This is a genomic window from Halorussus litoreus (genome assembly GCF_003382685.1).
Lineage (GTDB): Archaea > Halobacteriota > Halobacteria > Halobacteriales > Haladaptataceae > Halorussus > Halorussus litoreus.
In genome coordinates this window covers 1-57,671 of sequence record NZ_QLVG01000046.1, presented here as the reverse complement: position 1 = coordinate 57,671, position 57,671 = coordinate 1, and the positions used below count along the sequence as shown (strand labels likewise).

Below are 57,671 nucleotides of genomic sequence, written 5' to 3'. Positions count from 1 at the left end.
AACTTCAGCGGTGGCGACCTCCTCACAGGAGAACGATACGATGGGGGAAATCGCAGTCGTCCACATGAATCTCATGTCGAAGGGGGGTGGCGAGGCGGTCGCGATGAACGTCATCGAGGCCTTGCAGACCGACCACGACGTGACGTTGCTCACGCTGACCCACCCCGACCTCGACGAACTCGACGACTACTTCGACACCGACGTGGACGCCGACGCGCTGACGGTCGAGCGCGCGGGCCACCTCGCGCCGTGGCTCAACCGGCGGTTCGGACTGAAGTACTACGTGCTCCAGAACGCCCTGCTCGGGCGGTACGCCCGGCGGCGGCGCGACGACTTCGACCTGCTGGTCAGCACGATCAACGAACTCGGCCTCGGCCCCGACGCGGTCCAGTACGTCCACTTCCCGTTCGACTGGACCGTGGGCCTCGACGAGCGCGAACACATCTTCCACCCGACGGTCGAGGAGGACTCGCTCTACGAGCGGCTGGCCACGCAGGCCGCAGCGGTCGACCGCGAGGAGATCCACCAGAACGCGCTGCTGGCTAACTCGGCGTGGACCGCCGACGTGGTCGAGGACGCCTACGGCGTCCGCCCGCAGGTCCTCCACCCGCCGGTCGACACCCGAGAGTTCGAGGACCGCGCGTGGGCCGACCGCGAGGACGGCATCGTGACCGTGGGCCGCATCGAGCGGAGCAAGCGCATCGTAGAACTGATCGAGATCACCGCGGGCGTCCGCGAGCGGGGCCAGGACACCCACCTCCACGTCGTCGGCCCGACCGTCGACGAGGCGTACCGCGCGGAGGTCGAGGGGATGGCCGCGGACCGCGAGTACGTCCATCTCGAAGGCGAACTCCCCCGCGAGGAACTGGTCGAGCGCATCTGCAACCACCGGTACGGCATCCACGGCAAGGAGTACGAGCACTTCGGGATGGCGGTCGCCGAGCTCGCGGCGGGCGGGGCGATCCCGTTCGTCCCCGACGAGGGCGGTCAGCACGCCATCGTGAACGACCGCGAGCGACTGCTCTACGGGAGCGTCGGGGACGCCGCAGACAAGATCGTCGCGGTGATGGCCGACCCCGCGCTCCAGCGCGACCTCCGGCGGCCGTTCGGCCCCCAAGCGATCCGCAGGCGGTTCGGTCGGCGGCGCTTCCAGCGACAGATTCGGGGGATCGTCGCCGAAGCGCTCGACCGGCCGACCGCGGAGGTCCCGTTCGCCGTCGCGGAGACGCCGGCCGAGCGACCGGCGGGCAGCGACTGATTTTCGACGGTTCGGAGCACAACTTGGAGTCGATCAGATCAGGGTCGCATACTGCTCCGCGAGGGCATCGGCGGCCCGTTCCCACGAGAAGTTCTCGCGGGCGTGCTCGCGGCACGCACGCCCCGCGGCCGCGCGCTCGGCGGGTGCGAGGTCGGCCCACGCGGCCAGCCGGTCGGCGAGCGCGCTCGCGCCGAACGACGGGACGACCATCTCGGCCGGAACCCGGTCGTCCCCACGGAGTCCGGCCAGAATCTCAGTCGTACCGCCGACCGGGGTGGCGACGACCGGCGTGCCGGAGGCGAGCGCTTCCAGCGTGGCGAGGCCGAACCCCTCCAACCGGCGGGTCGGCAGGACGAAGCAGTCCGCGGTAGCGTAGGCGCTCGGCAGATCTTCGTCGGGAACGTAGCCGAGGAAGGTCACCCGGTCCGCGATTCCGAGGTCGGCCGCCATTCGCTCCAGGTCCCCGCGGAGCGGGCCGTCCCCCGCGACGTAGAGTTGGGCATCCGGGTGGTCAGTTGCGACTCGGGCAAACGCCCGGAGGAGCAGGTCGTGGCCCATCCGCGGCGAGAGTCGGCGGACCGTCAGGAAGGCGAGCGAGTCGCCGACGGAAGTTCCGTCGGCGACTCGCTCGCCGTCGCGGGGACTGTCGGGCGGGCTGGTCCCGCAGTCAATGTTGGCCTCGCCGTGCGCGCTGGCTCCGCCATCGGCGCGTCTGCCGTCGAGTTCGACGGCGGACGTACACTCACGTCCCTTCCCCGCTGCCTGCTCACGTCCCCTTCTCACCGCCATCGGCTCGTAGACCCCCGCGTCCGGCCGGTAGCGCTCGGCATCCACGCCGCCGGGGACTACTTCTGTGTCGACTACCGGGCCGTGAACGTCCCGCAACGTCTCGGCCATGAACTCGCTGAGCGTCGTCGCGTGGTCGCACCGGTCGAGAGTCCACCGCTCGACGCGCTCGCGGAGCATGGCGTTGAGTTCCCGGCGCGCGACCGACACGCCCGACTCGTGACTCGCCCGGATGCGGTACTCGGTGGGCCACGGGCTGTGGACCGTCGCGCTACGAGGAACGTCGTCGTTCACGAGCAGGTCGACCAGCGGGTCGGTGACGGTGCCCTGAAAGCTCACGAGGTCCGGCGCTGGTAGGGCATCGAGGTGGTCACGGACCGCCCGAATCGCGGCGGGCGACTGGGCGGCGATGGTCGGCGCGGGCTGGTCTGCAATCGAGAAGTCGTAGCGCGCGACCTGGACGCCCGCGACCGTCTCGCGCAATGGCACGTCCCCGCGGCGGCGCGTGAGCACTGACACGTCGTGGCCCCGGTCGGCGAGCCGTCGGGCCGTCTCGTGGACGTACCGGCCCGTCCCGCCGGAGCCGGGGTCGGGATAGAAGTCGTGGGCCGAGACGAGCAGCTGCACGGCCGAACGACGACGGAGGCGAACAAAGGCTCGGCGGCCGTCCGCACTGCTGATCACGGGTGACGGACCTTTAAGATGGATTGGTGAGAGCGATGTGGTATGTCCCTCCAGCCATCCAGATTGGTCGTCGAATCCGTCCCGGTCGCCGCGATACTGCTGTTCTGGAACCTGCTCGCCTGGATCGTCGAGTTCCAGAATATCGGTGGCCCGGTTCGCACCGCCGGGACAGTGATGGCTACCCTCTACGTGACGGTCCGCGGCGTCTCGCTCGCGTCGAAGACGACACCACCCGCGATGATGGACGTGGAGTCGGTCGTTCGGGAGAATGCCCGCCTCGCCGTTCCCGCGGGAGCGTGGTTCGTCGCCGCGATGGTACTCACGGGGGTGGACGGCACCCTCTCACCGTATCCGCCGACGCCCCTGACGAGCGTCGTCGCCACCGCGATTGCTGGCGCGGGCCTCGGCGTCGTCGGCCTCTACGCCGTCGCTGCCGGGACGGCGGCGCTCCGACGCGACGGTGGGGCTGTCGGCGTCTCGGCGGACGACTGACCGGCCGGCTGGCCGGCAATTCCATCACTGCAGAGATTACGACGATTCCACGCCGGGCCGCGAATCGCGGCGGTACTCGTCCAGCCACGGCGGCGACGACCGGCCGCCCGACCACTCGAACAGGTCGCGTTTCTCGTTGGCGTAGTAGAGCCGGTAGGCCTCAACGTAGTCGTCGGCGTGCCAGCCGTCGGTCACCTGCAGCGGATCGGTCGGTTCGCCCGGCCAGTCGAGCGCCGCGACGGCCTGGCTGTCCAGCGACTCGACGGTGGCCCAGCTCCCGTGGACCTTCTCCGGCGGGTGGTCCCATCGGTGCTTCCACTCCTCGTGGGCGGCTTGGGTGTACGACCGGAGGGACAGCCAGTTGTCGTGGTGGGCCGCGGCCCACCGCGTGAGCGGGTGGTCCGGATGAGTGAAGTAGAGGTCCTCGCGCGTCTCGGGGTCGCCCTCGGCGTAGCCGTTCAGCTGGACCGCGGTGGTCAGCACCATCGCGTTCTCGAAGATCGAGGAGAGGACGTGGCTGTCCACGAGCCAGCGCGCGGTCTGGTCCACGTCGCGGTCCAGCCAGAAGGCGTTGACCATATGAAAAGTAGGGGACGTGGCGGTTTAGGGGGTGCGGCGAATCGACACACCACCAATTTTCGGAAAGCACGGAAGCCGATTTCGACAATATGCGTATAGCCAGCGAAAGTGGCGATACAGGTGACGTTCCGAAATTACGCTCCGCCACACATCTCTGTTGGCGCGGCGTAAATCTCCATCAGATTGGAGGAATACACTGCGGAGGCTCCGAGCATACTTCCAGAATACTAAGTCATTATCATAGATTATCCGTTGTATGAGATATCATTATCTAAAAATAGAGATAAGTAGATGGGAGAATAGAACTGTACATGGATGAGAGAAGGACAATCGGCCGACCGTCGGCCACGGCTGGGTCTCGAAATCCGGCAAAAAGAAATCGTTCTCCACGTCGGGGAGCGGAGCTACTGGGGTCCCCGTAACTCGCTTACAGTTCTTCTCGCGCAGGTACTGGTGTTCGCCCTCGCGGTCAACCAGATAAATCGGACTCTGAAAGGAATTTGTATGTCCGTCTTCGGTGTGATCGACGAGTGCTTTGCGGTGGTCGATTACGGACTGACCCGGGCAACCGAGTTCATCACGAGCGAAGACACCGAGAACCTACTAACCAACCTGCAGAAGATTCTCGTGATAATACTCATCACGTTGATAATCCTCGACAGTCTAAACGTCATTTCACTCACCATTCCGAAGTGGGTATTCGCATTCTAGCGACTTTTGGCGAATTTTCTCGTCCACTCCGACGTCGAGACGGCGAACAGCGTTTTACCGCTCGCTGTCGTCCCTCCTTCGGAACATGGCGGAGTACGACTTCGACGGACAGGTGGCGTTCGTCACCGGGGCCGCGCGCGGGCAGGGACGCTCGCACGCGTTGCGGTACGCCGAGAACGGCGCGGACGTGGTGTGTGCAGACATCTGCGAGACCACCGACGAGTCCACCTACGAGCTGGGCGACGAAACCGAGTTGGACGAGACGACCCGATTGGTCGAGGAGCGAGGCTCGCGGGCGCTCGGCGTCCAGATGGACGTCTCCGAGGAGGCCGAAGTCGAGGCGGGCGTCGAGCACGCGCTGGCGGAGTTCGGGCGCATCGACGTACTCGCCAACAACGCCGGGGTCGCGCCCGTGTCGGGCCTCATGGATCTCGACGAGGAGACGTGGGACCACGCGCTCGACGTGAATCTCAAGGGGATGTGGCTCTGCGCGAAGCACGTCGGCGGGCACATGGTCGACCGCGGCGAGGGCGGGCGCATCGTCAACACCTCCTCGACCGCCGGGCTGGTCGCCTCGCCGGGGCTGGGCCACTACACCGCCGCGAAGCACGGCGTGCTGGGGCTCACGAAGACGCTCGCGATGGAGCTGGCCCAGCACGACGTGACGGTCAACGCGGTCTGTCCGACCGCCGTGGACACGCCCATGACCGGCGGCATCGTCGAGTCCATCGGCGAGGAGATGGCCGAAGTCGCCGAGCAGTCCGGACCGGACAACGTGCTCGGCGAGATCGTCCAACCGGAGGACGTGAGCGCCGCGTTCATGTGGCTGTCGAGCGACGACGCCCGATTCGTCACCGGCATCGCCTTGCCCGTCGCCGCGGGCGCGACCGCGATATGAGGAGTTTTCATCCGTGAACTGGAACGAGTTCATCGACTACGACCGAAATCGAGTCGCATGGTGGCTCTACGTCCTCGCGCTCGGCGCGGGAGTCGCCTTCGTCGGCTACTCGTTCGTGGGGATGTTCGTGCTCGGCGTGTTCTTCTACTACGCCGCGCGACCCGTCTGCAACCGCGTCAGCGAGTACGTCGACACCGACGGGATAGCGGCCGGACTGACGCTGGCGGGCTTCGTGATCCCGATACTCCTGATAGTCGTCTACGTCGTGCTGGCGGGGCTACGCGACGTGTCGTCGCTGTCGGGGATCCCCGGAACCGGACTGCTCTCGTCCTTGCTGAACATCGAGAGTCTCAGCGCGCCCCAGCAGAACTTCGTGGAGACGCTCCTGAACGACCCGTCGGAGCTTCAGTCGGCCGACACGGGGCGGATTCGGCAGGTGGCGACCGCCGCCATATCCGCGCTCGGGACGGTGCTGAACGTCCTCATCGTGCTCTCGCTGGCGTTCGGGCTGAGCTACTTCCTGCTCCGCGACGACGACCGCATCGCGGCGTGGTTCCGCGACGAGATGGCTCCCGAGGGGTCGGCCGGCCACGCCTACGCCTACGCCGTGGACGACGAGCTAGAGACGGTATTCTTCGGGAACGTGCTGTTCGTGCTCGTCATGTCCGTGCTCGCGGCCGTGGTCTACTACGGCTTCAACTTCCTCGCGCCGCCAGCCCTGTCCATCCCGTTCGCCGTCCTGCTCGCCCTGCTGACCGGAATCACCAGCCTCATCCCACTCGTGGTGGGGAAAGTCGTCTACGTCCCGCTGGTCGCGTATCTCGCGTGGATCGCTTCCCAGCAGGGCGGTCCGGCGATGATCTACCCCATCGGCCTGCTGGTTGTGTCGTTTCTCGCCCTCGACATCCTGCCACAGACGTTCCTCCAGCCGTACATCTCGGGCAACGACATCCACGTCGGCATCATGATGTTCGCGTACATCCTCGGCCCGATGCTGTTCGGCTGGTACGGCTTCTTCCTGCTCCCGCTGTTCTTCGTGCTGGTGATTCAGGCGGTCCGCATCGTCGTGACCGACCTGCTCCACGGCGAACGGCTCAGCCCGGACGTGGACGCCGCGCCGTCGCTGGGCGAGCGCGACCTCGGCGACCTCGGCGACGAGGACGGGTCCGACGACTCGTCTTCGACCTCGTCGTAACGGGACGCTACGCCCGGACGAACACCGGCGTCCCCGGATTTCCAGCGTCACGGTACCCCCGCGACCGGAGCGCGTCCACGAGGTCGACCAGCGCGTAGCTGTCGTGGTCGGTGACGGGCCGGCCGTCGTCGGTGACGGGCCGGCCGTCGTCGGTGTACTCGGCAGTGCGCGCCCGGAGGTCGTCGAGCGCGAGGGAGTTGAAAATCGCGGCCGATGCGCCAGTTGAAAATCGCAGCCGACGCGCCAGAGCAGAAGCGAGCGTCGACTACCGAACCGGGACGGATTCCGGCCTACGCCAGACCCAGATCCTCTGCGACAGCCTTCGCCGCCGCCCGACCGCTCTCCATCGCGGCGTTCAGCGAGGAGGCCTCGGTGTACTCGCCCGCGAGGTAGACCGGGCCGTCGGGCGCGCGAACGTCCGGCAGGCGGTCGTGGATGCCCGGTGGCTGGGCGAACTGCGCGAACTCGATTCGGCTGGTGTGGCGGTGGTCGAGGTCGATGTGACGCTCGGGGTACCACGAGTCGAGGGTCCGGGCCGTCCGCGCCACGAGGTCCTCGTCCGGCGCGTCGGGCACGCCGAGATACGTCGCGCTCAGGAGGTTCCGGTCGTCGGGCGCGTACTCGGGCGCGACCGCCGACAGCTGTGCGACGTGGTTCGGGGCGGGTTCGGTGACCTGGCCGGACTCGGTGGCCTCGGTGGCCCCGCCGGACTCGCCCGCGTTCAGCAGGAGTCGCTTCCCGGCGTCGAGTGGTGGCCCGTCGAACGCGAGGTACTGGGTCACGCAGCCGTTCGCCTCGGTCGGGATGGACTTCACGGTGGTCAGCTCGCGGGCCTGCTTCGGGTCGGTGGCGACCACGACGGCGTCGGCGGTGGTCGTCTCCCGCCCGATTTCGACGGTGACCTCGGCTCCGCCGTCTACGCCTACGATTTCGTTGCCTCCGCCGTCGCCGCCCCTGCTACTCCCACCGTCGCTCGCGGGGTTTCGCGAAGTCTCCACCGTCGCGCTGAGGTCAGTCACGGTTTCGGCGGTCCGGAGGTCGGCCCCAGATTCGCGGGCGCGGTCGGCCAACTGTTCGGCGATTGCACCCATTCCGCGGGCGGGGACCGCGATCTCGCCGACGGTCAGCATCTTGAAGGCGAACTCGAACGCCTTCCGCGAGGTGTTCAGACTCCGGTCGAGCGTGATGCCGCCGTAGAACGGCTCCGCGAAGTTGGTCAGGAACTGCTCGGAAAAGCCCCGGTCACGGAGGGACTCGCGGGTCGTGGCGTCCTCGCCGCGGACGATGTCCTGAATCGATTTGTCGGCGAGTTCGCGGCGGAGTCGCCACACTTCGAGCTTGTCTCGGAGGGTCACGTCGCGGTTCAGCACGGTTTCGAGCGCGGCGTCGAGGTCCCGGAACGGGTCGGACAGCGTCGACCGGCGGCCCGGTCTGGCGACCATCGCGCCGGGCTTGAACTGCCGGAGGTCCAACGCCGCGAAGTCGAGTTCGCGCCGGGCCGCAGGGTAGGCGGTGAACAGCACCTGAAATCCGCGGTCGAGGACGTAGCCGTCCCGGCGGAGCGACCGGACCCGGCCACCGAGGTCTCGGTGGCGCTCGTACAGGCGGACGTCCGCACCCGCGTCCGCGAGGCGGCGCGCAGCGACGAGTCCGGCGAGTCCTCCGCCGGCGACGATGACTTCGGTCATGTCCGGCGCTTCGGCGGCGCGCCACTAAGGTTCTCTGCTCCGCGGGTTCGGCCTATCCGAACCCGCCCCGTCCAACGCGAAGACACCGATATTTACGGCCACCGACCACCGAGGGACGAGTATGATCGGGAAACTCGACCGCGACGCGCTCGCGCAGGTGCTCTCGCGGACGGGCGCGCACGACGACGACGTAGTGATGGGACCGCGATACGGCGAGGACGCCGCGGCGATGCGGGTCGGCGACCAGCTGCTCGTCGCGAGTTCCGACCCGCTCTCGCTGGCGCGCGAGCGCCTCGGCACGCTCGCGGTCAACGTCGCGTGCAACGACGTGGCGGCCTCGGGTGCCGACCCCAGATGGCTCACGAACGTCGTCTTCCTGCCCGACGACGACCCGGAGACGCTGGACGTGCTCACCCGCCAGATGGACGAGGAAGCGCAAGCGCTGGGGGTCGCCATCGTCGGGGGACACTCGGAGTACACCCCGGCGCTGGAGCGCCCGATGGTGTCGCTGACCGCGATGGGGCTGGCAGACGAGTTCGTGCCGACCGGCGGGGCCGAACCCGGCGACCGCGTGCTGCTCACGAAGGGCGCGGGGATCGAAGGCACCGCGATACTGGCGACCGACTTCCGCGAGGAACTGGGGCTCTCGGCCGACCTGCTCGACCGCGCGGAGTCGTTCTTCGGCGACATCAGCGTCGCGCCCGAGGCGGCCGTGCTCCGCGAGTACGCGACCGCGATGCACGACCCGACCGAGGGCGGTCTGCTGAACGGCCTCGTGGAGGTGGCGACCGCCTCGGGTGTCTGCCTCGAAATCGACCGGGATTCGGTACCGATCCGCGAGGAGACCGCCGAACTCTGCGATGTGATGGGCGTGGACCCGCTTGCCATCTTCGGCTCCGGCGCGCTGGTAGCCACCGTCCCGGAGGACGCCGCGGACGACGCGCTCGCCGCGCTCGCTGCCGAAGACATCCCCGCGAGCGAGGTCGGCGCGGTCGCGGAAGCGGGCGAGTGCGACGCCGAAACCCGCGGTTTCGGCGTCGCACTCGCCGACGAGTTCGTCTCCGACCCGATCCGCGACGACCTGTACGACCTTTGGACGTAGTGAGTCGAGGGCTGGGCCTAGCCCGCCGGGGCTCGGGGCTCGGGGCTCGGAACTCGGGACTCGACGGTCGCCAGCCCCATCGTTTGTGAAGTTTACTCGATATAGAATAAATACTTTTAGTCCTGCTCGCCGTAGCCGCGGGCATGGACGCAATCGTCGTGCGGCGCGGTGAGTCCTCGCCGGAGATCGCCGAGTTGCCGCGGCCCGACCCCGGGCCCGGCGAGGTGCTGGTCCGAACGCTCCGCGTGGGCGTGGACGGGACCGACCGCGAAGTCCTCGCAGGGAGCCACGGCGGGTTCCCGCCGGGCGAGGACCGCCTCGTGCTCGGCCACGAGGCGGTCGGCGTAGTCGCCGAGGCCAACGGCACCACTTTCGAGGAGGGGGACGTGGTCGCGCCAACGGTGCGCGGACCCCCGGCCGCGGGGACCGACGCTTCGGCCGCGGATACGAACGAATACTTCGCGCGTGGGGAACCCGACATGGCTCCGCCCGACGCGTGCGTCGAGCGCGGCATCGACGGCGCGCATGGGTTCATGGCCGAGTACTTCACCAGCCCGGCCGAGTACCTCGTCCCCGTTCCCGACGACCTCACGGAGTGGGGGTTCCTCCTCGAACCCGCCAGCATCGCCGAGAAGGCCCTCGAACACGCCTCGGCCTCGCGGTCGGCGTTCGACTGGGAGCCAGAGTCCGCCCTCGTCCTCGGCAACGGGAGCCTCGGCCTGCTCACGCTCGCGATGCTCGACGCGCGGGAGTACGACCGTCTCTACTGTCTCGGGCGGCGCGACCGGCCCGACCCCACCATCGACTTCGTGGAGGCGCTCGGCGCGACGTACCTCGACTCGCGACGAACGCCGGTGCCGGAGATTCCGGACGCTCACGAGCCGATGGACCTCGTGTACGAGGCGACCGGCCACGCGAAACACGCCGTCGAGTGCGTCGACGCGCTCGCGCCGAACGGGGTCGCGGCCCTGCTCGGCGTGCCCGACTCGTGGACGTTCGAGGTCGACGGCGGCCACTTCCACGAGGAACTCGTGATGACGAACAAGGCGCTCGTGGGCAGCGTCAACTCCAACGTGAGCCACTTCGAGGCCGCAATCGAGACGCTGGGCGAGCTTCCGAAGCGGCTCCTCGCCGACCTCGTGACCGGCGTGTACGGCCTCGACGAGTTCGAGGCGGCGTTCGGGGACGATACGCAAGCCGGGTCGGCCAGCGACGAATCGCAGTCTCGCCACGACGAAACGGCAATAAAGACGGCGGTACAACTCTCGGGAACATGAAGAACGTAGACGACCTCATCGAAAGCGCGGCCCAGCTCGCCGAGCAGGGGCTGTCGAAAGGGGAGATTGCCGACGAACTCAACGTCTCGCGGGAGACAGCGAGCTGGCTGGTCGATCGTAGCGGTGCCGGCGCGGAGCCTGCGGCCGGGGCACCTCGCCCCGAGCCCTCGGGCGGCCCGCACGACATCCACGTCGACTGGTCGGCACTCGGCCGGGACAGCACCCGCCTCACCCACGCGGCCGCGGCGATGGCCGACCTGTTGGGCAAGCAGGGCGAAGAGGTCGACCTCACCATCGGCATCGAGAAGGCGGGCGCGCCGCTTGCCACCTCGGTCGCGCGCGAACTCGACACCGACCTCGGGACGTACGCGCCGAGCAAACACCAGTGGGAGGAGGGCGACATCGACGAGTTGGGCGGCACCTTCTCGCGGAACTTCGCCCAGATCCGCGACCGGGAGTGCTACGTGGTCGACGATACGATCACCAGCGGGACCACGATGACCGAGACTGTCACTGCCATCCGCGAGGAGGGGGGCAACCCGGTCGCGTGCTGCGTCCTCGTGGACAAGCAGGGCGTCGACGAGGTCGAGGGCGTCCCGGTCCACTCGCTCATCAACGTGGTCCGCGTGGGCAACGACGAGTGATGGCAGATGGGCGACGGCAAGTGGCAGGTGGGCGACCACGAGTAACGGCGCGTTGCGGGCAGAAGGTAACGCAACTTCTTTGCGGGCCGACACCGTACTGCAGGGTATGACGTTCCAGCCCGAAAGCGACCTGTCGGCGGAGCAAGTCCGCGAGCGCGTCGATTCCGCCATCGCGGACAACGACGTGGTCCTGTTCATGAAGGGCAACGAGCTGATGCCCCAGTGTGGCTACTCGCAGAAGGCGCTCGAACTCATCCAGCACCACCGCGACGACTACGAGACCGTAGACGTACTCGACGCGCTCGACGAGCACCGCGAGGCGCTCGAAGACCACAGCGGGTGGGAGACCATCCCGCAGACGTTCGTCGACGGCGAGTTCGTCGGCGGGAGCGACGTGCTGGCCGAACTCGACGAACGCGGCGAACTGGCCGACACCCTGTCGGCCTGACAGTCGTTTCGACCACCGAAACTCGGACCAAAAGAACAGCCCATATATGTTTGGACCGCCTACAGTACCGTGGACCGTATCGCTAGCCGGGAACCTGCGTGGAAATCACAAATGACGGGGCAAGTATATCGACTTCACTCGACGCTCGAACTGCCGCTCGAAACCGTTTACGACTACTTCGAGGAGGACCCGGACCTCCCGCCCGAGATCGCCAGCGTGGACATCACCCGGCGCAAGAACACGCTCATCATCAGCGCGGTGTCGGACGACGAGACCATCAGCAAGTACACGCCGACCGCTCAGCTGAAGGCCAGCATCTCCGAGACCCGGGTGTACACCGAGGAGGAACAGAAGCGCCGGGAAGGGCCGCGGTGGGGTGACGACGTAGAGGAGATCGACGAAGACGAGGAGCCGCTGGGCGAGCTCATCGAGGTCGCGGCGTTCAAGGGCGACCGCGAGACCGTGCTCCAGAACACCGCGGTCCAGTACCCGATGTTCCTCGTGCTCTGCGAGCTCGCGCGACAGGCGGAGAAGGGGACGCTCACCGCCATCAGCGAGGTCGACGGCGAGCTACAGGCCACCCGCATCGTGGAGGGCGAGGACCGCCCGGCCTCCATCGAGGTCGTGGAGGGGCCCAACTCCGGCGGGTCGTCGTCGAGCGGCGTCGACTGGCGGGACAACGAGTTCATCTAAGACCACCTTTTTTCTTCGTCGGGTGTGCAGGGGTGCGCCGGACGGCGCACCCCTGCACACCGCTCCTCGAAAAAATCTGGACCAAAAAAGGCCGCGCGCTCACGTTCGTTCGCGCGCGGTACGACCGCTCGTGCGCGAGCCTTCGGCTCGCTGCGATGGGGTGGGTGTGGCCTTCGCTGCCGCTCTCGGCTGGTCGAATAGCGCATTGGTGTGGTAACAGATAGCGTGCGAAACGGCGGTAAACGCCGCCTACGGACCGGTTCTTGCATCCTGTCACGATGGAGAGCCGAAAAGCACTTTAGCCCTGTAATTAGATATAATTACGAACGATGCCCGAAGACTTCCCGAACTACGTCGACGTCGACTATAGCGACGGCGAAGGCGAGAGCCCCGAGGACTACCCGTCCATCGAGCACAAGATCGAGAAGGCAATCGAGGTCACCCGAAAGGGTCTCGAAGAGTACGAGAACCCCGCCGTGATGTGGACCGGCGGGAAGGACTCGACGCTCACGCTGTACTTCATCAAGGAGGTCGCCGAGAAGTTCGACCTCCCGACCCCGACCGCGGTGTTCATCGACCACTTCCAGCACTTCGACGAGATCCACGACTTCGTCGCCAAGTGGGAGGACGAGTGGGACCTCGACGTCGTCTACGCCAGCAACGACGACGTGGGCGACTACGCCGAGGCGAACGACCTCGGACCCGGCGACGACATCCCCATCGACGCCCTGAACGAGCACAACCAGCACCACGTGCGCGAGATTCTGGAGTACGAGGAGGACACGTTCCCGTTCCTACTCGACACGTACGTCGGCAACCACCTCCTCAAGACGGTCGCGCTCAACGACACCATCGAGGAACTCGACATCGACGGCATCATCTCGGGCGTGCGCTGGGACGAGCAGGAGGCCCGCGCGGACGAGACGTTCTTCAGCCCGCGCCACGACCCCGACATCTACCCGCCCCACGACCGCGTCCAGCCGATCCTCCAGTTCGACGAGCGCGCGGTCTGGGACGCCTTCTGGGGCTTCGTCGTCCCGGACACCGTCGAGGACTACCCCGACGACGGCTACGTCCCGCAGTCCGACGACGACCTGCCGAACGGTCTCACGCAGGACGATATCCCGGTCAGCCCGAAGTACTTCGCCGGGTTCCGGTCGCTCGGCAGTGAGGTCAGCACCGAGAAGTCCGACGAGGAGCCGGCGTGGCTCCAGAACCTCGAAGACACCACCGAGCGCGCGGGCCGCGCCCAGGACAAGGAGGACCTGATGGAGCGCCTGCGCGATCTCGGTTACATGTGAAACGTTTCCAGCGGTCGAGAGCGCCGTAGGCGCTCCCTGCCTTGGAAAACGGTCATGGAAAACACGGCGTCAACCCCTCCGTCGGGACGAAGCGGCTTCGCCGCTTTGGTCCTCCGGCGAGGGTTCCTTGGTCCGCTCGCTTCGCTCGCGATGGAGTAGCTGGGAGGTGCCCGGACTGATAACTGTGCGCACGCGACCGGACGGTTGACCGGGCCTACGCGACGGACCTTGCCGAACTGTCTCTTCGCTATCGTTGTCGTGCCTGCGGGATGCTTAATGATTCCGACGCGTTTTGGTTGGATGTTTTCGATGTTCCGACGGACAAGTGTTATACCCGTTTGCTCACCTAGCTACCTATCGTGGAGAGAACTCGTCGGCGGCAAGAACAAGAGAACGGGTCAGAGCAAAAACAGGAGCAGAAGCGAGGCGAGAGCCAGCAGTGTCCCGAGTGCGAGTCGACCAAGCTCGCGAAGAGCGCGGATGGAACCGAACTCACCTGCGAGGAGTGCGGTCTCGTGCTCGAACAGGAGAACATCGACCGCGGGCCCGAGTGGCGCGCGTTCAACCACCAGGAACGCCAGAACAAGAGCCGCGTGGGGGCCCCGACGACGAACACGATGCACGACAAGGGGCTGACGACCACCATCGACTGGAAGGACAAGGACGCCTACGGCCAGTCGCTCTCCTCCGAGAAGCGCACCCAGATGAATCGGTTGCGCAAGTGGCAGAACCGCATCCGGACCAAGGACGCGGGCGAGCGCAACCTCCAGTTCGCGCTCTCGGAGTCCGACCGCATGGCGTCCGGGCTCGGCGTTCCGCGGTCGGTACGGGAGGTCGCGTCGGTCATCTACCGGCGGGCCTTGAAGGAGGACCTCATCCGCGGGCGCTCTATCGAGGGCGTCGCGACCGCGACGCTGTACGCCGCCTGCCGGAAGGAGGGCATCCCGCGCTCGCTGGAGGAGGTCGCGGGCGTCTCACGCGTCGAGCGCAAGGAGATCGGCCGCACGTACCGCTACATCTCCCAGGAGCTCGGACTGGAGATGAAACCCGTCGACCCGACGAAGTACGTCCCGCGGTTCTGCTCGGAACTCGACCTCCCCGAGGAGGTACAGGCCAAGGCCAACGAGATCATCGAGACCTCCGCCGAGCAGGGGATGCTCTCCGGGAAGTCGCCGACCGGCTACGCCGCCGCCGCGATCTACGCCGCGTCGCTGCTGTGCAACGAGAAGAAGACCCAGCGCGAGGTCGCCGAGGTGGCCCAAGTCACCGAAGTCACCATTCGAAATCGGTATCAGGAACAGATCGAAGCGATGGGCCTGACCGGGTAACGCGATAGTTCGTCGAACGCCGCGAATTCGTTTCCTGTCCACCGACGCTTTCGACTGTCTTCTCTCCGAATCGTTTCTCTCTCGCCTGCCTCTACCTCGTCGCCCGGTACTCGCCGTGCTTGACCCCGAGGAACAGCGCTATCGCGCCGAACGCTAGCATCGACGGCGCGACCATCATCAACACTGTGTTCGTCGCCATCACGTCCATCCCGACGAGCCCGGCCGTGCCGAGCGCGACGAGGCCAACCAGCGCACCGGCGGTCACGGGTAAACTGAACTCCATGCGCGGTGATGGGGACGAAACCGACAAAACAGTTGTGCTACCGACTCCCGCTTCTGGGATTCCTCGTTCGGCTACTCCCCTTTCGGCCGCACGACGTCCGCGAGCGTCACCAGCAGCCCGAGGAACCAGCCGACGGGGACCGACAGGCCGAACCACATCGCGACGTAGTTCGCGCCTTCGAGGGTGAACTGCTCGCGCAGGAACGTGTTGATTCCCCAGAGGTCGAGCGGGTTGTCGAGCAGCCAGACCGCCAGCGAGTAGCTGTTCGGGAAGATGACGTCCGACAGCGTCGGCGAGTACAGCGCCGCGACCACCGGCGGGAGGAAGACGGCCGTCATCGCGAACGGGTACGCCAGCAGGACCGTGCTCGCGCGCCCGCCGCGGGTGCCCGTGACGTACGCGATCGCGGCCGAGACCGTCGCGACCCCGCCCGCGGCCCCGACCGCGAGGAAGCCGTTCGTCGAGAACCGGAAGTGCGCGAGCGCGGTCAGCGCGCCCCACGCGATCAGCGAGAGCACGACCACGCCGACCACGCCGAGTCGGGTCGCAGTGCCGTCGATCCTCCGGGTGTAGTACCGCGCCGCGAACCCGAACAGCGCGAGCGGGTACAGCAGCGCGACGACCGCGGTGCCGACCACGCTCCACGTCCGATACGCGACCGTACCGGTGGTCGTCGAGGGCTCCCACTTGCCGAGGACGCCGGTCTGACTCGCGCGCTGGCGCGGGAAGAACAGCGCCATCCAGCTCTCGTGCAGTTGCTTCAGGTCGTACTGGACTGCTCCGGCGATGCCGGTGCCACTGGTTCCGCCGTGCATCTACGCTTTTTCATACGTTACGACCGTTATGAAGTTTCGGGGTTGCGGCCGTCCTCGCGCGGGGTCGCACGCCGTCAGTATCCGCGTCGCAATGGCGAGTTCAGTCCCACGGTCCGAACTCCGGGTCCACCTGCCGGTCGCGCTCGTCGATGCTCTCGATTGTCTCGACGTCCTCGTCGTCGAGGTCGAGACGCAGTGCGCCCCAGTTGTCGCGGATGTGGTCCTCGCCGGTAGCCTTCGGAATTGCGGCCACGCCGTCGCGCTGGAGCAGCCACGCGATGCTGACCTGCGCGGGCGAGGCGTCGTGCTTGTCGGCCACGTCGCGGATCTCGGGTACGTCGAACACCTTCCCGCGGGCCAGCGGCGAGTACGCCACGAGGGTCACGTCGTGGTCCCGCCCGTACTCCACGAGTTCGTGCTGGGGAAGCAGCGGATGCATCTCGACCTGATTGGCGAACAGCGGGGCGTCGAGGATGTCTTGGGCCGCGTCGAGCTGCTCGGGCTCGAAGTTCGAGACGCCGGCGTTCCGGATCAGCCCGTCGTCGTGCAACTGGTCGAACGCCGCGAGCGTCTCCTCGGGGTCGTACGCGCCCGCGGGCCAGTGGACGTACAGCAGGTCCACGGCGTCGACCCCCAGCGCGTCGAGGCTCTCCTTCGTCGTCTCGATCACGTCGTCGTGCGCGAGATTTTGGGTCCAGACCTTCGTCGCGAGGAACACGTCCTCGCGGTCCACGTCGGCCGCAGCGATGCCCTCGCCGACCGACGCCTCGTTGTCGTACGCCTGCGCGGTGTCGACGTGGCGATACCCCATCTCCAGCGCTCGCCGGACGCTCTCGGCGCACTGGTCGCGGTCGGCGTTCTGCCACGTTCCGAGTCCGAGTCGGGGTATGCCGTCAAGCGAGTCGCTGTGGGCGGCGGTTTCGCGTTGGCTCATAACGTGTGAGCGTTGGGCCAGCGCGTGGAAAGACGTTTTGGCAACGGCCGAATCGAGTGGTTTGCGCGGCAACGTTCGCCGGAACCGAAGAAAACGCTTTTAAGGAAGCTACCGTATGTGCTTCGATAGCAAGGGCAGGACCATGATAGACACGACCCTCGACGTGGAGCAGTACGACTGCCCCTTCATCGACACGACCGACGACCACGAGGTGGGCTTCTCGGCCATCCAGTGGGACTTCGACCAGGTCGACCGCGAGTTAGAGACCCGGATGCTGGTCGAGGGCGGCGACCGCGAGGCGGTGTCGAACGGGCTCGCAGCCCTGCGCGACCATTCGAACATGCACGACTTCGACCTGCTGACCCGGCGGGGCGACGTGGCCCACATCCGGACGGTCATCGCCGAGACCGACGCGATGGCGACCATCCGGGACAACGACGGCTACATCACCGGCCCCTTCCACATCGAGGCCGGGAGCGAGATCTGGCACGTGGGCTTCGACGACCGCACGGACGCCGACACCACCCTGTCGGAACTGGAGCGGGACAACGAGTACGACGTGCTCGACCGCACCAACACGGAGCTGCCCGAAATGCAGGACTTCGTCCAGAACGCCGGGGCCGCGATGACGCTCATCGAGGGCTGTCGGGACCTCTCGGACGTGGAGCGCGAGACGCTGGAGACGGCCGTCTCGGACGGCTACTTCGAGAGTCCGCGCGGCGCGACGCTGGGCCACCTCGCCGACGAGTTCGACGTGTCCAAGCCCGCGGTGTCGAAGAACTTGCGGCGCGGCCAGCAGAAGATGATCGAGCGGGTCGTCGAGGCGATGGAGGAGCTGGAGGAGTAACTCATCGGAGTACGCGTCGAGTAGTTCCCGTCGATTCGGGTCTGAGGTCCGTTTCGGTTCACTCCTGCGTCGCTGTGAGAGTTAGTGCGAATTACGTTTAGAAAGCCCCCGCCCGCTCGCCGCCGGAAGACGGTCCTGCTCGTCGCTGCGCTCCTGCGCGGGCTGCGACTGCCGAGGTCACGTTCGCTTCGCTCACGTGACGGTCGCTCAGCGACATATCGGCGCAAACCGCGCGCACGAAATAGTGGCCGCGCAGAGACGACTGAAGTGAACGCGAGCGGGCGGCCCCTTTCAGTCCCATCCGAGGTGGGTTAGGTCACGAGGCGTGCGCCGGTGGAATAGGTCACAAAGCTTTCGCCGGTGGAATGGGACACCGAGCGCACCCCAAACTGCCGGAGGCGGTAGGCTTAACCCCGAGCCACGGCCAGTCCGAGCCGAATGGTTCCGGAGCGAGCGAGCGACGCGACCGACGGTTCGGGGCGCTAGCGTGGAGCGTGGCTGGAAGCCGGTGCTGGTCATCGCGGGCTGGCAGACCGCCGCGAGCCTGTGCTACTACAGCATCTTCGCGGCGACCTCGTTCGTCCGCGCGGACTTCGGCCTCTCGCGGGCGCTGGTCGGGGTGTTCCTGACCGCGGCGCTGCTGGGCTACACCCTCAACCTGTTCCCGAGCGGTGCGGCAGTCGACGGGTTCGGCGAGCGCACCGTGATGATCGCCAGCCTGTTCGCGCTCGCCGGCGGCGCGGTCGCCGTCTCGCTCGCGCCGACCTACCTCTTGTTGCTCGGCGCGGGCGTCCTGCTCGGAGCGGCCTACGCCTCGGCGATGCCGGCCTCGAACAAAGGCGTCGTCGCGACGGCACCCCGCGGTCGGGAGAACCTCGCGATGGGCGTCAAACAGCTCGGGGTCACCGCGGGCTCCGGCGCGGCCTCGCTGGTGGTCACGGGCGTCGCGGCCGCGTTCGCGTGGCGGCTCGGCTTCTGGGTTATCGCCGTCGTCGCGGTCGGCTACGCGCTCGCGTTCCGGGTGACCTACACCGGCACCGGCGGCTCCGGCGAATGGGAACTCCCCGACTTCTCGGGGCTGGCCGACGACCGGGCGTACCTCCTGCTCGTCGCGGCCGGGCTGTTCGTGGGCGCGACCATCTTCTCGCTGCTGGGCTACCTCATCCTCTACGTCGAGGACGCGGTGGGCGCGAGCGCGGCCGCGGGCGGACTCGTGCTCGCGGCAACGCAGGCGACCGGGAGCGCGGGCCGCGTGGCCGCTGGCTCGCTGGCAGACCGCATCGAGGACGTGGGCGGCGCGGCCACGGTGTCGCTGGTCCAACTCGGCGGCTCGGCCGTCCTGTTCGGCTGGCTCGCGGTCGGGGCGACCTCGCTCCCGGCCGCGAGCGTCGCGTTCGCCGGACTCGGCGCGACGGTGCTCGGGATGACCGGCGTCTACTACTCCTGCATGGGCGACCTCGTGGCGAGCGAGGACCTCGGCGGCGCGACCGCGGGCGGCCAGACTGCCATCAACGTCGGCGGCCTGCTCGCCCCGCCGGCGTTCGGCTACGTCGCCGACACCGCGGGCTACGGCGTCGGCTGGGGCGTGCTCGCGGTGCTCGCGGCCTGCGGAGCGGTCCTGCTGTGGGGCGTCCGGCGCGAGATGGAGTTAGCTGCCTGACGACTTTCGAGTTAGCTGGCTAATGAGCGCGAACCGTCAAGTTATTTTTCGGTCCGGGGCGCACGGAACCGCATGGCCGAGACTGCGCTCGAACGCGGACGGGAGAACGCCATCCAGATCGTCTCTACGTTCGTCACCGGGACCTGGATACTCGCGCTCATCGCGGGCTTCGACTGGTGGATCTGGTTCATGCTGTTCGGATACATGGTGCTGATCCCGACCGTGTCGACGTTGTTCGGCGATGACGAGGAATGGGAAGAAGAGAACTGGGACGCCGACGAGGACTGGCAGGCCGACGAAGGCTGGCGAGGCCATCCCGGCGCGTGGTGGGGCGACGCCAATTCCGGCGACGAGACGGAGGAGACCCCTGACGCGAAACCGACGACCGACAACAGGGACGCGCTGGAGACGCTCCGGACTCGCTACGCCCGCGGGGAACTCACCGACGAGCAGTTCGAGCGCAAGGTCGAGCGACTGCTCGAAACCGAGACGCTGGAGGACGTAGAAGACCACGCTCGCGGGTCGGCGTCGGGCACTGAGACGGGCGGAGAGCACGCTGAGCGCGCTTCGGACGAAACGTCGAGAAGAGGAAGCTGATTCGGGAGCCCGAGAACCGAGCCCCGAGCGTCAGTCGTCCGCGGGAGCCGGCGTCTCACCGCTCTCGCCGACCCACGTTCCGCTGGTGAAGTCGACCGCGTCGTTCCACTTCGCGACGAGGGTCGTCACCGCGAGGTCGCCGCTGATGTTGGTCATGGTGCGCAACCGGTCGAGGATGGGGTCGACGCCGGCGACGAAGCCGACGACCTCCAGGGGGAGCCCGAGCTGGGTCAGCACGAGGGTCAGCATGATGAGCCCCGTCCCGGGGACGCCGGCCGCGCCGACGCTCGCCAGCACCGCGACCGCGACGACGGTGAACTGCTCGGCCAGCCCGAGCTGGACGCCGACGAGGTTCGCGGCGAAGATGGCGGCAACGCCCTGATACAGCGCGGTGCCGTCCATGTTGATGGTCGCGCCGAGCGGCAGCGAGAAGCTGTACACCTCCTCCTCGATGTGGAGGTTCTCGTCGGCGTCGGTCATCGTCACCGGGAGCGTCCCGCTCGACGAGCGGATCGAGAGCGAGGTGATGAGCGCGTCCTTGCCGCCGACGAGGAAGCCCCGGGGTGACTCGCCGACCAGCAGCGCGATGATGCCCCCGAGGTGGACGATGACGATGTGGGCCGTCACCGCGAGCGCGAGCGTCGCGATGAGGAGCGCGAACGGGACGATCGCGTCGACGCCCGCTTCGCCGAAGACGGACGCCATCAGCGCGAACACGCCGATGACGCCGTACTCCATCACGCCCCAGACGACCTTGAACATCGCCTCCGCGCCGGCCTCCGCGAGGTCGTAGAACGCCTTCACGCCGTTGCGGATGTCGTCGCTGTCGGTCTCCTGCTCGACGAGCGCGAGCGCGATCCCGAACACGACCACGAAGAAGATGGTCGGGAGCACGTCGCCCGACGCCATCGCGTCGATCGGGTTCGACGGGACGATGCCGAGGATTACCTCCACGATGTCGGGGGCCTCTGCGGTCTGGGCCTCGGCGTCGCCGAGTTCCAGCCCGCTGCCGGGATTGATGAGGTTCGCCACGGCGAGCCCGATGGTGACCGCGAACGCGGACGTAATCGCGTACAGTATCACGACCTGTCCGCCGAGCTTTCCGAGGTTGCTCGGCGAGAGCCGACGGGCACCCATCACGAGCGTGAACACGATGATGGGGATGATGAGCATGCTCAACAACTGGACGAACAGGTCACCGACGGGCTGGAGCTGGGTCGCGGGCTCGCCGACGACCAGCCCGAACAGCGACCCGAGAACGAACGCCACACCGATGCGGTAGACGATGGGAATCGAACGGTAGCGCTGCCAGTACCCTCTCGCGCCATTCGTTGCCATTGTTCCCTCGAACGTCTCTTGAAGAACTTAATAAAACCTCCGAGAAATTTCCGAGTATTCGTGACGCCTTCTGTCGATTCGAGTCCGGGCGCGTACCGCTCTGCTATCCGGGGCGACTACTCGTAGGTCAGCGTCATCCCGTCGTCGAACCGCAGGTCGCCGCCGTTCAGGTGGCTGGCGTGCTCGGAGAAGCCGAACGCGAACAGGTTCGCGACCTCCACGGGCGTCATCATCTCCGTGGTACGCGACTGGCCGAGCATCACGTCCTCGACGACCTCCTGGACCGAGACGCCGCGCTGCTCGGCGGTGTCGGGAATCTGGTCGGTCACGAGCGGGGTCTTCACGTACCCCGTGCTGATCGAGAACGCACGAACGTTGCCCTCCGCTTCGGTGTCGCCCCGGCTCTCCGCGGCGATGGACTGGGTTAGCCCGCGGAGGCCGAACTTCGCCACGTTGTACGCGACCTTGTCGCTGGTGACGTAGTGGCCGTGGACCGACGCCATGTTGCCGACGCAGCCGAATCCGGCCTCGCGCATCCGCGGAAGACAGTGCTTCGATAGCTCGACGGGAGCACGAACCATCACGTCCTGCATCGCGTCGTAGGCGTCCATCGGGAACTCCTCGATGGGGTCGATGTGCTGCATCCCCGCGACGTTCGCAAGGTAGGTGATTCGGCCGTGTTCGGCCGCACTCTCGACGATTCCCGGCACGTCTTCCCGGAGGTCACCCGCGACCGTCTCGACGGTTCCCGGAACGTCGAACTCGTCGGCTTTCTCCGCGGTTCCGGCGAGGCCCTCCTCGTCCACGTCGGTCCCGACCACGGTCAGGCCGTTCTCCGCGAGCACGAGCGCGGTCGCGCGGCCGATGCCCGAGGCCGCGCCGGTCACGAGCGCGACGTTCTCGGGCGCGAACCGGTCGTCGTCGAGGACGAGCGCGTCTTCGGGATCGAACTCGGGCGGCGTGACTTCTCCGCGGTCGGCGGATGTACTCTCGTCGGTCATATCCGTTTTGACTCGCCCGGCGCGTGAAAAACCGAGGGTTAACGTGTGAACGGTGGGGAAGCGTCGCGGTGAACTGAAGGGGCACCCCTGCGAATCGCTCGGTCGTTCACATGTTAACCCCGCAGTATTTGCCCGATAGAAGTAACGTAGTTAGTAGTCATGGCGGACGAGAACGTCTCACGACGGCGATGGCTCGCAGCGCTCGGTGCGACCGGAGCGGCGGGTCTCGCCGGGTGTATGGGCGGCGGCGAGAGCGAACAGGATACGACGACTACAGCCGGCGACACGACGACGACGGCGGCCGAAACCACTGACGAGGGCATGACCGAAACTACGGCGCAGACGACGGCGCAGACGGACGTCTCGGGAACGGTGAAGATCGGCGTGCTCCAGCCCGTGTCTGGCGACCTCCAGTACTACGGCCAGCAGGGCCTCTGGGGGTTCTACTCCGGGCTGGCCCACAAGGCCGGCACCGACCCCATCGCGGACTCGAACACGGGGACCCAGACCATCTCGGTCGGCGACGTCGACTACGAACTGGTCGTCCGGGACAGCCAGTTCTCGGCCGACACGGCCCAGCAACTGGCGACCGACCTCGTGCAGAACGACGGCGTCGACATGCTGTACGGCTGCGCCTCGTCCGGGGCAGCCGACCGGGTCATCCAGACGGTCGCCAAGCAAGCACAGGTGCCGTACATGGTCGGGCCGGCCGCGTCGGCCACGACCACCGGTAGCTCCGAGACCTGCGGCGAGATGATCTTCCGCGCGAGCGAGAACACCGCGATGGACGCTCGCTCGGGCGGTCGATACGTCGCGCGGGAGACCGACGTCTCCAAGGTCTACCTGTTCGGCGCGGACTACTCGTTCGGACAGGCGGTGGTCAACAACTACCGCGAGGTCCTCGAGAGCGAGGGCGTCGAAATCGTGGGCGAGCGGTTCGTCCCGCAGGGCTACGCCGAGTGGGAGGGCCTGCTCCAGAACGCCCAGGACGCGGGCGCGGAGGGAATCGTCGGCGGATTCACCGTCGCGACCCTGCCGAACCTGTTCACGTCGTTCCTCAACGGCGACTACGACTACCGGATGTTCGGCGGCTTCGCGACCCAGATCACCAACGCCGCGGTCGGCCAGACGCTCGTGAACGCGCTGGGCGAGGACTTCACCCGCGAGGACATCGCCGACGCCAAGATGGGGCCGTTCACAACTCGCTACCACTGGAACCAGTACGACAACGAGATCAACAACGAGTTCGTCGAGACGTACACCAGCACGTACGGCGTCGTGCCCGACCTGTTCACCTCGGGCTGCTTCACGGCCGCCTCGGCCATCGCGCAGGCGGTCACCGAGAGCGGGTCGACGGAGGGCGCGGACATCGCGAACGCCCTCCGCGGGATGACGGTCACCGAGACCCCGAAAGGCGAAGGCGGCTACACGTTCCAGGAGTACGACAACCAGGCTCGGTCGGCGATGACCGTGGCCGACGTCGTCCCCACCAGCGACGAGTGGGCCGACAGCTGGGACGCCGCCGTGATGCCCAGCGAGCCGCTGGCGACCATCTCGAAGGACAACACCACGGTGCCCGCCGACGGTGTCGACTGCTCGCTGTAGGCCATGTTGCGAACTTCGGGGCTGACCAAGCAGTTCGGCGGCCTGACCGCCGTCGACGACGTCGATCTGGCGCTCGACTCGGACGAACTCTGCTCGCTCATCGGCCCGAACGGCGCGGGCAAGACCACGTTCTTCGACCTGCTCACGGGCGTGCTCACACCGACCGAGGGCACCATCGAGGTGCGCGACGGCGACGGGTGGCGCGACGTGACCGACGCCACGCCGTACGAGACGGCGGACTACGGCCTCCATCGGTCGTACCAGATAACGAACGTGTTCCCGACGAGCACGGTGCTGGAGAACGTCCGCATCGCCGCGCAGGCCGCCAGCGACGACGGCTGGAAGCTCTGGCGCAACGCCGGTGCCTTCGAGCGTCACGTCGAGGAGGCCCACCGCATCCTCGACCGCGTGGACCTCGCCGAGGAGGCTCACACGCCGGCCGAGAGCCTGAGCCACGGCGCGAAGCGCCAGTTGGAGGTCGGCATCGCGCTCGCCGGCGAGCCGGACGTGCTCCTGCTGGACGAGCCCAACGCTGGCGTCTCCTCGGAGAGCGTCGACCGCATCATCGACCTCATCGAGGACGTGGCGACCGACCACGCCGTGCTGCTGGTCGAGCACAACATGGACATCGTGATGAACGTCTCGGACCACGTGGTGGTGCTGAACCAGGGCTCGGTCATCGCCGAGGGCTCCCCGGACGAGGTTCGGGGCGACCCCGCGGTCCAGGAGGCGTATCTCGGCGGCTACGAACCGGGCAGCCTCGGCGCGGATTCGGACGCCGACTCGCCCGCCGACGAGACCGGAAACGGGAGCGCGACCGAGGAGGGGTCGGCGTGACCGCGGCGACCCGCGGGTCGCGCTCGGTGGAACGGTCCACCGGCGTGCGCTCCGTGCATCTTTCCACCGGGAAGCGCCCCGTGTCATTTTCCAACGGGAAGCGCTCGGTGGAACGGTCCACCGGCGTGCGCTCCGTGCATCTTTCCACCGGGAAGCGCCCCGTGTCATTTTCCAACGGGAAGCGCTCGGTGGAACGGTCCACGAAGGAGCGCCCGGTGGTCCATTCCACGGGCGAGCGCTCCGTGACTCACTCCACCTCGGGCGGGACTGAAAGGGGCCGCCGGCTCGCGGGCCGCAGGCCCGTGGTCGCCTCTGCGCGGCTACTATCTCGCGCCCGCAGTTCTGCGGGCGCGAGATATCCCGCAGAGCGACCGCGAGCGGGCGGGGGCTTTCTACAACGCCACCCCAGCAGGCCAACGACACCCACCGGCGACTTTTCGAACCTGGCCGGAAAGATGTACTTAAAGGAGGACTCAATATGACACTTCTCGAAGTCGAGGACGCCCACACCTACTACGGCGAGAGCCACATCCTCGAAGGCGTCTCGCTCGACGTCGCGGAGGGCGAGGTCGTCGCGCTCGTGGGCCGAAACGGCGTTGGAAAAACGACCACGCTCCGGACCGTGCTCCAGTTGACCCCGCCCCGCGAGGGCAGCGTCCGCTTCCGCGGCGAGGACGTGACCGGGCTGAAGACCCACGAGGTCGCCGACCGGGGCGTCGGTTGGATCCCCGAGGAGCGACGCATCTTCACCCAGTTGTCGGTCGAGGAGAACGTCCGGGTCGCGGTGCCCGACGACGGCGACGCCGACGCGGCGGTCGAGGACGCCTTCGGGACGTTCCCGGACCTCCGGGAGTTCGCGGGAAAGGACGCCGGGACGCTCTCCGGCGGCCAACAGCAGATGCTCGCGCTGGCGCGCGGCCTGGTCGGCGACAACGACCTGCTGCTCGTCGACGAACCGAGCGAGGGGCTCGCGCCACAGATCGTCAAGCGAGTCGCAGAAGCGCTCGCGGACGCCGCCGAGGACACCACCCTGCTCGTGGTCGAGCAGAACCTGCCGCTGGCGCTGGACCTGGCCGACCGGTTCTACGTGCTCGACAACGGGCAGGTGGTCGAGTCGGGCGACGCCGACGAGACCTCGGCCGACGACGAACGACTCAGGAGGTATCTCAGCGCATGATGAGCATCGTACTCGCCGGATTCGTGGACGCGCTCGGACAGTTCCTGCGCCCGGAGAACCTCGCGGCCGTCCTCGTCGACGGGCTGGCGAAGGCCGGGCTGTACGTGATGATCGCCAGCGGGCTCACGCTCATCTTCGGCCTGATGGGCGTGCTCAACTTCGCCCACGGCTCGATGACGATGATCGGCGCGTATCTGGGCGGCCTCGTGATGGTGACGCTGGTCGGCAGCGCCACCGGCGCAGGCGCACGAATCGTCTTCTTCTTCGTCGCGCTCGCGGCGTCGTTCGCACTGCTCGCGGGACTGGGCGGAATCGTCGAGATCGGGCTGGTCCGGCGGCTGTACGACCGGCCGCCGCTGTACCAGATCCTGCTCACGTTCGGACTGACGCTCATCCTCGACGAACTGATCCGCATCGTGGTGCTGTTCTACGGGATGCAGCCCACCAGCGACTGGGTCGCCGCCCAGGGGACCAAGCCGTACTTCCTCGAACAGTCGGTCGACCTCGGGCTCGTCTCGGTGCCGGGGCTCGACCTGTTCGAGATCGGGTTCGGCGTGCTCACGGTCGCGACGCTGTGGGCGTTCCTCACCCGGACGCGGTACGGCATGATAATCCGGGCCGGGAGCGAGGACGCCGAGATGACCGAAGCGCTCGGCATCGACGTGCGCCGGGTGTTCACGGTCGTCTTCGCACTCGGCGCGGGCGTCGCGGGCGCGGCCGGGACCCTGCTGATGTGGGAGTCGACGTGGGGCGCGAGCGTCCCACTGGCGGCAGACGCCCTGCTCCCCGCGTTCGTCGTGGTCATCATCGGCGGCCTCGGCACCTTCCGAGGAACGGTCGTCGCCGCGGTCATCGTCGGCATGACCGACGCCGTGATGACGTGGTGGTTCGTCAACGAGATCCGGTTCGCGGGCCTGCCCGAGATGACCATCTTCCTGTTGCTCGTGGTGATGCTCGTCCTGCGTCCGCAGGGCCTGTTCGGCGTCGAGGAGGTGGGCGGCCATTAGCGCAGAAACGCCCGATTCGGGGGCCGACGGGCCCGCCGAAACCGACGCCAATGCGGAGGCCGATTCGGCCGCCGGAACTGGGGCAGCCACCGATACCGACGAGGGAAGCGGAACCGAATCCGCGACCTCGTGGCCGATCCGCTACGCCCGCGAGCAGTTCGCTCACCTGCTGGTCGTGCTCGCGCTCGCGGCCTACCCCGGCATCTACTCGGTACTGGTGAACTCGCCGATGAGTTCGGAGATGGTGGCGCTGCTGCCGCGGGTCGAGACCATGATCGTCGTGTTCTACTTCGGCCTGTTCGCCATGTCGTTCGACTTCATCAGCGGCTACACGGGCTACCTCTCGTTCGGCCACACTGCGTTCTACGGCGCAGGGGCGTACTTCGTCATCCTCGCGGCCAACGGGAAGATCCCGCTGCTCGCGCCGGACACGTCGTTCGTCTACCTGCTGGTGCTCGGCGGACTGCTGGCGGTCGTGCTGGCGATACTCATCGGCGCGGTGTCGTTCCGGCTGACCGGCGTCTACTTCGCGATGATCACGCTGGGCTTCGCGCAGGTGCTGTACGTGTTCGTCCGCGAGTGGGACTACCTGGCGAGCAACCCGAGCGACGGCCCCGCGGTGCTGGAGCGGACCGACCCGTTCAGCATCGGCGTGCCGGGAATCGACTCGCTCAACCTCGCCATCGGCCAACTGGCGGGCGATAGCGTCGAGGGCCTGCTGGGCGTCCTCTCGTTCAATCAGGCCGAGGTGTCGTACTACATGATCGGCCTCGTGGTGCTGATCTGTTACTTCGCGATGCAGCGCATCGTCCACTCGCCGTTCGGGAAGGTGCTGGTCGCCATCCGCGAGAACGAGGAGCGCGCGAAGGCGGTGGGCTACGCCACCTTCTGGTACAAGCTCGGCGCGTTCGCGGTCAGCGCCTTTTTCGCCGCGGTCGCGGGCGGGCTGTTCGCCGGGTTCCAGCGGTCGGTGTCCCCGGAGAACACGTTCTACTTCCTCGTGACCGGCGACGCATTGCTGGCCTCCATCATCGGTGGCTTCGGCACTCTCGCCGGCCCGCTGTACGGCTGGCTGTTCGACGAGACGGTGACGGAGTTCCTCTCGAAGGCCGGCCAGGGCGGCGGCCTGCTCCCGTATCTCCGCGAACACCTCGGCGACGCGACGATGGCGACCGAGCTGTACAACGGGCTGACGGTCGGGCAGGCCATCGACACGTTCCTGAACGGCCACGCCGAGCTGTACATCGGCGCGATATTCGTGCTGTTCGTCCTGTTCGTGCCGAACGGACTGCTCGGCACGGTCCGGGACAAGCTGGGCGGTCCGGTCGGCGAGCAGATCGCCGCGCGACTGCGAGGTGACGGGAAGTGACGCCGGTGGGGCCGACCACCGGGACGCGCTCGGTCTTCCTTTCGACCGGGGAACGGCCCGTGTCACTATCCACGAGGATGTGCTCGGTGACACAGACCACCTCGGGCGGGGGCTTTCGGAAACGTCACCGCGTCCGTTCTGCTGGTCGCTCCAACTCCCACGTTCACGCGCAGACGAAGGAGTCAGGAGAATCCGGAACGAAGGGAGGACGCTAGATGACCGAGCAGACCGAATCCACCGTCGGACTCACCGGCTACGGCACCTACGTCCCGGAGGAGGTCCTCACCGGCGAGGAGATCGCCGCCGAGAGCGGACTCCCCGAGGAGGTCGTGGTCGAGAAGATGGGCGTCCGCGAGAAGCGAGTCTGTCCCCCCGACGCCGATTCCCGTCAGACGGGGTCTGACGCCGACCACGCCACGGACATGTGCGTGAAAGCCGCTGAGGACGCGCTCGCGGACGCCGACCTCGCGCCCGAAAAGGTGGACCTCGTACTCTACCACGGCTCGGAGTTCAAGGACTTCGTGGTGTGGAGCGCGGCGGCGAACGTCGCCGAGCGACTGGGTGCCGATGACGCGTTCGCGGTCGAGAGCTACGCGCTCTGCGCGGGCGCGCCGCTGGCCATCCGGCAGGCCAAGGCCCAACTCCTCGCTGACGCGCCCGAGACCGCGTTACTCGTTTCGGCCAGCCGCGAGGAGGACCTCGTGGACTACTCGAACCAGGACTCGTCGTTCATGTTCAACTTCGGCAGCGGGGCGTGCGCGATGGTGCTGGAGCGAGAGCCGGGCGACGCGGAACGGAATCTCGACGAGTCCCGCACTCGCGCCACGGTCCGCGAGAGCGCCGCCATCACGGACGGCAGCTTCTCCGAGGACGTGGTGATGCCCGCGGGCGGGTCCAGAAACCCGCCGAGCCACCACACGGTCGAGCAGGGCCTGCACTCGCTCGACGTACCCGACCCCGAGGGGATGAAAGAACGCCTCGCTGACGTGAGCCTGCCGAACTTCCTCGACGTGGCCGACGACGCGCTCGCGCGGTCGGGCTACGACCGCGAGGACCTGGACTTCGTGGCGCTGACCCACATGAAGCGGTCGTTCCACGACCTGCTGGTCGAGGAACTCGACGCCGAAAATTACTACCTCGACGAGTACGGCCACGTCCAGAGCGTCGACCAGATTCTGGCGCTCGACGAAGCGCTCGACCGAGGCTTGGTGGAGTCGGGCGACGTGATCTGTTTCCTCGCCGCGGGGACCGGCTACACGTGGGCCGCGACGGTGCTGGAGTGGCAGGGGTAGGGTCTGCCGCTTCTGGTTTCGTTCTGTTCCCACGGGTTGTTTTTCACGTCTCTTAGGTCGGACTGGCTCCTCACTCGTTCGGAGACGCTTGTTTCACCTGCTGACCGGCGCGCGCTGGCGTCTGCGCGAGGGAACCGAGCGCAGGCTCGTGGGAGCGTTGCTCCGACGGTGGACGAGGGCCGCAGACCGGAGACCGAGACGCGCAGGTGGCTGGGGAGGCGTGAGGCCCGCGGTCGCGGTGCGGTCACGCCGAGGCTCAAACAGTAGGTCGCCCAGTGAATCGTACGACAGAAACGAACGAGATCGTGAAGCTAGCTATCGCTTGCGCCTCGGCGTGACCGCAACCGCACAGCACAGCACCTCGAACCTCCCCAGCCGCCTGCGTTGTCTGCGAACGTAGTTCGCAGATCAGCGAGACGCGAAGCGTCTCGCAAGCCTCGGTCGCTTCGCTCCACTGTCTCCAGAAATCGGAGATTTCTGGGATGACGAAAATCTCCGATTTTCGAACCACGCTACTCGTCCCTCACGCGCGTTACTCGCGCGCCGACGTTTATGAAATCAACATTCGAGCAAACGTCGATTCGGAGCGACCTAACCTTCCTTGGCGTGTTTTCGTATCACTGCGGCGCAGACGCCCTGAGAGTGGTGCCGCCTCTCCGCAGCAGTGCTAATACCCTACTGGAACGTAATAGGAGCCTTATTTGGCATTAACAAACCCTTAGTCATTCAGGGGTAGCCTCTTATAATCTCTTGCTCAGAGTTAGCGTATGTCAGAGTATCCAAAGCAGTCGGACTCGGGGGACCCCGACCCCGAGGGCGGCCATAACCCCGCCGATGGCCGGAAGCCACAGTCGCGCGACGCCGACGACCTCCTCGCGGACACGGACGACTATCGCGCGAACTGCGGCGTCGGTGTCGTGATGGACCTCGGCGGGGGTGAGCGAACCGACGGTTCGCGCACGTCGTCGGACTCGTCCGGCGGGAACGGCGGCCACGACGTGCTCGCGGACGGCCTCGACTTGCTTGAGAACCTCGAACACCGCGGTACGACCGGCGCGGAGGAGAACACCGGCGACGGCGCGGGCGTGTTGCTCCAGAAGCCCCACGAATTCTTCGTCGACGAAGTGCGCGAGGAGATCGAGGGGCAGTTCCCGGACCCCGACGAGTACGCGGTGGGCACCGTCTTCTTTCCGACGGACGAGCAGGCCCGCGAGCGAATCCAGTCGCTCGCGGAGAACCTGTTCGACGAGGAGGGCCTCGACCTGTTCCACTGGCGGGAGGTGCCCACCGGCGACGCAGATCTGGGGGCGACCGCGCTCGACTCCGAACCGGCCATCTGGCAGTGCTTCGTCAGGGCTGGGGGTGACGAGGACGACGGGAGAGCAGACGCAGACTCCGGGGAGAAGGACACCTCGACCCCGGAGGCGTTCGACAGCCGGCTGTACGTCGCCCGGCGCGCGCTCGAACGCACCGTCTCGTCGGTCGACCTCGCGGGCGCGGACCGGTTCTACGTCGTCTCGCTCGACCGCCAGACGGTCGTCTACAAGGGCCTGCTGACCGGCCCACAGCTCCCGGTGTACTTCCCGGACCTCCGGGACGACCGGCTCGAAACGACGTTCGCCATGGTCCACGCCCGGTTCTCGACCAACACGCTCGGCGCGTGGCACCTCGCGCACCCGTACCGCAACGTGGTCCACAACGGGGAGTTCAACACCATCCGGGGGAACGTCAACTGGATGCGGACCCGCGAGAACGACCTCGACAGCGACCGCTTCCCGACCGAGCGGCTCACCCCCATCGTCGCCGACCCGGAGGGCAGCGACACCGCCGCGGTCGACAACGCGCTCGAACTCCTGATGCGGGGCGGCCGGGACCTCCCGCACGCGCTCCGGATGATGGTGCCCGAAGCATGGCGCAAGGACGACCGGATGGACGACGACCGCAGGGACTTCTACGACTTCCACGCCTCGCTGCTCGAACCGTGGGACGGCCCCGCGCTGGTGGCCGCGACCGACGGCGAGCGCGTCGGCGCGGTGCTCGACCGCAACGGGCTCCGGCCCTGCCGGTACGACGTGACCGACGACGACCGGCTCGTGATGGCGAGCGAGGCCGGCGCGCTCGACCTCCCGGAGGAGAACGTGGTCGAGCGCGGCCGGCTCGAACCCGGCCAGCTCTTCCTCGCGGACCCCGAAGAAGGCCGCGTCGTCCCCGACTCCGAGGTGTTCGAGGACTTGACCGACGAGACGTACGGCGAGTGGGTCGACGACCAGCAGGTCGAACTCGGCGCTGCGACGAATGAAGCACCCCGCGCGGAGGCTGGCGTCGACGCGCGCGTCGACGCCAGCCTCCGCGAACGACAGGCCGCGTTCGGCTACACCCGCGACGAACTCGACGAACTGCTCGAACCGATGTCGACCGCGGGCAAGGACCCCGTCGGGTCGATGGGCGACGACACGCCGCTGTCGGTGCTCTCGGAGTTCGATCGGCCGCTTTTCTCGTACTTCAAGCAGCTGTTCGCGCAGGTGTCGAACCCGCCAATCGACTACCTCCGCGAGGATTGTGTCACCAGTCTCGAAACCCGGCTGGGCTGCCAGCGCAACCTGCTCGCCGAGTCGCCCGACCACGCGCGCCAGCTCGTACTCGACTCGCCGGTGCTGACCGACGCCCGGCTGGCCGCGGTGCGCGAGCAGGACGAGATCCCGACCGCGACAGTGGACCTGACGTATCCCGCTCCAGCCGCTGCGGACGAGGGTGAGGACGCCGACGCGTCGGCGTCCTCACCCTCGTCCTCGCCCGACCTCGACACCGCCGTCAGGCGCGTGCGCCGCGAGACCGCCGAGGCGGTCGAGTCCGGCGCGGAGATCGTCGTCCTCTCGGACCGGCAGGTGGGCCCCGACCGACTCGCCGTCCCGAGCCTGCTCGCGACCGCCGCGGTCCACCACCACCTCGTCCGCAAGGGGCTGCGCAACCACGCGGGACTGGTCGTCGAGTCCGGCGACCCGCGGACGGTCCACCACCTCTCGTGTCTCGTGGGCTACGGCGCGGGCGCGGTCAACCCCACGCTGGCGTTCGAGAGCATCGCGGATGTCGTGTCCGGTCCCGATGGGGCAGACGAGTCCGACGCCATCGACGCCTACGTCGCCGCGGTAGAAGACGGCCTCCAGAAGGTGATGGCGAAGATGGGCATCTCGACGGTCGAGAGCTACCGCGGCGCGCAGATCTTCGAGGCGGTCGGCCTCGACTCGGAGTTCGTTGAGGAGTACTTCGAGGGCACGCCCGCCCGCACCGAGGGCGTCGACATCGACGGCGTGGCGGCCGACCTGCGCGAGCGTCACGCGAAAGCCTTCGGTCGAGGGGAGGACGGCGAGAGCGGCGGGGACGGCGAAGACGCCCCCGAGCCCGAACGGCAGGGCGAGTTCGAGAACCGGACGAACGGCCGCCGCCATCAGTGGAACCCCGAGACGGTCGGTACGCTCCAGCGCGCGGTCCGGCAGGGCGACTACGACACGTTCGGGGAGTTCTCGGAAGCCATCGACGACCAGAACGGCAACCTCCAGACGCTTCGCGGGCTGCTCGAATTCGACGCCGAGGACCGCGAGTCGGTCCCTATCGAAGCAGTCGAGTCGGTCGAGTCCATCGTCGAGCGGTTCTCGACCGCCGCGATGAGCCTCGGCTCGCTGTCGCCCGAGGCCCACGAGAACAACGCGGTCGCGATGAACCGCCTCGGCGCGAAGTCGAATACGGGCGAGGGGGGCGAACCCCCCGAGCGGTTCGACACCGAGCGCGAGTGCAACGTCAAGCAGGTCGCCTCGGGCCGATTCGGTGTCACGAGCGCGTACCTCGCCAGCGCCGACGAGGTCCAGATCAAGATGGCCCAGGGTTCGAAGCCCGGCGAGGGCGGCCACCTGCCGGGCCGGAAGGTAAACGAGATGATCGCCCACGTCAGGTACGCCACGCCGGGGGTCGGGCTCATCTCGCCGCCGCCCCAGCACGACATCTACTCCATCGAGGACCTCAAGCAGTTGGTCCACGACCTGAAGTGCGCGAACCCCGACGCCGACGTGAACGTCAAGCTGGTCTCCGAAGACGGCATCGGCACCATCGCGGCGGGAGTCGCGAAGGCCAACGCCGACGTGGTCCACGTGTCGGGCCATTCGGGCGGCACCGGCGCGAGCCCGAAGACCTCCATCAAGCACGCGGGCCTGCCGTGGGAACTCGGCCTCGCTGAGGCCAACCAGATGCTCCGGGAGACCGGCCTGCGCTCGCGCATCCGCGTGAGCGTCGACGGCGGGCTAAAGACCGGCCGGGACGTGGCAGTCGCGGCGCTGCTCGGCGCGGAGGAGTACGTGTTCGGCACCGCCAGCCTCGTGAGTTCGGGCTGCGTGATGGCCCGCATCTGTCACACCAACAACTGCCCGGTCGGCGTGGCGACCCAGGACGAGGACCTCCGGAACCGCTTCCCCGGTGAGCCCGACCACGTCGTCAACTACGTGACGTTCATCGCCCAGGAACTCCGCGAGATCATGGCCGAACTCGGCTTCGAGACGGTTGAGGAGATGGTCGGCCGCGTCGACTGCCTCGACCAGCGCGACACCGACCACCCGCGGGCACGCGACCTCGACCTCTCCGGAGTCATTGCCGAGCCCGGCGACCACGACCCGGCGGCGGGCCCCCAGCGCACCAAGACTCGCGAACAGACCCACGAGGTCGACGATCACCTCGACCGGGAGTTGATCGACGCGGCCGAGCCGGCAATCGAAGCCGCCGAACCGGTCCAGATCGAGTCCGAAGTCGGCAACGAGGACAGGGCGGTCGGCGCGATGCTGTCGGGCCGCATCTCCGAGGCGTACGGCGAGTCCGGCCTGCCCGACGACGCCGTCACCTGCTCGTTCCGCGGGACCGCGGGCCAGAGCTTCGGGGCCTTCCTCCAGTCGGGCGTCGACTTCCGGCTCACCGGGGCAGCGAACGACTACCTCGGCAAGGGGCTCTCTGGCGGCCGGATCACAGTCGAGACCCCGGAAGTGGCCGCCTACGACCCGACCGAGAACGTCGTCGTCGGCAACGTCGCGCTGTACGGCGCGACCGACGGCGAGGCGTACGTCAACGGCGTCGCGGGCGAGCGGTTCGCGGTGCGCAACTCCGGCGTGCAGGCGGTCGTCGAGGGCGTCGGCGACCACGGCTGCGAGTACATGACCGGCGGAGTCGTCGCGGTGCTTGGCGACACCGGCAAGAACTTCGCGGCCGGGATGTCCGGCGGCGTAGCGTACGTGTTCGACGAGAATGGCGACTTCGATGAGACGGTTAATCCCGGCATGGTCGACCTCTCCGCCGACCTCTCCGAGCGCGACGAGCGCGTCCTCCGCCGGTTGGTCGAGAACCACGCGGCCTACACCGACAGCGACCGCGCGGCGGAACTGCTGGCCGACTGGGAGGCCGCGCTGTCGTCGTTCGTGAAGGTGGTGCCTGAAGCCTACGAGCGCGCCGTGACCGAGGAAGGTCGCGAGGACGTGCGGAACTCGCCGCCGCCCCGGGCGACTGCGACCGAGGAGTGCGGCGCTGCGGTCCGGAGCGGGGCGGACTAACCGATCACGTTTTCTGTATTTTGATCGAGTCCTTCGCTTTCTGCACTGAGAGCTGTACGACCGAGTGACGCTACAGGTACGATGCGTCCCACCGCACCGGCTTCTTCTGGTTGCCACAGTCGTTGCACTCCAGTCGCTCCATCGAATCCATCACCGTGTCGAAGCTCTCGCAGTTCGAGCAGAACCAGCCCCAGAGGTCCTCCCCGTCCTCGTCGGCGTACGCCGCGTAGAACGGGGCGTCCGAGCCGCGCTCGCTCTCGGCCCAGTTGACGTAGAGGTTGTTGCCCTCGAACTCGCGAGGTTCGTAGACGACTCGACCCTCGTGGACGTACACGTTCTCGACGTGAGTCTGGTCGCCGATCTGCTTCTCGCGCTCGCCGGTCTTCTCGAAGCCGTTGGCCTCGTAGAAGCTGCAGCCCCGCTCGTTGGCAGTCAGGACCTCGGCCGCGATGCGGTCGACCCCGCGCTCGGAGAGGGCCGCCTGCGTGTGGTTCAGCAGCGTGGTCCCGACGTGCTGGTCGCGGTTGTCCGGGTCGACGTGGAGCCACAGGATGGTTCCGGTGCCGTCCGCGACGAGGTTCTGCGAGAAGCCCACGACCTCGTCGCCGGCCACCGCGACGAAATACGCCAACCCCTCTTCGTCGAGTTCCACCTCCAACGCGTCGTCGCCGTACCACCCTTCGACGGCCTGCTCGATCTCGTCGTCATCGAGGATTTCGTCGTAGGAGGACCGGAGCGACTGGAGGGCGACGTCCCGGATGCCGTCGGCGTCGCTCCGTTCGGCTTTCCGGATTTCGATGCCGTCGGACTCGGCTTTGCTCTGACCCATGCACACCTCGTACCACGTTCTCCCCCATAAGCGTTGTACCCGCTTCGCGAAAAGCGGTCGAAAAGTGGACGCTCGTACGGAGAAATTTGGAACCGTAAACTGTCCGTCCGGAACTGGTCGGAAGAGTGGACGCTCGATACATTCGACCCCATCGAAGTCCGTCCTCGGATTCGTTTCGGTTCGCCTTCGGTAGCGTTTTCCTACCGGACGGCCATCCTCCCGGACATGGACTCGGCGCTCGTCATCGGCGGCACGCGCTTCATCGGTCGCCACCTCGTCGGGGAACTGCTCGACCACGACTACGACGTGACCATCTTCAACCGCGGGAGCCACGAGAACCCCTTCGCGGAGGAGGACGGAGTTGCCCACGTCGAGGGCGACCGGACCAACGAATCGGCGCTGGAGGCTGCCGAGCGGTCGGTCGACCCTGACGCGGTGTTCGACTGCGTGGCGTACGCGCCCCGGGAGGTCCGGGCCGCGACCGAGATTTTCTCCGAGGTCGACGCGTACGTGTACGTCTCCAGCGGCTCGGCGTACGCCGCAGACGACATCCCCAAGCGCGAGGACGAGACGGAACTGCGGCCCTGCACGCGCGAGCAGGCGACCGACGACTCTCACGAGACGTACGGCAATCGGAAGGCCGAGGGCGACCGCGCGGTCTTCGCGGCGGGCGAGCGCGGCGTGAACGCCTACAGTGTCCGCCCCTGCGTCGTCTACGGCCCCTACGACTACACCGAACGCCTCGACTACTGGATCGACCGCGTGGCGAACTACGACCGAGTGGTCGTGCCCGGCGACGGCGACAGCCTCTGGCACCGCGCGTACGCGGCCGACGTGGCGAGCGCGCTCCGGGTCGTCGCCGAGGAGGGGACGCCCGGCGAGGCGTACAACGTCGGGGACCGCTGCGCGGTGACCATCGACGAGATGGTCGAGTTGATCGCCGAGGCATTGGATACTGATGTCGAAATCGTCCACGCAGTCGAGCGGGAACTCGCCGCGGCGGAACTCGCGCCCACGGACTTCCCGCTGTATCGGGGCTACCCGCATCTGTTGGACACGGACAAACTGGCCTCGCTCGGCTGGGACTCCACGCCACTCGACGAGGCGATGGAGGCCACGGTGGCCGACCACCTCGACAGCGACCGCGACGGCAGCGAGCACGACCCGGGCCGGGACGCCGAGGAGCGCGTTCTGGGTGTTCTCGATACGTTGTGAACTGAAACGTTCTTCGTGACCGTTTGAGTTCGGTGTTGTTCTGTCGAGGACGTTCGGATTTGGCTCTGGCCTGTGGAAATCAATCGAGTCTACTCTGTAGAGGCTATTTTAGGTATCTGGCGCGCGCGAGCAACGCGCGCGAGGGACGACTGACGCGACCGAAGGGAGCGAAGGAGGAGGCTGGGGAGGTGTGAGGCTGCGGCGACTCATGTGCATCGGCAGTAGCTAGCTTCATGATTCTCGGATTGGAGGACAGTGTTGAGATAGCTACTGCTTGCGCCTCGGCGTGACCGCATCAGCACCGCGACCGCGGGCCTCGAACCTCCCCAGCCGCCTGCGCTTCTCGGCCTGCGGCCTGCGATGCTCGTCCCTCGCGCGTTTTGGCGCGGCACGGAGGCCGCGCCAGCACGCGCCGGATGGAAAGTGGAAATGTAGCGCGCCGGATGGAAGGCGGAATGTATCGCGCTGGACGAGGATACACCTCATTACACAGCTAGGAGTCGACCGTCTCGTCGTCCCGAAAGCGTCGTCACCTCGCCGAATGCTGGAAAATATACAAAATTATATATATTATTCCCAAGACCGGCCGAAAACCCAGTTAATCGCGGTGTAGAACCGTTTTCAGGGACCTACTACTGGTTACAGGTGGGTGATAACAAACACCCCGTCCGACGTACACCGGCCCATGTCAGTGCTGCGTCGTGGTCGAACGTTCTTCTCGCAGGGCCGACGATGATCCGCGAAACCATCCGGGCGACCGTCCGCGGGGTCGGTGTCCTTCTGCTGACCGCGGTGGAGGTCACGGCGCTGTCGGTCTGGCTCGGACTGGTGAGCGACGCCGCGCCTATCTCGGCCGACGCCGCGGTCGGCGTCGTCGCGCTCGCGGCCGGAATGCTGATCGAGGCGCTTTTGGTCCACGTCACGGTCAACGGCTGGGGTCGCCCGGTTCCGACCCGCGCCGTCGCGGGGCTGGCGCTCGGCGGGGCCGCGCTCTGGGTCGGCTGGCTAGGGGCGGTGCAGTGGCTCGGCGGCGGCCTCGCGGGCGTCGTGAGCGCGGGATTGGGGCTCGCCGTCGCGCTGGTGGTCCGCCACACCGTCGCGGACAACGCGGTCCGCGGGCGGCGACCGCTCGCCACCGTGGTCCAGCGCGCGACCATCGGGTTGGCCGTGCTGGAGGCTGCCGGAGCGACCGCGTGGCTGCTCGTCGTCACCGGCGTCGTCTACCTGCCGACCTGGATGGTCGCGGACTCGGTCGCACCCGTGGTTGGTTTCTCGCCCAGCGCAATCGTCGGCGGCGCGATACTCGCCTGTGCGGTGTTCGCCAAGCATCTGCTGGCCGTCCGCCACGCGCTCCGGCCGACCCAGCGCTCGAACGACGCCGGGTGGGGTTCCTCGCGCGGGACGCGGCCGGAGTAGCGGTGTATCGAAGGATTCGACGCCGGGACAGCAGAGGTAAACTGTTTTGCCCGCCCGCGAGAGAGTAGCAGGTATGTTCGACAAGTCGACGTGGATCCGGCTCCCCCGGAACGTAGTGGTCGGCCACGGCGTCCTCGACCGGACCGTCGAGGCGGTCGCCGAACTCCACCTCCAGGGGCGTCCACTGGTGGTCACCAGCCCGACGCCCCGCGAGGTGGCGGCCGACCGCGTGGCGGCCGACTTCGAGGCGGCGGGCGACGACCCCGCGGTGGTCGAGATCGAGGAGGCGACGTTCGAGGCGGTCCAGCGCGTCATCGGCGTGGCCCGCGAAGCCGAAGCGGGCTACCTCGTCGGCGTCGGCGGCGGGAAGGCCATCGACATCGCGAAGATGGCGAGCCACGAACTCGAAACCGGCTTCGTCTCGGTGCCGACCGCGGCGAGCCACGACGGCATCGTCTCCGGCCGCGGGTCGGTGCCGGAGGGCGACACTCGCCACAGCGTCGCCGCCGAACCGCCGCTCGCGGTCGTGGCGGACACCGAGATCCTCGCCGACGCGCCGTGGCGGCTCACGACCGCAGGCTGTGCGGACATCATCAGCAACTACACCGCGGTCAAGGACTGGCGGCTCGCCAACCGGCTCCAGAACGTCGAGTACTCGCACTACTCGGCAGCGCTCGCGGAGATGACCGCCGAGATGCTGGTCGACAACGCCGACTCCATCAAGCAGGGACTGGAGGAGTCGGCGTGGGTCGTCGTGAAGGCACTGGTCTCCTCGGGCGTCGCGATGTCCATCGCGGACTCCTCTCGGCCCGCCAGCGGCGCCGAGCACCTGTTCAGCCACCAGCTCGACCGCTTGGTCCCAGACGCCGCGCTCCACGGCCATCAGGTCGGCGTGGGCACCATCGTCGCGGAGTACCTCCACGGCGGCAACTGGCAGGGCGTCCGGCGCGCGCTCGGCACCATCGGTGCCCCGACCACCGCCGAGGAGTTGGGCATCGACGACGCGACGGTCGTCGCGGCGCTGACCTCGGCCCACGAGATCAGGGACCGCTACACGATTCTGGGCAACGGGATGAGCGAGCCCGCGGCGGTCGAGGCCGCGGAGACGACCGGGGTTATCTAACAGTAGTTGGTAATACGTCTTCTTTATCCAGTTTTGAGTGCGTAATTGACTCGGTGGTTTTGCTCAATTCGTGGTGTGAATTGAGCAGTGGATAGATGACAAATACTTTTCATACCTCGTCGTATCTGTTATCCGTGCTTCCGCTATTTGGTCCCTATCCCTCGCTTCGTGCGTTCGCTATTGAGGCCGTGATGTATGCTCTCGCCATCTTGCTCATCGTCGGTGTGTACAAGAAGGGCATGCAGGTACTGGAGGAACGAGGTCGATTCCAGCAGAATAGCACCCGCTGGATTGCGCAAGTACTGCTTGTCGTTCTCGGAATGCTGCTTGTGAATCTCCTGTTGCTCCTTCTCGTCACGGTTTGGCCACGCCTATCGATATTCGAGTTCTGACCGACACAACAGCGGGGTAGTGACGAGTTCACGCTCTCAATTGAGCGACCGTTACAGCGACGATTCTGAACAAAGGAACCGCTCGTTCGAGGCGGTTCCACCGCCTCGAACGAGCGGTTCGCGGAGCGAAGCTCCGCGCCGCGCACTGCTCACGCGCGCCGGGTTCTTCGATTCCAGCTCTCGGAATGGTTGGAATCTCCAATCGAATGAACGAGACACCACCACAGACGAAAACAGAACTCCGAACGCGTCCTAGTCGTCCTCGCCGATGCGGAGGAACGCCAGCGCCGAGCCGAGCAACGCGGCGTTCTTCAGGAAGTGGATCTGCTGTTGCTGTTTCTCCTCCTCGTCCTCGACCGCCCAGAAGTCGTGCATCACCGGCGTGATGGAGACGAAGAACGTTGCCGCCGCGCCCGCGGCCGCCCGCGGGAGCTTCCAGAGCGCGATGCCCAGTCCGCCGAACAGCAGGCTCCCGCTAATCGCCGGCACCGACAGGTCGGCCATCGGCGCGCCCTTGCTCTCGGCGTAGCCGACCATCTGGTCGTTGTTCCGGAGGTTGTCCACCGCGATGAACGCCAGCACGCCGCCGTACAGCAGGCGGGCCAGCCTGAACGTCGGCGAGTGAGTCTTCGGCCCTTCCTCCTCCCGGAGGTTCTCGACGGCCTGCTCTGCGGTTTCCGCGATGCTCTCGGTCGGTTCGCTCTCGCGTAATGTCACGGGAGAACGTACGCCTGCGAGCGACTTACCTCTGTTCGCCGGAGTCGGACTCGCCTGGAATCGGGAACTCGGCCAGCTCTGGGTACAGCAGTTCGGCCGGGCACTCGGCCCACCAGCGGACCTCGGCGATTTCGCCCTCCCGCGGGCGAGTCTCGCCCGAGACGTACTCCCCGTCGAAGAGCACGATGAGGCGGTGGACGGGTGGACGGTCGCTCTCGTTCGGGCGAATGGTCACGCGGTGTGCCTGCCTGACGCCCGAGAGCTCGACCTCGATGCCGGTCTCCTCGCGAGTTTCGCGCCGCGCAGTCTCCTCGAAGCGCTCGCCGGGCTCCTGCTTGCCACCGGGGTCGCTCCACGCGTCGTCGCCCTCGTGGCGCACCAGCAGGACCCGCCCGCGCTCGTCGGTAGTCCAGACGCCCGCGCCGCCGAGCGTTCCGGCCTCGAATCGCTCGCGGACGCCCTTGTAGGCGTCCGGAGAGTGGTGCCACGTTTTCTCGACCAGTTCGAAGTCGCCGTACGCGGCGTCGAGGCGGTCGAGCGCGTCGGCGACGGCCTCCCGCGAGCGTTCCGTGACGGTCACGAGCCGGGCTTCGCGGGAGAGAAAGAAGATAGTTCCGTTACCCGCTGTCCGACTGCGCTACCCGATGTCGGACCCACTGTCCGACTGCGCTATCCGATGTCGGCCCGCCGGAACGACAGGAAGCCGGCCAGCAGCGGCAGGACGATCCACGCCGCGAGGATGACCAGCATGAACTCCGGCTGGAGGTAGAACGGCGTCGAGGGGTCGGCCGGCGGGATGTCCCGGTAGCCGTCGGGGAACGCGAGCCGAAGCGACTGGAGATACGCGGTCGCCGGGCTCAGGCTCTGGACGAACAGCTCCGTGTTCTGGGCGAGTTCGATGCCCAGCGTGTCCTCGAACACGAACCGGAGCGCGCCCACGACGGAGAACGCCGAGCCCTGGATCCAGAGCACGTTGAACACGAAGAAGTAGCCGATGGCTCCCGCCATCGACCGCGAGCGCGTGGCGGTCATCGCCGAGATGCCGACCGCGACCGCGACGTACGCCAGCGCGAAGTACAGCACGAGCGCGACGACTCGTGTGAACGTGGCGAACTCCAGCGCGGGGTAGAGCGCGGCCGTCAGCACGGCACCGGCACCGAACGCCAGCACGATAGCGCCACAGACCAGCGCGGCCCGTGAGAGGAACTTGCCGAACACCACGTCGCTTCGCCGGTTCGGAATCGACAGCAGGTACTTGATGCTGCCCGACTCGCGCTCGCCGGCGATGGCGAGGTAGGCGGCCACCAGCGCGACCAGCGGGATGAACAGGATGGCCAGCCCGGACATGTTCCACAGCTGGACCAGCACGTCGGGGTTCTCGTTCGTGCTCCCGACGTAGAAAAAGAGCACCGCGAACAGGGTGTAGATGCCGCCGACGAACCACAGCAGCTTCGCCCGGCGCACGTCCCTGAAGTCCTTCCGGACGACCGCGGCGAGGCTCACGCCACCACCTCCGCAGACTCCGCCTCGGAGGAATCGGGCTGTTCGACCTCGTCGCCGGTGTACCGGTTGAACAGGTCCTCGAGCGACGCGTCCTCGGAGTGGATGTCGAGCACCGGAGTCCGCTCGTGGACGTGTTCGAGCGCGGCCATCTTCGCGGACGGGGTCGAACAGACCGCGGTGATCGTCGAGCCGTCGACGGTCGCATCTTCCACGCCCGAGACCGCCGTGAGGTCGAGGTCCTCAGGAACCGTCTCGACCGTCGCCGAGACCTCGCTCTGGCCGCCCGCCGACTCGCGCAGGCCCGCGATGGTGTCCTCGGCGACCAGCCGGCCCGCGTTCATGATGCCCACCCGGTCGCAGACCGCCTCGACCTGCGGCAGGATGTGGCTGGAGAAGAACACGGTCGTCCCGCGCTCGGCCTCCTCGCGGATGAGCTCGCGCATCTCCTGGATGCCGTTGGGGTCGAGCCCGGACGACGGCTCGTCGAGGACGAGCAGGTCAGGGTCGCCGACCAGCGCCATCCCGAGGCCGAGGCGCTGGCCCATTCCCTTCGAGTAACCGCCCGCGCGGCGCTGGCGGTCGTCCTCGTCGAGTCCCACTCGGTCGAGGATGGCATCCGGGTCGTCGTCGACGCCTTTCGTCTCGGCGACCCACTCGACGTGTTCGCGCGCGGTCAGCCGGTCGTAGAGGGTCGCGCCCTCCGGCAGCACGCCCACCCGGTCGCGGATGGCCTGGGTCTCGCGCTGGGCGTCGTAGCCCAGCACGGTCGCAGATCCCTCGCTCGGCCGGATGAAGTCGAGCAGGAGGTTGATGGTCGTCGACTTTCCGGCCCCGTTCGGGCCGAGGAAGCCGAATATCTCGCCCTCCTCGACGGTGAGATCGAGCGACTCGACAGCGAGTACGTCGTCGCCGAACCGCTTGGTAAGGTCGGTCGTCTCGATTGCAGTCACGCTAACTCCTCCGTTTCCTTACGATTTAGGGGTTTCCACTCGCAGACGGTGCGTCGCATCATCGACCGTAACGACGACCGACGCGTCCGTAAAAACCCCCGCGCCTTTGCCGACTCCGCAAACGCGCGACCGATTTAAAAGGTGAGTCGCGGAACCAACCGAGAATCCCCGGACGTAGAGCGGGCGGCCCACACCGGTGGCCACCGGTGTCGGGCCGCCCGCCGCACCGGTTGGAGAGTGGATCGCGCCGGTGGGACGAAGTAAGGTCGCGCTACCGTGGTACGGGGCGGCCCGTCACGGACGTTAGGTCCGGGCTAACAGCACTGCCGTCCCGCGATTCAGACGTGCTCGACGACGACTCAGACGTGCTCGTCGAGGAAGTCCGCGACTGCGGTGTACGCCTCGATGCGGTTCTCCAACTTCGAGAAGCCGTGGCCCTCGTCGTCGAAGATCAGCTTCTCGACCGGCACGCCGTGGTCGGCGACCTCGTCGGCGATCTGCTCGGCCTCGCCCACGGGCACGCGGGGATCGTTCGCGCCGTGGAGCACCATCAGGGGCGCAGAGACGTTCTCGACGTTGTTGATGGGGCTGATGGAGTCGAGGAACTCTCGATCCTCGGCCAACGAGCCGTACTCGGCCTCGCGGTGCTCGCGCCGCCAGTCGCCGGTGTTCTCGAGGAACGTGACGAAGTTGGCGATGCCCACGACGTCGACGCCCGCGGCCCAGAGGTCGGGGTACTCCGTCAGCGCCGCGAGCACCATGAAGCCGCCGTACGACCCGCCCAGCGCGACGATCCGGTCGGGGTCGACCGCGCTCTGGTCGTGGAGCCACTCGACGCCGGCCTGCAGGTCCGCCACCGAGTCCATCCGCTTTGCCACGTCGTCGAGGTGGGTGTACGCCTTGCCGTAGCCCGCCGACCCGCGGACGTTCGGCTCGAAGACGGCGTAGCCCCGGTTCAGGAAGTACTGCTTGGTCGCGCGGAACGAGGGTCGGCGCTGGCTCTCGGGGCCGCCGTGGATGTCGACGATGACGGGCACTCCGCCGTCCCCGGCCTCCGACGCGGCCGACCGGCGCGTCGCCTCGTCGGGCACCGAGAAGAACGCCGGAATTTCACGGCCGTCGAACGTCTCGTAGTGAACCAGCCGGGGCTCGACGAACGACTCCTTGGGCAGTCCCGCTGTCGCCGCGTCGGTCCAGCGCTCGGTCTCGCCAGTCTCGGCGTCGACCACGTGGACGTTCCAGTTCTCGGTGCTCCCCGCGGCGGCGACGGCGAGCCGCTCGGCGTCGTCGTCGAACGACGCGCCGCCCGCGACGCCCCGCGGCAGGTCGGGCTCCGAGAGCGTTCGGTAGCTGGTCGCCCCGGTGAGTTCCCCGACCGTCAACTCGGTGTAGCCCTCGACGTTCCGGCCGTAGACGAACCGGCCGGTGTCCTCGTCGAGTCGGAGGCTCTCGACGTTCCACTCGCCGCCGTCCTCGACCACGTCGATCTCGCCGGTGTCGATGTCGAGCCGACCGAGGTACTTGGTGTCGGCGTCCCGGTCGGTCGTCAGGTAGAGCGCGTCGCCGTCCGGACCCCAGTGTATCTGGGCGTAGCGGGCGTCCTCTTGGTGGGGCGTGAGGTGTTCGAAATCACCGGTTTCGAGGTCGAGCACGTACCCGTCGTTGTCGAACCCGGAGTGGGCCTCCCGGACGGCGAGGTAGCGGTCGTCCGGGCTCCAGCCGACGACCGAGAGCCAGCCGTCGCCCTCGTGGACCAGTTCGGCGTCGTCGCCCCGCTCGTCGCGGGCCTGGACGTACACGTCGAACACCGACTCTTCTCGGCGGTTCGACGCGAAGGCGAACGCCGACCCGTCGGAGTTCCACCCACCCCAGTAGTGGATGGCCTCCGGCGTGTCGGTGAGCGGGGTGACGGTCTCGCCGTCGCCGTCGAGCCGGAACAGTTGGGTGCGCTCGTCGCCGCCCTCGTCCATCCCGAAGACGAGTTCGTCGCGCTCGGGCGACCACGACGCGAAGCTCACGGACTCGGCCTCGAAGGTGAGCTGTCGGGGCCACGCGCCGGGCTCGTCGAGCCGCCACACCTGCGAGACGCCCGTGGTGTCCATCAAGAAGGAGAGTCGGTCGCCGTCCGGGCCGAACGACGGCCGGTTCGCGGCCCGCACGTTGAGATACCGCTCGAAATCGTAGGTCGACATGCCACAGGGTTGCAATCCGACCGTCATATCCCTTTGGGCATCGGAAGCTTGCTGTGCACCGCCAGCGTCTCGTCTGTCGAGGTGAGAGGCCGGGCGCCACGTCTCGGTCTTCGTGAGCCTCCGGACTACCCTCCCTCCGAAACCGGAGATGGAACCCTCGTAACTGGTGGTTCTCGACCGGTCCAGCGATCTACGCGTGTGGTTTGCCGAGTGAAAACGTGAGGTCCCGCGATCCGCACGCCAAGCGTCCGGTGGTGGCGCGGTAATCACCGCGAAGCCGGCGACTCGGAGACGGTGCGACTCGCCCTAGAACGGGTGAGTTTCCCCTGCGGGCGACGGCACAATTTTTGGTTGAAATCGTGAACTGTTCCAAGGTGAGGGTGAACGTTCGAATCGGTTTATCAGCGCGACTCTCATCCCTATGCTCCGAGATGGCTTCCAAGACGACGCGTCCGTCCCGGAAGGAGGTGTTCCACGCCGTCAAGAACCTCCGTCGCCGGTACGTCCTCTACTACCTCCAGCGGTACGGGGGACCGGTGGAGCTCGGCGAACTCGCCGAGCAGGTAGCGGCGTGGGAGAACGACGCGACCGTCTCGGAGGTCTCTTCAAGCCAGCGCAAGTCGGTGTACAGCGCGCTCCACCAGACCCACCTGCCCAAGCTGGAGTCGGCGGGGGTCCTCCGGTACGACACCGACCGGAGCGTGGTGCACCCGACCGAACGGGCGGCCCAGCTCGACCTCCAGCTCGCGAGCGACCCGCAGGCGTCGGTGCCGTGGCACCGGCTCTACCTCGCTATCGCCGGGGTGAGCCTCCTCGTGCTGTCGATAGCCTGGGCTGGCATGTACCCCTTCGCACTGCTCTCGGGACTGGAGTGTGCCCTCCTCGTGGTCACCGCGTTCGGCGTGACTGCGGTGGGTCACACTTACGACCTCCGACGGTGGCGACGCCGCGCGAACCGGGCAGCGCCGGACTTCATTCTCGAACTCAACGATTGAGTTCGCGCGGGGGTGCCGCGCCGGTTCTGACCGGCGCGGCATCCCCGCGCGTCACCGAATGCGGCAGTACCGCCTTGCGTCGGCGAACGGCGCAGTACCGCCTCGCGCCCTCAGAGGTCGTGGCAGCCTCACGGAGAAGAGTTGGGTTTTTAGGGGACCGCTTCGTGGCGGTTCGTATGCGCGTCGCGTTCGTCTCGGAGACGGTGGCCCAACACCGCGAGACGGGAGTAACGCGACGGCTCCGACGGACCGCCGAGGGGCTCGCCCGGCGGAACCACGACGTGGTCGTCTGCTGTGCGCAATGGTGGGAGGGCGACCACGAGACGTTCGAGCAGAACGACGTGACCTACCGGCGGGTCACCGAGGAGGCTTCCGGCGAGTCCCGGCGGTTCGCCCTCGCGCTTCCCGGAGCGCTCCGGGCAGCCGACCCCGACGTGATTCAAGCTACTGCCGCAGTCCCCGTCCACGTGCTCGCCGCGAAGGCCGCCAGCGTGTTCCTCCGCGCCCCGCTCGTCGTGGACTGGTACGAGTCGCCCGACGCCGGGGACGCCAACGATCCGACGTGGCGGCTCGCGGCTACGCTCCCGGACCTCGTGCTCGCCCCCTCCGAAACCGTCAAGACTCGCGTCCGGGAACTCGGTGCCGACGGCGAGGCGGTCCGGGTCGTCCCCAACGGCGTCGACCTCGACGCCATCCGGGCGGCCGAGCCCCGCGACGTGGCGGACGTGGTCTACTCCCGGCACCTCGACGAGGACGCCAATCTGGAGAGCCTGCTGCTCGCGCTGGCGGAACTCCGCGACCGGGACTGGTCTGCGGTCGTCATCGGCGACGGCCCCGAGCGCGACACCTACGAGCGACAGGTCCGGGACCTCCGCATCGACGACCGGGTGACCTTCGTCGGCGACCGACCGCTCGACGACCGGCTCGCGGCGTTCAAGGGCGCGCACGTCTACGCCCAGACCGCCCGCCGCGAGGCGTTCCCGACCGACATGCTCCGGGCGCTCGCCTGCGGCTGTGCGGGCGTGGTCGAGTATCACGTCGGATCGAGCGCTCACGAGTTGGTCGAGCAGGAAGAGCGCGCGTTTCGGACGACCAGCGAGCAGGAACTCACCGACGCCCTCGTCGCGGCCGCCGACATGGAGCGGCTGGACGGCAACGAGAACTTCGCCGAATACGACGAGCGCGAGGTACTGGAAACATATCTGGACGCCTACCGCGACGCGGAAGAGCGGATGAGCTGGGTCGAACCCGCCGCGGTTGCGGGCGTCGTCCTTGCTGTCGTCGCGCTGGTTGTGCTGCTGGTCGTGCTTCTGTGATGGATAGACCGGGTCTGTAGTCTGGCTCGGACGCGTTCTACACGGAGACCCGCGGCCCGCGGTGAAAGAGTGTAGGGTAGTTTACTATTCGAGCTGCTTCGGTTCGTCGACGGCTACCGTCAACTGGTGCACGCCACGACAGTCACCGACTTGTCCGCCGTGATGAGATATCGCCCCGGTGCTCTGCAATCCACGTCCCGGAGTGCGTCGACTCGTTCGTAGTCGTAACCCTCGTCGTACGTCTCCACGAACTCGGCCCGTTCGCTCGCGTTCTGCCATGTCACGTGCCACGTTACGACACTCGATCCATTTGCTCGATAGTAGTCCATCCTGTCGTTCGTCCAGCCGCCAGCCGCGGCGGCCGCGCGTTCGGCATCGACACCCCTGCTCTCGAACGTCTCTCGGAGGAACAGTTCTCCGACACGGTCGGTACGGACGTGGTTGAGCGAATCCATCGACAGCTTCGGGCGCAGGGGAAAGCCGGTTGCGTTCGTCGTCTCGCCGGGGTGGAGAAGCTGTGCAGTCGAGTTCACCCGTCCAGGTCCCGGAACAGTTCGCCAGTCCGTCTGTTCGCTGTACAGGAAGCCTGCGTGGTACACCGACTGGCTCACCCGGCGCTTCCAGTTCTGGTGGCCCACGTCCAGCGCCGAGACGTTCAGGTGACCGCCGTACCGTTCGACGTAAAAGTCGGCGACGTACATCGCAACGCCGTTGGAGACGGCCTGTCGGGCGAGCAGTTCGTCGGTCGTCCGCGGTCCGACCATGCGCCCATCCGTGCTCGCGTTACTAGCAGTCGGTGGCGGGAGTTCCACCGCGTGGCTGAGCTCGTGGACGAGCAGTGCCTCGTAGGAGATCCACGGGACGTTTTCGACCACGCTTTCGTTTGCGAGAAAGATCTCTATCGCCCCACCGTCCGGGGAGAACTCCGTGTACCCCAGTGACGACCGCTGTCCAGAGTTGGTCGCCGCGTCGAGGCCGAAAAACGAGAGTCCGGGTTTCCCGACGTAGGCGAACCTTCCCCGGTTCGGCGTCGTGTCGATTCCGCCTGCCGTTTGCTCGACGCAGATGGACACGTTCCGCTCCAACTCCATCCCCTTTATCTCCTCGACGCGGACGACCAGCCGCTCGTAGTCGTAGTCGGGGAGCGACTCGCAGGCTTCGACAGTGACCCCCGGGTCGGTAACTCCGGAGTCCGTGCCGCTGATTCCGTGGAGGGCTGCGAGTACGAGGACCAGCATCGTGGTGGCTATCAGCCACCCACGACTATTCATACTTCCAACAAAAATAGGAGGAACGTATTCGTTTCGGAATAGTTCGCGACTTCGGAGGACGACGAATCGCTACGCGTCGAACTCTTCGACGCCGTCGACCGCCTCGACCGCCCGAACCGCCGCCACGTTCTCTTCCACGTCGTGGACCCGAACGATGTCCGCACCGCGCTCGGCCGCGATGGCGGTCCCGGCGACCGTGGCCGCCGAGCGGTCCTCGTCCTCGCCGATCAGGCCGAACATGGACTTGTGGGAGTGGCCGATGAGGACCGGGCAGTCCAGCGCGTGAAACTCGTCGGTTCGGCCCAGCAACTCGAAGCTCTCGCTGCTCGCCTTGCCGAAGCCGAGTCCGGGGTCGACGATTATCTGCTCGCGGTCGAGGCCGGCCTTCTCGGCCAGCAGGACGCGCTCTTCGAGTTCGTCGATCACGTCCTCGACCACGTCGTCGTAGTGGACGTCCCGGCCCGGAACCACGGGCGCGTCGATGCTGTGCATCACGACGAGCGGCACGTCGTACTCGGCGGCGACGAACCGCATCTCGGGGTCTTCGAGGCCCGACACATCGTTCAGGATGTCTGCGCCCGCCTCCAGTGCGGCGCGCGCGACCGCGGCCTTCCGGGTGTCGACCGAGACGAGCGCCGGGAGGTCGGCGATCCGCTCGATCACGGGGACCACGCGGTCGATCTCTTCCTCGACCGAGATCTCGTCCGCGCCCGGGCGGGTGCTCTCGCCGCCCACGTCGACGAGGTCCGCGCCGGCCGCGACCATCTCCTCGGCGCGCCCGACCGCGTCCTCGACGCGGTCGTACTCGCCGCCGTCGTGGAACGAGTCGGGCGTGACGTTCAGCACGCCCATGACGGCGGTGCCGTCCTCCCACGGGTAGCCCCGACGCTCCGTTTCGGTTCGGATGTCGAGCGCCCCGCGCACGTCGTCGGCGAACACCGAGAGGCCGTACGGCTGGCCGTCGAGCTTCTCGGCGAGGCGCTTGAACTGCGCGAGGGTGCCCATCAGCACCACGTCGACGGTCTCCTCGTCTTGCTCGTTGACGCCCGAGAGCGCACACTCCCCGCCGAGGCTCAGCATCTCCTCCTTGAGGTAGCGGGCCTGCCGGACCTGCACGCGGGTCTTGAGCACGCGGTGGACCGCCTTGCCGCGCATCCGCCAGACGCCGGGGTCGGTCACGTCCGCGTCTTCGAGCGTCTCGCGGGCGTCGTCGACGTCCTCGACGCGCTTGGGAATCTCGGCGCGAGTCCACCGCCGCCGGGCCTCCGCGACCGCGAACAGCGACCCCGCGACCAGCACGAGGTCGTCCTCGCTCGCAGCGTCGAGGGCGTTCTCCAGCGCGCCGGCGACCGCGTTGCGGGTGAGCACCTCGCCCGCGCCCGCCTCCGCGAACGCGCGGGCGACGACCGCTTCGTCCTCCGCGCCACGGATGTCCGCCTGACAGGCGACCACGCGGTCGGGGGTCGGCAGCGCGGCGGCCATCCCACGGAGGTCCTTGTCGTGTTTCGCGCCGAAGACGAGGTGGAGGTCGTCGTACTCGCCGTCGAACTCCGCGACCGTGTCCGCGAGCGCTTCGCACGCGCCGGGGTTGTGCGCGCCGTCGAGCGCCACGATGGGGTCGGTCCCCATCACCTCGAAGCGGCCCGGCCAGTCGGCCTTCCGGAGCCCGCGGGCCAGCGTCTCCGAGTCCACGCTCACGCGGTCGCGCTCGCCCGGCAGGTCGGCGAGTTCGCCGACCTGCCGGGCGAGCGCGGCCGCCACGCCCGCGTTCCGGGCCTGATACTCACCGAGCAGGGGAATCCGCGCGTCGACCGACCAGTCGGGGCCGGACAGCGCGACCGCGGCCTCGGTGTGGTTGGTCTTGCCCTCGTAGGCGACCCGCACGTCCGCTCGGTCGGCGTCGCCGTCTTCGGCCTCGTCTGTGTCGTCGACTCGGACGACCCGTCCGGCGTGCGCTCGTACAGCCTCCAGCGCGTCCCCCGTGGTCGCGGTCACGAGCGGGGCGTCGGCGGGCGCGACGTGGGCCTTGTCGGTGGCGATCTCCGCGATGGTGTCGCCGATGATGCCGGTGTGTTCGAGCGTGACGCTGGTGACCGCGCTCGCGACGGGGTCGACCACGCTGGTCGCGTCGTACTTCCCGCCGATGCCGACTTCGAGAACGGCCACGTCCACGTCCTCGCGGCCGAACTGCCAGAGCGCGAGGCCGGTCATCACCTCGAAGAAGGTCGGCGCTTCGCCGTCGGTCGCGCGCTTCTCGACGTACTCGTGGATCGACTCGGCGTACTCTGTGATGGCGGCCTTCGGCACTTTCCGGCCGTTCACCCGGACGCGCTCGCGCACGTCGTCGAAGTGCGGCGAGGTGAACAGCCCCACGTCGAGGCCCGCCTCCCGGAGCGCGCGCTCGGTCATCCGGGCGGTCGAGCCCTTCCCGTTCGACCCCGCGACCTGTACGTACTCGACCCCCTCGTGCGGGTCGTCGAGGTGGGCGAGCAGCTTCGCGGTCGACTCCGTCCCCGGTTTGGGACGATACCGGCGGAGGTCGAACAGGAAGTTCGCCGCCTCGTGGAAGTCCATGTGTCCGAGAATTAGCGCGGCGTGCTTTAGCGTGTCGGAGTCGGACCTCGCCGGCGGTCCCTCGGCGCTCGCGCTGTTCCCGTCGCCCCGGCTATCGCTCTGCCCGCACCGCGCGCTCGATACCGGTGAAGAGCCCGTGAGCGACCGCGCTCGCGCCGAGCAGAAACAGGAGCAGGGCGAAGGCGGCCCCGAGGGTGCCGGTCTCGCCAAGTTTCGTCCAGTTCGAGGAGAAGGTGATGAGCAGGTGTTTCGCGGTCGTGTACAGCGGGAAGCTCATCACCGCGAGGCCGAGGGCGATCTTCAGAACGTCGGTTCGGTAGTTGGAGGACACTGTAGCCGGTGGTTCAGACAGTCCGGACTTAGTTCTTCCTCGTTCGGGACCGCCGGTGATGGGATGGGACTTCGGTTCGGTGGACGCGACCCCGCCGACTTCGCCACGGTCCTTCCGACCACGAGTCGCTCGCCGTGAAACAAACAACGGGACGCGCGGCGTGAGCGCCGTCAGGCGCGAACGCCGCGGGGAGGCACGGGGCGCGGTGTGGTTGCTGTCGCGGTGCGGTGGCGGTGCCGTGCGGTCACGCCGAGGCTCAAGCAGTAGCTAGCTCGGACGACTCGAAGGAGTAGGAAGCAGTAGCAAACTCGGAACGTCCCGAAGGAGGAGAAACAACATCACAAAGGGTGCTATCGCTCGAATTCGGACTCGCCCCGGTCGCGCTCGCCCCGGAGTCGGTCGAGTTCGCGCTGAACGTGGTCGTCGGTCACGCTCTCGAACCCGCTCCGGACATCCGCCTCGCGCAACAACCGCTGCAAGCGCTGCTCGTACTCGTACTCCGTGATTTCGCCGTCGACGTACTCGGCTTTGAGCGCCTCGATGCGCTCCTCGGTCGTCGGCTCGAACCGTTCTGCGAGCCCCAGTTCGCGGGCCTCCGAGGAGTGACGCTCGGCGGTCCGCGCGAGACTCGCCAGTCGCTCGCTGCGGGGCATCGACGCCCGGCGGACCGCGGCGGCGGTGGTCCAGATCAGCAAGAGCAGCGAGAGCATCCCGAAGAACGCGCCGGCCAGCGCGTACGGGACCACCGCGTTCAGCAGCGCGACCAGCAGCGGCGTCCCCGCGGGCGGTGCCAGCACAGCAGAGACTACCGCCAGCATGCCGAACGCCACGACGCCGACGAGCGCGAACAGCGAGAGCACGAGCCCCGCGAGCAGTAGCGTGACGCGCGTGTCGTCTCGGAGTCCCATCGGAGAGGGGTAGGTCCCGGTCGTACTTGAATCTCGTCCTCCGCTCGCTCGGAAAACCGATAGCAGGCGGTGGCGGAAGAAGACGAGAGACCTCGGTTCCTGCGCTCAGTCGTGCCGGAAACACCGCGTTCCGGTGAACACCATCGCCACGTCGTGCTCGTCTGCGGCCTCGATCACGTCGTCGTCGTTGACCGACCCGCCGGGCTGGATCACGGCCTCGATTCCGGCCTCGGCCGCGGCCTCGATGGCGTCGGGGAACGGGAAAAAGGCGTCCGAGGCCATCACCGCGCCCTCGGCGGACTTGCCCTCGGCGTCGCTCTCGGCCTTCATCTTCGCGATCTCGACCGCGTCGACGCGGCTGACCTGTCCAGCGCCTACGCCGACCGTCTCCGTACCGTCGGCGAACAGGATGGCGTTGGATTTGACGTGCTTGATGGTCCGCCACGCGAAGAGGAGGCTCTCGTACTGCTCGTCGGTGGGCTCGCGCTCGGTGACGACCTCCAGATCCTCGCGGGTCGGCGCTTGCAGGTCGCGCTCCTGGACGAGGGTTCCGCCGACGAGATCCTTCTCGGTCGTGCTTTCGGAGACCTCAGCAAAGCTGTCCTCATCTCCAACGTCGAGCACGCGCAGGTTCCCCTTCTCGAACAGCGCGTCGAGTGCGTCGTCGGTGTAGCCCGGCGCGAGCACGACCTCCTTGAACGAGTCGGCGACGCGCTCGGCCGTGGCCGCGTCGCACTCGCGGTTCAGCGCGACGATGCCGCCGAACGCGCTCTTCGCGTCGGTCGAGAGCGCGCGGTCGTAGGCGTCCGCGAGCGAATCCGCGGTCGCACAGCCCGCGGGGTTCGTGTGCTTGATGACCGCCGCGGCGGGTCGGTCGAACTCCTTGACGAGGTTGAGCGCGGCGTCCGCGTCGTTGTAGTTGTTGTAGCCCATCCCCTTCGCGCCCTCGTTCAGCTGGGGCGCGCCGACCACGCTGGTCTCCTCGCAGGTGGCGTCGCCGTACAGCGCGGCGTCCTGATGGGGGTTCTCGCCGTAGCGCAACTCGGCGGCGCGGTCGCTCGTTTCGACGCGCCGCTCGGGGAACGCACCGTCGGTGTCGCCCTCGATGCGGACCTCGCCGGCTTCGTGATCCACTTCGACGCGGTCCTCGGCGAACCACTTCACTGCGCGGGGGTAGGCCTTGAACTCGCCCTCGTAGAGCACGCGCTCTTTGAGCGAGTCGCGGTCGTCGCCCTCGTAGACGGAGACCGGCTCTTGGGTCACGACCGGTCCGGCGTCGACCTTCTCCTCGACCACGGTCCCCGCATCGTCGGTCGCGTCGGTGACCACGTGGACCGTACAGCCGGTTACCGACACGCCCGCGTCGAGCGCGTCGCCCCACGCGTCCGTGCCGGCGAACGACGGGAGCAGCGAGGGGTGGACGTTCAGCGTCGTGGGTGCTGCGTCGAGGAACCGGTCCGAGAGGATGCGCATGTAGCCGTCGAGACAGACCAGATCGAAGTCGTAGTCGGCGAGCGCGTCGAGCACGCGGGCCTCGTGGTCGCGCCGCGACTCGTCGTCGCGCAGTTCCACGACCTCGGTCGGAATGTCGCGCTCGCTCGCGGCGTCGAGCGCGGGCGCGTCGTCGTCGGTGGTCAGCACGACCGAAAGCTCCGCGCCGCCGGGCGCGAGGTCGGCGACGTGCACGAGGTTTCGACCGCGGTTGCCAGCCAGTCCGGCGATTCGGGTCATGTCTCCATGAGCGCTCGCCTGAGCAAAAGGAGTTGCGGTTGCGAGCCGAGATGTGTGCACGAGTCTGTATAGAGATGGTGTTGAGATTGCGGGAGAAGCCGAAACCTATGCAAGAGCGTGGAGGTATCGACCGACACGCTTTTTGCCCGCGCTCGGGCAGATACGCGCATGAACCCTCTCGACGCCGTGACGCCGCTCGACGGTCGGTACGCCGGGCGGACCGAACCCCTGCGGGCGTACGCCAGCGAAGCCGCGCTCGTTCGCGCCCGCGTGCGAGTCGAAGTAGAGTACCTGCTCGCGCTCGCCGACCTCGACGCCACGCCGCTCGAAATCGGCGAGTCGAACCGCGAGTACCTCCGGAGCCTCTACGAGGAGTTCGACGACGCCGACGCCGAACTCGTCAAGCAGATCGAGACCGAGGGGTACGGCGAGTACGAGGCGACCAACCACGACGTGAAGGCGGTCGAGTACTTCGTCCGCGAGCGCGTCGCCGATCCGGAACTCGGCCACGTCATCCCGTGGATCCACTTCGGGCTGACGAGCGAGGACGTGAACAACCTCGCGTACCGCCTGCTCGTCGAGGGAGCTGTCGAGGACGTGCTCCTGCCCGAACTCGAACTGGTTCGGGGCGTGCTCGCCGACCTCGCCCGCGAGCATCGGGACGTGCCGATGCTCGCGCGGACCCACGGCCAGCCCGCGACCCCGACCACCTTCGGCAAGGAGATGGCGGTGTTCGCCTCGCGGCTCGGCCGCGCAATCGGTCGCGTGAAGACGGCCCGCGACGGACTGCAGGGCAAGCTCGCGGGGGCTTCCGGCACCTACGCGGCCCACGTCGCGGCGTACCCCGACGTGGACTGGCCGGCGTTCGCCCGCGAGTTCGTCGAAGGGCTGGGCGTCGAGCAGGCTCCGCTGACCACGCAGGTCAACCCCTCCGACGACCTGGCGGAGCTGTTCGATGCGCTCCGGGGCGCGAACAAGGTCCTGCTCGACCTCGACCGGGACGCGTGGCGGTACGTCAGCGACCGCTACCTCGGACAGGAGGCCGCCGAGGGCGAGACGGGGTCGTCGACCATGCCCCACAAGGTCAACCCCATCGACTTCGAGAACAGCGAGGGCAACCTCTCGAAGGCAAACTCGGATCTGATCTTCCTCGCGGACTACCTGACCGAATCCCGGCTCCAGCGTGACCTCTCGGATTCGACGGTCAAGCGCAACGTCGGGGCCGCCTTCGCCTACTGCCTGCTTGGGTATCTCAAGCTCCGTGACGGCCTCTCGAAGGTCGTCCCGAACGAGCAGGTGATGGCCGAGGACCTCGACGCGACCCCGGAGGTCATCGGTGAGGCGGTCCAGACCATCCTCCGGCGCGAGGGTCACGACGACGCCTACGAGCGCGTGAAGGACCTCTCGCGAGGCCAGCGCGTGACGCTCGAAGACTTCCGCGACCTCTTCGCTGACCTCGACGTGGACGAAGAGACCCGCGAGGAACTGATGGCGCTGACGCCCGCGAACTACACCGGCGTCGCCGACGAGATGGTCGACTTCCTCGACGAGAGCTGACGGCGGCTCCGAAGCTCGTGCGATAGCTCGCTGCCTCGACGTTCGCGTCCAGTATCTCGTGCTGGAGACGATGGCTTCTGCCGAAACCCAGGAGAAACCACAACTGCACAGCACCGCACCTGCACAACACCGCGACCGAACAGCGCCTATCTCAAAAGTTCGCCGAGCGCCGTTTCCAGAATCCCCCCGGCGCGCTCGACCTCCGAGACCCGGACGTACTCGCGGGGCGCGTGGGCTACCGCGCCCTCTTCGTCGGCCAGCGCGCCGGGCCCGAACACCACCGTCGGCGCAAATTCCGCGAAGTACGACGCCTCGGTGGCGGCCCCGAAGGGCCGCATCTGCCCGGCACCCGCGTCCCGCATCGCTCGCACGACCGGCGAATCCGGCGGCGTCTCGAACGCCGCGAGGAACGGGGTGTCGCGCTCGGCGAGGGCGACTTCGAACTCGGTCCCGACTTCGACACCCTCGTCCGGCGATAGATGCTCGCGGAGATGGTCCTGCAGCCCCGACCGGAACCCCTCTGCGGTCTCGGGCGGGACGCTCCGGCGGTCGACCACGAACGAGCATTCTGCTGGCACCTGATTCGTGGCGGTGCCGCCCTCGACCGTGGTGGGGACCAGCGTCGGCGCGCCGAGCGCGTCGCTCGGGTCGGGCGCGCCCTCGCGCTCGTCGAAGGAGTCCAGCGCCGCCAGCAGGTCGCCGGCCGCCCGGACCGCGTTCGCGCCGGCCTCGGGTTCCGCGGCGTGGGCGTTCGCGCCCCGGACCGTCACCGTGGCCTGAAAGCGCCCCTTCGCGGCGGTGCAGACGTCCAACTCCGTCGGTTCCCCCACAATCACGGCGTCCGGCGCGGGACGGAGGTCGGACCGCGATTCGAAGTCGAGCGCCGCGGCTCCCGTCGAGTTCGTCTCCTCGTCGGGCGTGACCACGAGCGTGACCCGGCCGCGCTCCACCTCGACGCCGAGGAAAGCCGCCAGCATCGCGGCCAGCGGCCCCTTCGCATCGCACGATCCGCGGCCACGGATGATCTCGCCACCGTCCTCCAATGCGTCCCGCGAGAACTCGACGTGCGGCGGCACCGTGTCGATGTGGGTGTTGAGGACGACGTGAGGACCCTCCCGGCCCGAGTCGCGGACCGCGATGGTGTTGCCCGCGCCGTCGACGCGGACCTCGGGAGTCGCGCCGTCGGCGGTGGCGTCGCCGCCCGCGGATTCCGCGGGCGGCGA

At 67.6% G+C, this 57,671-nt stretch carries 48 protein-coding genes; 28 read left to right on the top strand and 20 right to left on the bottom strand.

The genetic code is table 11. The annotated features are described in order from the left end of the window. Positions 1–40: 40 nt before the first annotated feature. Positions 41–1,258, top strand: coding sequence for a glycosyltransferase family 4 protein (locus tag DPQ64_RS14130; RefSeq protein WP_115864963.1), 1,218 nt, complete (start codon positions 41–43; stop codon positions 1,256–1,258). A gap of 33 nt (positions 1,259–1,291) precedes the next feature. On the opposite strand, the gene DPQ64_RS14125 is transcribed toward DPQ64_RS14130, so the two are convergent. Further along, a complete protein-coding gene (locus DPQ64_RS14125) occupies positions 1,292–2,671 on the bottom strand; it encodes a glycosyltransferase family 4 protein (RefSeq protein ID WP_157971716.1) in 1,380 nt (459 codons plus the stop codon). A 99-nt stretch (positions 2,672–2,770) separates the two neighbouring features. On the opposite strand from DPQ64_RS14125, the gene DPQ64_RS14120 reads away from it, so the two are divergent. Then, positions 2,771–3,220 (top strand): hypothetical protein, encoded by a 450-nt coding sequence (locus tag DPQ64_RS14120; RefSeq protein ID WP_115864961.1) that lies wholly within the window; start codon positions 2,771–2,773, stop codon positions 3,218–3,220. Positions 3,221–3,256: 36 nt separating this feature from the next. Here DPQ64_RS14120 and DPQ64_RS14115 read toward each other — a convergent pair whose 3' ends face one another. Next, complete coding sequence (locus DPQ64_RS14115) at positions 3,257–3,799, bottom strand: hypothetical protein (protein ID WP_115864960.1); 543 nt, start codon at positions 3,797–3,799, stop codon at positions 3,257–3,259. 315 nt (positions 3,800–4,114) lie between these two features. On the opposite strand from DPQ64_RS14115, the gene DPQ64_RS14110 reads away from it, so the two are divergent. The 3 genes from DPQ64_RS14110 to DPQ64_RS14100 all read left to right on the top strand — a co-directional run bounded on the left by DPQ64_RS14110 (position 4,115) and on the right by DPQ64_RS14100 (position 6,603). Then, a complete protein-coding gene (locus DPQ64_RS14110) occupies positions 4,115–4,510 on the top strand; it encodes a hypothetical protein (RefSeq protein WP_115864959.1) in 396 nt (131 codons plus the stop codon). A gap of 85 nt (positions 4,511–4,595) precedes the next feature. Next, complete coding sequence (locus DPQ64_RS14105) at positions 4,596–5,408, top strand: mycofactocin-coupled SDR family oxidoreductase (RefSeq protein ID WP_115864958.1); 813 nt, start codon at positions 4,596–4,598, stop codon at positions 5,406–5,408. A 13-nt stretch (positions 5,409–5,421) separates the two neighbouring features. Next, positions 5,422–6,603: an AI-2E family transporter gene (locus tag DPQ64_RS14100; protein ID WP_115864957.1), complete on the top strand. Its 1,182-nt coding sequence runs from the start codon at positions 5,422–5,424 to the stop codon at positions 6,601–6,603. A gap of 290 nt (positions 6,604–6,893) precedes the next feature. Here the strand turns inward: DPQ64_RS14100 and DPQ64_RS14095 are convergent, their stop codons facing one another. Next, positions 6,894–8,291: an NAD(P)/FAD-dependent oxidoreductase gene (locus DPQ64_RS14095; RefSeq protein ID WP_115864956.1), complete on the bottom strand. Its 1,398-nt coding sequence runs from the start codon at positions 8,289–8,291 to the stop codon at positions 6,894–6,896. 121 nt (positions 8,292–8,412) lie between these two features. On the opposite strand from DPQ64_RS14095, the gene DPQ64_RS14090 reads away from it, so the two are divergent. The 7 genes from DPQ64_RS14090 to DPQ64_RS14060 all read left to right on the top strand — a co-directional run bounded on the left by DPQ64_RS14090 (position 8,413) and on the right by DPQ64_RS14060 (position 15,084). Further along, entirely contained in the window at positions 8,413–9,393 is a 981-nt protein-coding gene (locus DPQ64_RS14090) for an AIR synthase family protein (RefSeq protein ID WP_115864955.1), read from the top strand. A 143-nt stretch (positions 9,394–9,536) separates the two neighbouring features. Beyond that, positions 9,537–10,670: a glucose 1-dehydrogenase gene (locus DPQ64_RS14085; protein WP_115864954.1), complete on the top strand. Its 1,134-nt coding sequence runs from the start codon at positions 9,537–9,539 to the stop codon at positions 10,668–10,670. Beyond that, the gene (gfcR, locus tag DPQ64_RS14080) at positions 10,667–11,314 is read left to right on the top strand and encodes a transcriptional regulator GfcR (RefSeq protein WP_115864953.1); all 648 of its coding nucleotides are present in this window, start codon (positions 10,667–10,669) and stop codon (positions 11,312–11,314) included. Before DPQ64_RS14085 ends, gfcR begins: the two co-directional genes overlap by 4 nt. A 106-nt stretch (positions 11,315–11,420) precedes the next feature. Continuing rightward, positions 11,421–11,762: a glutaredoxin family protein gene (locus DPQ64_RS14075; protein WP_115864952.1), complete on the top strand. Its 342-nt coding sequence runs from the start codon at positions 11,421–11,423 to the stop codon at positions 11,760–11,762. Positions 11,763–11,873: 111 nt separating this feature from the next. Continuing rightward, positions 11,874–12,455 carry a DUF7110 family protein gene (locus tag DPQ64_RS14070; RefSeq protein ID WP_115864951.1) on the top strand — a complete coding sequence of 194 codons (582 nt, stop codon included), beginning with the start codon at positions 11,874–11,876 and terminating at the stop codon, positions 12,453–12,455. A gap of 329 nt (positions 12,456–12,784) precedes the next feature. Then, positions 12,785–13,756: a phosphoadenosine phosphosulfate reductase family protein gene (locus tag DPQ64_RS14065; RefSeq protein WP_115864950.1), complete on the top strand. Its 972-nt coding sequence runs from the start codon at positions 12,785–12,787 to the stop codon at positions 13,754–13,756. Between the two features lie 359 nt (positions 13,757–14,115). Continuing rightward, entirely contained in the window at positions 14,116–15,084 is a 969-nt protein-coding gene (locus DPQ64_RS14060) for a transcription initiation factor IIB (RefSeq protein WP_115864949.1), read from the top strand. 91 nt (positions 15,085–15,175) lie between these two features. Here the strand turns inward: DPQ64_RS14060 and DPQ64_RS14055 are convergent, their stop codons facing one another. From DPQ64_RS14055 to DPQ64_RS14045, 3 genes are all read right to left on the bottom strand, one after another. Then, positions 15,176–15,367, bottom strand: coding sequence for a DUF7333 family protein (locus DPQ64_RS14055; RefSeq protein ID WP_115864948.1), 192 nt, complete (start codon positions 15,365–15,367; stop codon positions 15,176–15,178). A 71-nt stretch (positions 15,368–15,438) separates the two neighbouring features. Then, the gene (locus tag DPQ64_RS14050) at positions 15,439–16,182 is read right to left on the bottom strand and encodes a hypothetical protein (protein ID WP_115864947.1); all 744 of its coding nucleotides are present in this window, start codon (positions 16,180–16,182) and stop codon (positions 15,439–15,441) included. A gap of 100 nt (positions 16,183–16,282) precedes the next feature. Further along, complete coding sequence (locus DPQ64_RS14045; protein WP_115864946.1) at positions 16,283–17,116, bottom strand: aldo/keto reductase; 834 nt, start codon at positions 17,114–17,116, stop codon at positions 16,283–16,285. A gap of 142 nt (positions 17,117–17,258) precedes the next feature. Between DPQ64_RS14045 and DPQ64_RS14040 the strand changes: the two genes are divergently transcribed. The 3 genes from DPQ64_RS14040 (at position 17,259) to DPQ64_RS14030 (ending at position 20,220) form a co-directional block, all read left to right on the top strand. After that, positions 17,259–17,963, top strand: coding sequence for a helix-turn-helix domain-containing protein (locus DPQ64_RS14040; protein WP_115864945.1), 705 nt, complete (start codon positions 17,259–17,261; stop codon positions 17,961–17,963). Positions 17,964–18,450: 487 nt separating this feature from the next. Next, positions 18,451–19,623 carry an MFS transporter gene (locus tag DPQ64_RS14035; RefSeq protein WP_115864944.1) on the top strand — a complete coding sequence of 391 codons (1,173 nt, stop codon included), beginning with the start codon at positions 18,451–18,453 and terminating at the stop codon, positions 19,621–19,623. A 72-nt stretch (positions 19,624–19,695) separates the two neighbouring features. Next, positions 19,696–20,220 (top strand): SHOCT domain-containing protein, encoded by a 525-nt coding sequence (locus DPQ64_RS14030; protein WP_115864943.1) that lies wholly within the window; start codon positions 19,696–19,698, stop codon positions 20,218–20,220. Positions 20,221–20,250: 30 nt separating this feature from the next. On the opposite strand, the gene DPQ64_RS14025 is transcribed toward DPQ64_RS14030, so the two are convergent. Together DPQ64_RS14025 and DPQ64_RS14020 are read right to left on the bottom strand one after the other, a co-directional pair. Further along, complete coding sequence (locus DPQ64_RS14025) at positions 20,251–21,558, bottom strand: dicarboxylate/amino acid:cation symporter (protein ID WP_115864942.1); 1,308 nt, start codon at positions 21,556–21,558, stop codon at positions 20,251–20,253. Positions 21,559–21,674: 116 nt separating this feature from the next. Continuing rightward, positions 21,675–22,559: an SDR family NAD(P)-dependent oxidoreductase gene (locus DPQ64_RS14020; protein WP_115864941.1), complete on the bottom strand. Its 885-nt coding sequence runs from the start codon at positions 22,557–22,559 to the stop codon at positions 21,675–21,677. 159 nt (positions 22,560–22,718) lie between these two features. On the opposite strand from DPQ64_RS14020, the gene DPQ64_RS14015 reads away from it, so the two are divergent. From DPQ64_RS14015 to gltB, 7 genes are all read left to right on the top strand, one after another. Further along, a complete protein-coding gene (locus DPQ64_RS14015; protein ID WP_115864940.1) occupies positions 22,719–24,164 on the top strand; it encodes an ABC transporter substrate-binding protein in 1,446 nt (481 codons plus the stop codon). A gap of 3 nt (positions 24,165–24,167) precedes the next feature. Beyond that, entirely contained in the window at positions 24,168–25,001 is an 834-nt protein-coding gene (locus DPQ64_RS14010) for an ABC transporter ATP-binding protein (protein WP_115864939.1), read from the top strand. 478 nt (positions 25,002–25,479) lie between these two features. Then, the gene (locus tag DPQ64_RS14005) at positions 25,480–26,178 is read left to right on the top strand and encodes an ABC transporter ATP-binding protein (RefSeq protein ID WP_115864938.1); all 699 of its coding nucleotides are present in this window, start codon (positions 25,480–25,482) and stop codon (positions 26,176–26,178) included. Then, on the top strand, positions 26,175–27,185 hold the full coding sequence (locus tag DPQ64_RS14000; RefSeq protein ID WP_115864937.1) for a branched-chain amino acid ABC transporter permease: 1,011 nt from the start codon (positions 26,175–26,177) through the stop codon (positions 27,183–27,185). The genes DPQ64_RS14005 and DPQ64_RS14000 overlap by 4 nt, the downstream gene beginning before the upstream one ends. Before the next feature lie 202 nt (positions 27,186–27,387). Next, on the top strand, positions 27,388–28,554 hold the full coding sequence (locus tag DPQ64_RS13995) for a branched-chain amino acid ABC transporter permease (RefSeq protein ID WP_198662137.1): 1,167 nt from the start codon (positions 27,388–27,390) through the stop codon (positions 28,552–28,554). 215 nt (positions 28,555–28,769) lie between these two features. Further along, positions 28,770–29,846, top strand: coding sequence for a 3-oxoacyl-ACP synthase (locus DPQ64_RS13990; protein ID WP_115864936.1), 1,077 nt, complete (start codon positions 28,770–28,772; stop codon positions 29,844–29,846). Positions 29,847–30,613: 767 nt separating this feature from the next. Next, positions 30,614–35,428, top strand: a complete 4,815-nt coding sequence (gene gltB / locus DPQ64_RS13985; RefSeq protein WP_115864935.1) for a glutamate synthase large subunit — start codon at positions 30,614–30,616, stop codon at positions 35,426–35,428. Between the two features lie 70 nt (positions 35,429–35,498). Here gltB and DPQ64_RS13980 read toward each other — a convergent pair whose 3' ends face one another. After that, positions 35,499–36,257 carry a GNAT family N-acetyltransferase gene (locus DPQ64_RS13980; RefSeq protein WP_115864934.1) on the bottom strand — a complete coding sequence of 253 codons (759 nt, stop codon included), beginning with the start codon at positions 36,255–36,257 and terminating at the stop codon, positions 35,499–35,501. Between the two features lie 225 nt (positions 36,258–36,482). Between DPQ64_RS13980 and DPQ64_RS13975 the strand changes: the two genes are divergently transcribed. From DPQ64_RS13975 to DPQ64_RS13965, 3 genes are all read left to right on the top strand, one after another. Further along, the gene (locus DPQ64_RS13975) at positions 36,483–37,472 is read left to right on the top strand and encodes an NAD-dependent epimerase/dehydratase family protein (RefSeq protein WP_115864933.1); all 990 of its coding nucleotides are present in this window, start codon (positions 36,483–36,485) and stop codon (positions 37,470–37,472) included. A gap of 732 nt (positions 37,473–38,204) precedes the next feature. Next, complete coding sequence (locus DPQ64_RS13970) at positions 38,205–38,888, top strand: hypothetical protein (protein WP_115864932.1); 684 nt, start codon at positions 38,205–38,207, stop codon at positions 38,886–38,888. Between the two features lie 73 nt (positions 38,889–38,961). Further along, positions 38,962–40,011, top strand: coding sequence for an NAD(P)-dependent glycerol-1-phosphate dehydrogenase (locus DPQ64_RS13965; protein WP_115864931.1), 1,050 nt, complete (start codon positions 38,962–38,964; stop codon positions 40,009–40,011). 644 nt (positions 40,012–40,655) lie between these two features. Here DPQ64_RS13965 and DPQ64_RS13955 read toward each other — a convergent pair. The 5 genes from DPQ64_RS13955 to DPQ64_RS13935 form a co-directional block, all read right to left on the bottom strand. After that, positions 40,656–41,120, bottom strand: a complete 465-nt coding sequence (locus DPQ64_RS13955) for a DoxX family membrane protein (RefSeq protein ID WP_368276120.1) — start codon at positions 41,118–41,120, stop codon at positions 40,656–40,658. Between the two features lie 25 nt (positions 41,121–41,145). Beyond that, entirely contained in the window at positions 41,146–41,700 is a 555-nt protein-coding gene (locus tag DPQ64_RS13950; protein WP_115864929.1) for an NUDIX hydrolase, read from the bottom strand. A gap of 89 nt (positions 41,701–41,789) precedes the next feature. After that, positions 41,790–42,623 carry an ABC transporter permease subunit gene (locus DPQ64_RS13945; RefSeq protein WP_115864928.1) on the bottom strand — a complete coding sequence of 278 codons (834 nt, stop codon included), beginning with the start codon at positions 42,621–42,623 and terminating at the stop codon, positions 41,790–41,792. Further along, positions 42,620–43,573, bottom strand: coding sequence for an ABC transporter ATP-binding protein (locus tag DPQ64_RS13940; RefSeq protein WP_115864927.1), 954 nt, complete (start codon positions 43,571–43,573; stop codon positions 42,620–42,622). The genes DPQ64_RS13945 and DPQ64_RS13940 overlap by 4 nt, the downstream gene beginning before the upstream one ends. Before the next feature lie 359 nt (positions 43,574–43,932). Beyond that, complete coding sequence (locus tag DPQ64_RS13935) at positions 43,933–45,765, bottom strand: S9 family peptidase (RefSeq protein ID WP_115864926.1); 1,833 nt, start codon at positions 45,763–45,765, stop codon at positions 43,933–43,935. 431 nt (positions 45,766–46,196) lie between these two features. Here DPQ64_RS13935 and DPQ64_RS13930 point away from each other — a divergent pair, with 431 nt between their 5' ends. Both DPQ64_RS13930 and DPQ64_RS13925 read left to right on the top strand, forming a co-directional pair. After that, positions 46,197–46,760, top strand: a complete 564-nt coding sequence (locus DPQ64_RS13930; RefSeq protein WP_115864925.1) for a DUF7344 domain-containing protein — start codon at positions 46,197–46,199, stop codon at positions 46,758–46,760. A gap of 176 nt (positions 46,761–46,936) precedes the next feature. Further along, positions 46,937–48,076, top strand: a complete 1,140-nt coding sequence (locus tag DPQ64_RS13925) for a glycosyltransferase family 4 protein (protein ID WP_115864924.1) — start codon at positions 46,937–46,939, stop codon at positions 48,074–48,076. Between the two features lie 119 nt (positions 48,077–48,195). Here DPQ64_RS13925 and DPQ64_RS13920 read toward each other — a convergent pair whose 3' ends face one another. The 5 genes from DPQ64_RS13920 to purH all read right to left on the bottom strand — a co-directional run bounded on the left by DPQ64_RS13920 (position 48,196) and on the right by purH (position 54,891). Further along, on the bottom strand, positions 48,196–49,347 hold the full coding sequence (locus DPQ64_RS13920) for a hypothetical protein (RefSeq protein WP_157971715.1): 1,152 nt from the start codon (positions 49,345–49,347) through the stop codon (positions 48,196–48,198). A 69-nt stretch (positions 49,348–49,416) separates the two neighbouring features. Continuing rightward, positions 49,417–51,921 (bottom strand): dihydropteroate synthase, encoded by a 2,505-nt coding sequence (gene folP / locus DPQ64_RS13915; RefSeq protein ID WP_115864922.1) that lies wholly within the window; start codon positions 51,919–51,921, stop codon positions 49,417–49,419. Between the two features lie 91 nt (positions 51,922–52,012). Beyond that, on the bottom strand, positions 52,013–52,252 hold the full coding sequence (locus tag DPQ64_RS13910) for a hypothetical protein (RefSeq protein WP_115864921.1): 240 nt from the start codon (positions 52,250–52,252) through the stop codon (positions 52,013–52,015). A 350-nt stretch (positions 52,253–52,602) separates the two neighbouring features. After that, positions 52,603–53,160, bottom strand: a complete 558-nt coding sequence (locus DPQ64_RS13905) for an SHOCT domain-containing protein (protein ID WP_115864920.1) — start codon at positions 53,158–53,160, stop codon at positions 52,603–52,605. Positions 53,161–53,265: 105 nt separating this feature from the next. Continuing rightward, positions 53,266–54,891 carry a bifunctional phosphoribosylaminoimidazolecarboxamide formyltransferase/IMP cyclohydrolase gene (purH, locus tag DPQ64_RS13900; protein ID WP_115864919.1) on the bottom strand — a complete coding sequence of 542 codons (1,626 nt, stop codon included), beginning with the start codon at positions 54,889–54,891 and terminating at the stop codon, positions 53,266–53,268. A 168-nt stretch (positions 54,892–55,059) separates the two neighbouring features. On the opposite strand from purH, the gene purB reads away from it, so the two are divergent. After that, positions 55,060–56,448 carry an adenylosuccinate lyase gene (purB, locus tag DPQ64_RS13895; RefSeq protein ID WP_115864918.1) on the top strand — a complete coding sequence of 463 codons (1,389 nt, stop codon included), beginning with the start codon at positions 55,060–55,062 and terminating at the stop codon, positions 56,446–56,448. 146 nt (positions 56,449–56,594) lie between these two features. Here the strand turns inward: purB and DPQ64_RS13890 are convergent. After that, positions 56,595–57,671 (bottom strand): M20/M25/M40 family metallo-hydrolase (locus DPQ64_RS13890; protein ID WP_115864917.1); only part of this gene is annotated, 1,077 nt, incomplete at its 5' end.

Bases quoted from the DNA above. Each gene is read 5' to 3' on its own strand.
- DPQ64_RS13975 (WP_115864933.1), top strand. From the start codon at position 36,483: ATGGACTCGGCGCTCGTCATCGGCGGCACGCGCTTCATCGGTCGCCAC.
- DPQ64_RS14095 (WP_115864956.1), bottom strand. From the start codon at position 8,291: ATGACCGAAGTCATCGTCGCCGGCGGAGGACTCGCCGGACTCGTCGCT.
- DPQ64_RS14085 (WP_115864954.1), top strand. From the start codon at position 9,537: ATGGACGCAATCGTCGTGCGGCGCGGTGAGTCCTCGCCGGAGATCGCC.
- folP (WP_115864922.1), bottom strand. From the start codon at position 51,921: ATGGACTTCCACGAGGCGGCGAACTTCCTGTTCGACCTCCGCCGGTAT.
- purH (WP_115864919.1), bottom strand. From the start codon at position 54,891: ATGACCCGAATCGCCGGACTGGCTGGCAACCGCGGTCGAAACCTCGTG.
- DPQ64_RS14030 (WP_115864943.1), top strand. From the start codon at position 19,696: ATGGCCGAGACTGCGCTCGAACGCGGACGGGAGAACGCCATCCAGATC.
- DPQ64_RS14010 (WP_115864939.1), top strand. From the start codon at position 24,168: ATGTTGCGAACTTCGGGGCTGACCAAGCAGTTCGGCGGCCTGACCGCC.
- DPQ64_RS14065 (WP_115864950.1), top strand. From the start codon at position 12,785: ATGCCCGAAGACTTCCCGAACTACGTCGACGTCGACTATAGCGACGGC.
- DPQ64_RS14005 (WP_115864938.1), top strand. From the start codon at position 25,480: ATGACACTTCTCGAAGTCGAGGACGCCCACACCTACTACGGCGAGAGC.
- DPQ64_RS14025 (WP_115864942.1), bottom strand. From the start codon at position 21,558: ATGGCAACGAATGGCGCGAGAGGGTACTGGCAGCGCTACCGTTCGATT.
- DPQ64_RS14050 (WP_115864947.1), bottom strand. From the start codon at position 16,182: ATGCACGGCGGAACCAGTGGCACCGGCATCGCCGGAGCAGTCCAGTAC.
- DPQ64_RS14020 (WP_115864941.1), bottom strand. From the start codon at position 22,559: ATGACCGACGAGAGTACATCCGCCGACCGCGGAGAAGTCACGCCGCCC.
- DPQ64_RS14045 (WP_115864946.1), bottom strand. From the start codon at position 17,116: ATGAGCCAACGCGAAACCGCCGCCCACAGCGACTCGCTTGACGGCATA.
- DPQ64_RS13920 (WP_157971715.1), bottom strand. From the start codon at position 49,347: ATGAATAGTCGTGGGTGGCTGATAGCCACCACGATGCTGGTCCTCGTA.
- gltB (WP_115864935.1), top strand. From the start codon at position 30,614: ATGTCAGAGTATCCAAAGCAGTCGGACTCGGGGGACCCCGACCCCGAG.
- purB (WP_115864918.1), top strand. From the start codon at position 55,060: ATGAACCCTCTCGACGCCGTGACGCCGCTCGACGGTCGGTACGCCGGG.
- DPQ64_RS14090 (WP_115864955.1), top strand. From the start codon at position 8,413: ATGATCGGGAAACTCGACCGCGACGCGCTCGCGCAGGTGCTCTCGCGG.
- DPQ64_RS13970 (WP_115864932.1), top strand. From the start codon at position 38,205: ATGATCCGCGAAACCATCCGGGCGACCGTCCGCGGGGTCGGTGTCCTT.
- DPQ64_RS13990 (WP_115864936.1), top strand. From the start codon at position 28,770: ATGACCGAGCAGACCGAATCCACCGTCGGACTCACCGGCTACGGCACC.
- DPQ64_RS14000 (WP_115864937.1), top strand. From the start codon at position 26,175: ATGATGAGCATCGTACTCGCCGGATTCGTGGACGCGCTCGGACAGTTC.
- DPQ64_RS13930 (WP_115864925.1), top strand. From the start codon at position 46,197: ATGGCTTCCAAGACGACGCGTCCGTCCCGGAAGGAGGTGTTCCACGCC.
- DPQ64_RS14120 (WP_115864961.1), top strand. From the start codon at position 2,771: ATGTCCCTCCAGCCATCCAGATTGGTCGTCGAATCCGTCCCGGTCGCC.
- DPQ64_RS14070 (WP_115864951.1), top strand. From the start codon at position 11,874: ATGACGGGGCAAGTATATCGACTTCACTCGACGCTCGAACTGCCGCTC.
- DPQ64_RS13925 (WP_115864924.1), top strand. From the start codon at position 46,937: ATGCGCGTCGCGTTCGTCTCGGAGACGGTGGCCCAACACCGCGAGACG.
- DPQ64_RS13965 (WP_115864931.1), top strand. From the start codon at position 38,962: ATGTTCGACAAGTCGACGTGGATCCGGCTCCCCCGGAACGTAGTGGTC.
- DPQ64_RS13935 (WP_115864926.1), bottom strand. From the start codon at position 45,765: ATGTCGACCTACGATTTCGAGCGGTATCTCAACGTGCGGGCCGCGAAC.
- DPQ64_RS14075 (WP_115864952.1), top strand. From the start codon at position 11,421: ATGACGTTCCAGCCCGAAAGCGACCTGTCGGCGGAGCAAGTCCGCGAG.
- DPQ64_RS13905 (WP_115864920.1), bottom strand. From the start codon at position 53,160: ATGGGACTCCGAGACGACACGCGCGTCACGCTACTGCTCGCGGGGCTC.
- DPQ64_RS14130 (WP_115864963.1), top strand. From the start codon at position 41: ATGGGGGAAATCGCAGTCGTCCACATGAATCTCATGTCGAAGGGGGGT.
- DPQ64_RS14110 (WP_115864959.1), top strand. From the start codon at position 4,115: ATGAGAGAAGGACAATCGGCCGACCGTCGGCCACGGCTGGGTCTCGAA.
- gfcR (WP_115864953.1), top strand. From the start codon at position 10,667: ATGAAGAACGTAGACGACCTCATCGAAAGCGCGGCCCAGCTCGCCGAG.
- DPQ64_RS14015 (WP_115864940.1), top strand. From the start codon at position 22,719: ATGGCGGACGAGAACGTCTCACGACGGCGATGGCTCGCAGCGCTCGGT.
- DPQ64_RS14105 (WP_115864958.1), top strand. From the start codon at position 4,596: ATGGCGGAGTACGACTTCGACGGACAGGTGGCGTTCGTCACCGGGGCC.
- DPQ64_RS14040 (WP_115864945.1), top strand. From the start codon at position 17,259: ATGATAGACACGACCCTCGACGTGGAGCAGTACGACTGCCCCTTCATC.
- DPQ64_RS14055 (WP_115864948.1), bottom strand. From the start codon at position 15,367: ATGGAGTTCAGTTTACCCGTGACCGCCGGTGCGCTGGTTGGCCTCGTC.
- DPQ64_RS13980 (WP_115864934.1), bottom strand. From the start codon at position 36,257: ATGGGTCAGAGCAAAGCCGAGTCCGACGGCATCGAAATCCGGAAAGCC.
- DPQ64_RS14115 (WP_115864960.1), bottom strand. From the start codon at position 3,799: ATGGTCAACGCCTTCTGGCTGGACCGCGACGTGGACCAGACCGCGCGC.